This window comes from Olleya sp. NP1-10 (genome assembly GCF_055804415.1).
This window is the reverse complement of record NZ_CM147840.1, coordinates 3609462-3667132: the sequence shown is the minus strand read 5'-3', so window position 1 is coordinate 3667132 and position 57671 is coordinate 3609462. Positions and strand designations below refer to the sequence as shown.

Annotated in this window: 58 protein-coding genes, 1 tRNA gene and 4 pseudogenes (2 of these 63 cut by a window edge); 32 read left to right on the top strand and 31 right to left on the bottom strand. The window is 31.0% G+C overall.

Annotated features, from left to right (window positions below; all coding sequences use genetic code 11):
* Positions 1 to 352, bottom strand: the start of a protein-coding gene (gene rho / locus AC0L4B_RS17415) for a transcription termination factor Rho (RefSeq protein WP_473438025.1). The gene continues 1349 nt to the left of window position 1, outside the view; 352 of the gene's 1701 nt are visible here — the first part of the coding sequence; the start codon lies at positions 350 to 352; the stop codon falls past the left edge of the window.
* A 292-nt stretch (positions 353 to 644) separates the two neighbouring features.
* Here rho and AC0L4B_RS17410 point away from each other — a divergent pair, with 292 nt between their 5' ends.
* Positions 645 to 1058, top strand: a complete 414-nt coding sequence (locus AC0L4B_RS17410; protein ID WP_028607665.1) for a DUF4293 domain-containing protein — start codon at positions 645 to 647, stop codon at positions 1056 to 1058.
* 78 nt (positions 1059 to 1136) lie between these two features.
* Here AC0L4B_RS17410 and AC0L4B_RS17405 read toward each other — a convergent pair whose 3' ends face one another.
* A complete protein-coding gene (locus AC0L4B_RS17405; protein WP_473438024.1) occupies positions 1137 to 1631 on the bottom strand; it encodes a metallophosphoesterase family protein in 495 nt (164 codons plus the stop codon).
* Positions 1632 to 1732: 101 nt separating this feature from the next.
* On the opposite strand from AC0L4B_RS17405, the gene truA reads away from it, so the two are divergent.
* Both truA and AC0L4B_RS17395 read left to right on the top strand, forming a co-directional pair.
* On the top strand, positions 1733 to 2482 hold the full coding sequence (gene truA / locus AC0L4B_RS17400; protein WP_473438023.1) for a tRNA pseudouridine(38-40) synthase TruA: 750 nt from the start codon (positions 1733 to 1735) through the stop codon (positions 2480 to 2482).
* A complete protein-coding gene (locus tag AC0L4B_RS17395) occupies positions 2475 to 4247 on the top strand; it encodes an ABC transporter ATP-binding protein (RefSeq protein ID WP_473438022.1) in 1773 nt (590 codons plus the stop codon). The genes truA and AC0L4B_RS17395 overlap by 8 nt, the downstream gene beginning before the upstream one ends.
* A gap of 37 nt (positions 4248 to 4284) precedes the next feature.
* On the opposite strand, the gene AC0L4B_RS17390 is transcribed toward AC0L4B_RS17395, so the two are convergent.
* From AC0L4B_RS17390 to folP, 4 genes are all read right to left on the bottom strand, one after another.
* Positions 4285 to 4662 carry a hypothetical protein gene (locus tag AC0L4B_RS17390; RefSeq protein WP_473438021.1) on the bottom strand — a complete coding sequence of 126 codons (378 nt, stop codon included), beginning with the start codon at positions 4660 to 4662 and terminating at the stop codon, positions 4285 to 4287.
* A 90-nt stretch (positions 4663 to 4752) separates the two neighbouring features.
* Entirely contained in the window at positions 4753 to 5538 is a 786-nt protein-coding gene (gene cdaA, locus AC0L4B_RS17385; protein WP_473438020.1) for a diadenylate cyclase CdaA, read from the bottom strand.
* 35 nt (positions 5539 to 5573) lie between these two features.
* Positions 5574 to 5996: a hypothetical protein gene (locus AC0L4B_RS17380; protein WP_473438019.1), complete on the bottom strand. Its 423-nt coding sequence runs from the start codon at positions 5994 to 5996 to the stop codon at positions 5574 to 5576.
* A gap of 276 nt (positions 5997 to 6272) precedes the next feature.
* On the bottom strand, positions 6273 to 7097 hold the full coding sequence (folP, locus tag AC0L4B_RS17375; RefSeq protein WP_473438018.1) for a dihydropteroate synthase: 825 nt from the start codon (positions 7095 to 7097) through the stop codon (positions 6273 to 6275).
* 115 nt (positions 7098 to 7212) lie between these two features.
* Here folP and AC0L4B_RS17370 point away from each other — a divergent pair, with 115 nt between their 5' ends.
* The 7 genes and pseudogenes from AC0L4B_RS17370 to AC0L4B_RS17340 all read left to right on the top strand — a co-directional run bounded on the left by AC0L4B_RS17370 (position 7213) and on the right by AC0L4B_RS17340 (position 13455).
* Complete coding sequence (locus AC0L4B_RS17370; RefSeq protein ID WP_473438017.1) at positions 7213 to 7752, top strand: DUF1599 domain-containing protein; 540 nt, start codon at positions 7213 to 7215, stop codon at positions 7750 to 7752.
* Between the two features lie 34 nt (positions 7753 to 7786).
* Positions 7787 to 9091, top strand: coding sequence for a BT_3928 family protein (locus tag AC0L4B_RS17365; RefSeq protein WP_473438016.1), 1305 nt, complete (start codon positions 7787 to 7789; stop codon positions 9089 to 9091).
* 94 nt (positions 9092 to 9185) lie between these two features.
* Positions 9186 to 10260, top strand: a pseudogene (locus AC0L4B_RS17360) (ABC transporter permease).
* 11 nt (positions 10261 to 10271) lie between these two features.
* Positions 10272 to 11021 (top strand): triose-phosphate isomerase, encoded by a 750-nt coding sequence (tpiA, locus tag AC0L4B_RS17355; RefSeq protein WP_473438015.1) that lies wholly within the window; start codon positions 10272 to 10274, stop codon positions 11019 to 11021.
* Between the two features lie 164 nt (positions 11022 to 11185).
* Positions 11186 to 12025, top strand: coding sequence for a 50S ribosomal protein L11 methyltransferase (gene prmA, locus AC0L4B_RS17350; RefSeq protein ID WP_473438014.1), 840 nt, complete (start codon positions 11186 to 11188; stop codon positions 12023 to 12025).
* A 226-nt stretch (positions 12026 to 12251) separates the two neighbouring features.
* Complete coding sequence (locus AC0L4B_RS17345) at positions 12252 to 13082, top strand: M57 family metalloprotease (protein WP_473438013.1); 831 nt, start codon at positions 12252 to 12254, stop codon at positions 13080 to 13082.
* 97 nt (positions 13083 to 13179) lie between these two features.
* Positions 13180 to 13455: an ATP-dependent Clp protease adaptor ClpS gene (locus tag AC0L4B_RS17340; RefSeq protein ID WP_473438012.1), complete on the top strand. Its 276-nt coding sequence runs from the start codon at positions 13180 to 13182 to the stop codon at positions 13453 to 13455.
* A 202-nt stretch (positions 13456 to 13657) separates the two neighbouring features.
* On the opposite strand, the gene AC0L4B_RS17335 is transcribed toward AC0L4B_RS17340, so the two are convergent.
* From AC0L4B_RS17335 to AC0L4B_RS17320, 4 genes are all read right to left on the bottom strand, one after another.
* On the bottom strand, positions 13658 to 14557 hold the full coding sequence (locus tag AC0L4B_RS17335) for a TlpA family protein disulfide reductase (protein ID WP_473438011.1): 900 nt from the start codon (positions 14555 to 14557) through the stop codon (positions 13658 to 13660).
* Positions 14554 to 15795, bottom strand: a complete 1242-nt coding sequence (locus AC0L4B_RS17330; protein ID WP_473438010.1) for a hypothetical protein — start codon at positions 15793 to 15795, stop codon at positions 14554 to 14556. The genes AC0L4B_RS17335 and AC0L4B_RS17330 overlap by 4 nt, the downstream gene beginning before the upstream one ends.
* A gap of 161 nt (positions 15796 to 15956) precedes the next feature.
* Positions 15957 to 16030: transfer RNA gene (locus AC0L4B_RS17325), tRNA-Arg, on the bottom strand.
* A 64-nt stretch (positions 16031 to 16094) separates the two neighbouring features.
* Positions 16095 to 16247, bottom strand: a complete 153-nt coding sequence (locus AC0L4B_RS17320) for a hypothetical protein (protein ID WP_028607649.1) — start codon at positions 16245 to 16247, stop codon at positions 16095 to 16097.
* A gap of 547 nt (positions 16248 to 16794) precedes the next feature.
* On the opposite strand from AC0L4B_RS17320, the gene AC0L4B_RS17315 reads away from it, so the two are divergent.
* Positions 16795 to 18774 (top strand): endonuclease, encoded by a 1980-nt coding sequence (locus AC0L4B_RS17315; RefSeq protein ID WP_473438009.1) that lies wholly within the window; start codon positions 16795 to 16797, stop codon positions 18772 to 18774.
* Between the two features lie 91 nt (positions 18775 to 18865).
* Here AC0L4B_RS17315 and AC0L4B_RS17310 read toward each other — a convergent pair whose 3' ends face one another.
* The 5 genes and pseudogenes from AC0L4B_RS17310 to AC0L4B_RS17290 all read right to left on the bottom strand — a co-directional run bounded on the left by AC0L4B_RS17310 (position 18866) and on the right by AC0L4B_RS17290 (position 21322).
* On the bottom strand, positions 18866 to 19171 hold the full coding sequence (locus AC0L4B_RS17310) for a hypothetical protein (protein WP_473438008.1): 306 nt from the start codon (positions 19169 to 19171) through the stop codon (positions 18866 to 18868).
* A gap of 338 nt (positions 19172 to 19509) precedes the next feature.
* Positions 19510 to 20214: a hypothetical protein gene (locus AC0L4B_RS17305; RefSeq protein WP_473438007.1), complete on the bottom strand. Its 705-nt coding sequence runs from the start codon at positions 20212 to 20214 to the stop codon at positions 19510 to 19512.
* 54 nt (positions 20215 to 20268) lie between these two features.
* Positions 20269 to 20472 (bottom strand): annotated as a pseudogene (locus AC0L4B_RS17300) (M56 family metallopeptidase); the annotation flags it as partial.
* A gap of 23 nt (positions 20473 to 20495) precedes the next feature.
* Positions 20496 to 20960, bottom strand: coding sequence for a hypothetical protein (locus tag AC0L4B_RS17295; protein WP_473438006.1), 465 nt, complete (start codon positions 20958 to 20960; stop codon positions 20496 to 20498).
* Positions 20961 to 20962: 2 nt separating this feature from the next.
* Positions 20963 to 21322, bottom strand: a complete 360-nt coding sequence (locus AC0L4B_RS17290; protein ID WP_473438005.1) for a BlaI/MecI/CopY family transcriptional regulator — start codon at positions 21320 to 21322, stop codon at positions 20963 to 20965.
* A gap of 183 nt (positions 21323 to 21505) precedes the next feature.
* Between AC0L4B_RS17290 and AC0L4B_RS17285 the strand changes: the two genes are divergently transcribed.
* Entirely contained in the window at positions 21506 to 22450 is a 945-nt protein-coding gene (locus AC0L4B_RS17285; protein ID WP_473438004.1) for a calcium/sodium antiporter, read from the top strand.
* Positions 22451 to 22537: 87 nt separating this feature from the next.
* Here AC0L4B_RS17285 and AC0L4B_RS17280 read toward each other — a convergent pair whose 3' ends face one another.
* Positions 22538 to 23557, bottom strand: coding sequence for a glutamine synthetase beta-grasp domain-containing protein (locus AC0L4B_RS17280; protein ID WP_028290086.1), 1020 nt, complete (start codon positions 23555 to 23557; stop codon positions 22538 to 22540).
* A 190-nt stretch (positions 23558 to 23747) separates the two neighbouring features.
* Between AC0L4B_RS17280 and AC0L4B_RS17275 the strand changes: the two genes are divergently transcribed.
* The 4 genes and pseudogenes from AC0L4B_RS17275 (at position 23748) to AC0L4B_RS17260 (ending at position 29006) form a co-directional block, all read left to right on the top strand.
* Positions 23748 to 25934 carry a glutamine synthetase III family protein gene (locus AC0L4B_RS17275; protein ID WP_473438003.1) on the top strand — a complete coding sequence of 729 codons (2187 nt, stop codon included), beginning with the start codon at positions 23748 to 23750 and terminating at the stop codon, positions 25932 to 25934.
* 206 nt (positions 25935 to 26140) lie between these two features.
* Complete coding sequence (locus AC0L4B_RS17270) at positions 26141 to 27319, top strand: AIR synthase related protein (RefSeq protein WP_473438002.1); 1179 nt, start codon at positions 26141 to 26143, stop codon at positions 27317 to 27319.
* Between the two features lie 22 nt (positions 27320 to 27341).
* A pseudogene (locus tag AC0L4B_RS17265) lies at positions 27342 to 28285 on the top strand (DUF3078 domain-containing protein).
* A 163-nt stretch (positions 28286 to 28448) separates the two neighbouring features.
* A complete protein-coding gene (locus AC0L4B_RS17260) occupies positions 28449 to 29006 on the top strand; it encodes a hypothetical protein (protein ID WP_473438001.1) in 558 nt (185 codons plus the stop codon).
* 265 nt (positions 29007 to 29271) lie between these two features.
* On the opposite strand, the gene AC0L4B_RS17255 is transcribed toward AC0L4B_RS17260, so the two are convergent.
* Positions 29272 to 29667: an ATP-binding cassette domain-containing protein gene (locus tag AC0L4B_RS17255; protein ID WP_473438000.1), complete on the bottom strand. Its 396-nt coding sequence runs from the start codon at positions 29665 to 29667 to the stop codon at positions 29272 to 29274.
* 547 nt (positions 29668 to 30214) lie between these two features.
* On the opposite strand from AC0L4B_RS17255, the gene AC0L4B_RS17250 reads away from it, so the two are divergent.
* The 4 genes and pseudogenes from AC0L4B_RS17250 to AC0L4B_RS17235 all read left to right on the top strand — a co-directional run bounded on the left by AC0L4B_RS17250 (position 30215) and on the right by AC0L4B_RS17235 (position 33703).
* Positions 30215 to 30733: a hypothetical protein gene (locus tag AC0L4B_RS17250; protein ID WP_473437999.1), complete on the top strand. Its 519-nt coding sequence runs from the start codon at positions 30215 to 30217 to the stop codon at positions 30731 to 30733.
* Between the two features lie 107 nt (positions 30734 to 30840).
* Complete coding sequence (gene prfA, locus AC0L4B_RS17245; RefSeq protein ID WP_473437998.1) at positions 30841 to 31917, top strand: peptide chain release factor 1; 1077 nt, start codon at positions 30841 to 30843, stop codon at positions 31915 to 31917.
* A 107-nt stretch (positions 31918 to 32024) separates the two neighbouring features.
* Positions 32025 to 32842: pseudogene (gene pyrF / locus AC0L4B_RS17240) on the top strand (orotidine-5'-phosphate decarboxylase).
* An 81-nt stretch (positions 32843 to 32923) separates the two neighbouring features.
* Positions 32924 to 33703 carry an ABC transporter substrate-binding protein gene (locus tag AC0L4B_RS17235; protein WP_473437997.1) on the top strand — a complete coding sequence of 260 codons (780 nt, stop codon included), beginning with the start codon at positions 32924 to 32926 and terminating at the stop codon, positions 33701 to 33703.
* Here AC0L4B_RS17235 and AC0L4B_RS17230 read toward each other — a convergent pair.
* The 3 genes from AC0L4B_RS17230 to purU all read right to left on the bottom strand — a co-directional run bounded on the left by AC0L4B_RS17230 (position 33686) and on the right by purU (position 35810).
* A complete protein-coding gene (locus tag AC0L4B_RS17230; RefSeq protein WP_473437996.1) occupies positions 33686 to 33883 on the bottom strand; it encodes a Lacal_2735 family protein in 198 nt (65 codons plus the stop codon). The genes AC0L4B_RS17235 and AC0L4B_RS17230 overlap by 18 nt on opposite strands.
* 244 nt (positions 33884 to 34127) lie before the next feature.
* The gene (locus AC0L4B_RS17225) at positions 34128 to 34829 is read right to left on the bottom strand and encodes a DUF4197 domain-containing protein (RefSeq protein WP_473437995.1); all 702 of its coding nucleotides are present in this window, start codon (positions 34827 to 34829) and stop codon (positions 34128 to 34130) included.
* A gap of 126 nt (positions 34830 to 34955) precedes the next feature.
* A complete protein-coding gene (purU, locus tag AC0L4B_RS17220; protein ID WP_473437994.1) occupies positions 34956 to 35810 on the bottom strand; it encodes a formyltetrahydrofolate deformylase in 855 nt (284 codons plus the stop codon).
* 143 nt (positions 35811 to 35953) lie between these two features.
* On the opposite strand from purU, the gene AC0L4B_RS17215 reads away from it, so the two are divergent.
* The 4 genes from AC0L4B_RS17215 (at position 35954) to AC0L4B_RS17200 (ending at position 41580) form a co-directional block, all read left to right on the top strand.
* A complete protein-coding gene (locus tag AC0L4B_RS17215; protein ID WP_473437993.1) occupies positions 35954 to 39391 on the top strand; it encodes a methylmalonyl-CoA mutase family protein in 3438 nt (1145 codons plus the stop codon).
* A 238-nt stretch (positions 39392 to 39629) separates the two neighbouring features.
* Entirely contained in the window at positions 39630 to 40103 is a 474-nt protein-coding gene (locus tag AC0L4B_RS17210; RefSeq protein ID WP_473437992.1) for an OsmC family protein, read from the top strand.
* 264 nt (positions 40104 to 40367) lie between these two features.
* Complete coding sequence (locus AC0L4B_RS17205) at positions 40368 to 40907, top strand: sigma-70 family RNA polymerase sigma factor (RefSeq protein ID WP_473437991.1); 540 nt, start codon at positions 40368 to 40370, stop codon at positions 40905 to 40907.
* Between the two features lie 25 nt (positions 40908 to 40932).
* Positions 40933 to 41580, top strand: a complete 648-nt coding sequence (locus AC0L4B_RS17200) for a DEAD/DEAH box helicase (protein ID WP_473437990.1) — start codon at positions 40933 to 40935, stop codon at positions 41578 to 41580.
* 9 nt (positions 41581 to 41589) lie between these two features.
* Here AC0L4B_RS17200 and AC0L4B_RS17195 read toward each other — a convergent pair whose 3' ends face one another.
* Positions 41590 to 41985, bottom strand: a complete 396-nt coding sequence (locus tag AC0L4B_RS17195; RefSeq protein WP_473437989.1) for a hypothetical protein — start codon at positions 41983 to 41985, stop codon at positions 41590 to 41592.
* Between the two features lie 116 nt (positions 41986 to 42101).
* Between AC0L4B_RS17195 and AC0L4B_RS17190 the strand changes: the two genes are divergently transcribed.
* Positions 42102 to 42542, top strand: a complete 441-nt coding sequence (locus AC0L4B_RS17190) for an Lrp/AsnC family transcriptional regulator (protein ID WP_473437988.1) — start codon at positions 42102 to 42104, stop codon at positions 42540 to 42542.
* Here the strand turns inward: AC0L4B_RS17190 and AC0L4B_RS17185 are convergent, their stop codons facing one another.
* Genes AC0L4B_RS17185 through AC0L4B_RS17175 form a run of 3 tightly spaced genes read right to left on the bottom strand, consistent with a single transcriptional unit; the run spans position 42543 to position 44887 of the window.
* A complete protein-coding gene (locus AC0L4B_RS17185) occupies positions 42543 to 43298 on the bottom strand; it encodes a DJ-1/PfpI family protein (RefSeq protein ID WP_473437987.1) in 756 nt (251 codons plus the stop codon).
* 3 nt (positions 43299 to 43301) lie between these two features.
* Complete coding sequence (locus AC0L4B_RS17180) at positions 43302 to 43679, bottom strand: VOC family protein (RefSeq protein ID WP_473437986.1); 378 nt, start codon at positions 43677 to 43679, stop codon at positions 43302 to 43304.
* The gene (locus tag AC0L4B_RS17175; RefSeq protein ID WP_473437985.1) at positions 43676 to 44887 is read right to left on the bottom strand and encodes an MFS transporter; all 1212 of its coding nucleotides are present in this window, start codon (positions 44885 to 44887) and stop codon (positions 43676 to 43678) included. The genes AC0L4B_RS17180 and AC0L4B_RS17175 overlap by 4 nt, the downstream gene beginning before the upstream one ends.
* Positions 44888 to 45136: 249 nt before the next feature.
* On the opposite strand from AC0L4B_RS17175, the gene AC0L4B_RS17170 reads away from it, so the two are divergent.
* Positions 45137 to 45748 carry a DUF1684 domain-containing protein gene (locus tag AC0L4B_RS17170; protein ID WP_473437984.1) on the top strand — a complete coding sequence of 204 codons (612 nt, stop codon included), beginning with the start codon at positions 45137 to 45139 and terminating at the stop codon, positions 45746 to 45748.
* Here the strand turns inward: AC0L4B_RS17170 and crcB are convergent.
* Positions 45745 to 46116, bottom strand: a complete 372-nt coding sequence (crcB, locus tag AC0L4B_RS17165; RefSeq protein WP_473437983.1) for a fluoride efflux transporter CrcB — start codon at positions 46114 to 46116, stop codon at positions 45745 to 45747. The genes AC0L4B_RS17170 and crcB overlap by 4 nt on opposite strands.
* A 2-nt stretch (positions 46117 to 46118) precedes the next feature.
* The gene (locus AC0L4B_RS17160) at positions 46119 to 47165 is read right to left on the bottom strand and encodes an SRPBCC family protein (RefSeq protein WP_473437982.1); all 1047 of its coding nucleotides are present in this window, start codon (positions 47163 to 47165) and stop codon (positions 46119 to 46121) included.
* A 98-nt stretch (positions 47166 to 47263) separates the two neighbouring features.
* Here AC0L4B_RS17160 and AC0L4B_RS17155 point away from each other — a divergent pair, with 98 nt between their 5' ends.
* Positions 47264 to 49312 carry a dipeptidyl-peptidase 3 family protein gene (locus tag AC0L4B_RS17155; RefSeq protein ID WP_473437981.1) on the top strand — a complete coding sequence of 683 codons (2049 nt, stop codon included), beginning with the start codon at positions 47264 to 47266 and terminating at the stop codon, positions 49310 to 49312.
* A 69-nt stretch (positions 49313 to 49381) separates the two neighbouring features.
* Here AC0L4B_RS17155 and AC0L4B_RS17150 read toward each other — a convergent pair whose 3' ends face one another.
* Together AC0L4B_RS17150 and AC0L4B_RS17145 are read right to left on the bottom strand one after the other, a co-directional pair.
* Positions 49382 to 50578 carry a DUF5723 family protein gene (locus AC0L4B_RS17150; RefSeq protein ID WP_473439465.1) on the bottom strand — a complete coding sequence of 399 codons (1197 nt, stop codon included), beginning with the start codon at positions 50576 to 50578 and terminating at the stop codon, positions 49382 to 49384.
* Positions 50579 to 50771: 193 nt separating this feature from the next.
* On the bottom strand, positions 50772 to 50957 hold the full coding sequence (locus AC0L4B_RS17145; RefSeq protein WP_473437980.1) for a hypothetical protein: 186 nt from the start codon (positions 50955 to 50957) through the stop codon (positions 50772 to 50774).
* A gap of 63 nt (positions 50958 to 51020) precedes the next feature.
* Between AC0L4B_RS17145 and AC0L4B_RS17140 the strand changes: the two genes are divergently transcribed.
* Positions 51021 to 51407, top strand: a complete 387-nt coding sequence (locus tag AC0L4B_RS17140) for a pyrophosphohydrolase domain-containing protein (protein WP_473437979.1) — start codon at positions 51021 to 51023, stop codon at positions 51405 to 51407.
* Between the two features lie 75 nt (positions 51408 to 51482).
* Here AC0L4B_RS17140 and AC0L4B_RS17135 read toward each other — a convergent pair whose 3' ends face one another.
* Positions 51483 to 52550: a branched-chain amino acid aminotransferase gene (locus tag AC0L4B_RS17135; protein ID WP_473437978.1), complete on the bottom strand. Its 1068-nt coding sequence runs from the start codon at positions 52548 to 52550 to the stop codon at positions 51483 to 51485.
* Positions 52551 to 52657: 107 nt separating this feature from the next.
* Here AC0L4B_RS17135 and AC0L4B_RS17130 point away from each other — a divergent pair, with 107 nt between their 5' ends.
* From AC0L4B_RS17130 to AC0L4B_RS17115, 4 genes are all read left to right on the top strand, one after another.
* A complete protein-coding gene (locus AC0L4B_RS17130) occupies positions 52658 to 53185 on the top strand; it encodes a DUF4920 domain-containing protein (RefSeq protein ID WP_473437977.1) in 528 nt (175 codons plus the stop codon).
* Between the two features lies 1 nt (position 53186).
* On the top strand, positions 53187 to 53615 hold the full coding sequence (locus AC0L4B_RS17125) for a hypothetical protein (protein ID WP_473437976.1): 429 nt from the start codon (positions 53187 to 53189) through the stop codon (positions 53613 to 53615).
* Positions 53616 to 53620: 5 nt separating this feature from the next.
* Positions 53621 to 54310: a tRNA (5-methylaminomethyl-2-thiouridine)(34)-methyltransferase MnmC2 gene (mnmC2, locus tag AC0L4B_RS17120; RefSeq protein WP_473437975.1), complete on the top strand. Its 690-nt coding sequence runs from the start codon at positions 53621 to 53623 to the stop codon at positions 54308 to 54310.
* Positions 54311 to 54404: 94 nt separating this feature from the next.
* Positions 54405 to 55307 (top strand): TIGR01777 family oxidoreductase, encoded by a 903-nt coding sequence (locus AC0L4B_RS17115; protein WP_473437974.1) that lies wholly within the window; start codon positions 54405 to 54407, stop codon positions 55305 to 55307.
* Positions 55308 to 55310: 3 nt separating this feature from the next.
* Here AC0L4B_RS17115 and AC0L4B_RS17110 read toward each other — a convergent pair whose 3' ends face one another.
* Together AC0L4B_RS17110 and AC0L4B_RS17105 are read right to left on the bottom strand one after the other, a co-directional pair.
* A complete protein-coding gene (locus tag AC0L4B_RS17110) occupies positions 55311 to 56438 on the bottom strand; it encodes a PepSY-associated TM helix domain-containing protein (RefSeq protein WP_473437973.1) in 1128 nt (375 codons plus the stop codon).
* A gap of 63 nt (positions 56439 to 56501) precedes the next feature.
* On the bottom strand, positions 56502 to 57671 hold the 3' portion of the coding sequence (locus AC0L4B_RS17105; RefSeq protein ID WP_473437972.1) for a TonB-dependent siderophore receptor. The gene runs 1200 nt beyond the window's last position; only the last 1170 of its 2370 coding nucleotides appear in the window; its start codon lies beyond the right edge, outside the window — the gene reads right to left on this strand; it ends in the stop codon at positions 56502 to 56504.

Sequence of the window (57671 nt, the reverse complement as noted above, 5' to 3'; positions counted from 1 at the left end):
CGGGTTCATTTTTTGTTTCTGTTTCAGGTTTTAAGTCTAACTGTGGTTGGTTAGAGTCTTCCTTTTTTGCAACAGGTTTTGTTACCCTAGCTCTTTTAGGTTTAGGCTTTTGAGCTGCTGGTTTTGTCGCACTAGCTTTAGCTGGAGTCGCTTTTTTAGCAGGTGCTTTTTTTGCAGGAGTATCTTCTTTTTTTACTTCTAAAACAGCTTTTGGATCTGCTGCTTGCTTATCTAGTATTTGGTATACTAAATCTAATTTTTTTAATGAACGAAATTTTGGGACGCTCAGTTTTTTAGCTATATCCTGCAACTCAGGAAGCTTCATTTCTTTTAATTGTGAGATTTCAAACATTGATGTTGAATTAACTTATGTGTTGTTGTGATTTGAATTGATTATTTCTTGAAGAAAATAAGATATACTTCTGAAGAATTAACGCTCTGCGAGAGTGAGTGTTGCATTGCGTTACTGCAATTATACAACTTTTATTTTAATTTTTTATTCTTGAAAGAATCTTTATTGTTTTTTAATTGAAATACAACGTGTTGTGACTGTGTTTTGTTATTTGTATCAATTTTTAGTGTGTGATGTTTCGTTTATAAAAAAAGAAACTATATTTTTGTTTTTCAAAATTTGAAATTTTAATATGTTACAACGTATACAAACGGTATATTTATTAATAGTTGCTATAGTTTCTGGTGGATTAATATTCGCTTTTAATTTATGGACCACTACTAATAAAGTTATGGTTTTTGCAAAAGACGAACTAGTTGTTTTAGGTTTGTTTTTAGCATCTGCGTTATTGGCTGTTATTTCAATATTTAATTTTAAAAATAGAAAGTCTCAATTTATGTTGGGACGACTAAATCAGATATTAAATTTAATTTTACTAGGATTTTTCGTGTATCGAATACTAAATGCATCTGGAGAAGCAAATGATGTTTCAGAGAAAGGTGTTGCGATTTTCTTCCCAATTATTTCTATCGTCTTTTTGATTTTATCAAATAGAGCCATTAAGAAGGATGAAGATCTTGTAAAATCTGTAGATCGTTTACGTTAAACCTAACATCTTAGTAGTATTAGTGCGAAAAAAACCGAAGTGAAAGCTTCGGTTTTTTTATGTTTTACTGTCAATAGTTTATTTTCTTGGATATTCTATAACTTCTAGGTTATCTATTTTACCCTTATCTATAGTAAATCGTAACATAGTCCTTACATTATGAAAACCATGTATACCAATGGCTCCAGGATTCATGTGTAATAATCCTAATTTTTTATCAGGCATTACTTTAAGTATGTGAGAGTGTCCGCAAATAAAAAGCTTTGGTGGATTGGCTATTATGTCCTCTCTAACTCTAATATTATACCTGTTAGGATAACCACCTATGTGAGTAATCCATACATCCACACCTTCAATCGTAAAACGGTTATGTTCCGGAAATTCAGCTCTAGCTTTATCATTGTCAATGTTTCCCCAAACAGCACGAAGTGGTTTTAAAGCTTTGATTGCATCTGTAACTTTTAAGTCACCAATGTCTCCAGCATGCCAAACCTCGTCAGCTGCTTTGACATGTTTTAGTACAGCTTCATCAATATGACTATGTGTGTCAGAGAGTAATAATATTTTTTTCATTTTAGAAGAACTTAGCCAAGTCTATTTTAATTATTTTTTAGCATTTCTTTAGTAACAAAAACAATTATCTTTGTCTTTTAATATGTAAAAATACAGCTTTCTTGCGCTATTTTATAGAACTATCTTATAACGGAAAAAATTATCATGGTTGGCAAAAACAACCCAATGCAATATCTGTACAAGAAGTTTTAGAAAACGCATTGTCTACTATTTTAGGACAAAACATAGTTGTAATGGGAGCAGGAAGGACAGATGCTGGTGTGCATGCAAAGCAGTTATTTGCACATATGGATACAGATGTGGTTTTTGAGTCAGAAAAACTGATGTATAAACTCAATTCTTTTTTACCAGAGGATGTAGCAATTTATTCTATATTTAAGGTTAAACCAGATATTCATGCACGTTTTCATGCGACTAGTAGAGCGTATTTATATCGTATTGCACTACAAAAAAGTCCCTTTAATGTTGAGCAAGCTTATTATTTAAAACATAATTTAAATGTTGAAAAGCTTAATAAAGCAACCAAAATATTATTTGAATACAAAAATTTTCAATGTTTTTCAAAGACACATACAGATGTAAAAACCTATAATTGTGATATAATGAAAGCTGAATGGAAATTGGTGGATAATGAACTTCATTTTACAATTAAAGCAGATCGATTTTTAAGAAACATGGTTAGAGCTATTGTAGGAACTTTAATTAACGTTGGACTTGGTAAGATTGAAGTTGAAGATTTACATACTATCATAGCCTCTAAAAACCGAAGTAATGCTGGATTTTCAGTTCCTGCAAAAGGATTATATTTAACAGAAGTTGCTTATCCTGATACAATAAAATTAAATGACTAAGACTAAAGAAAATATTTTTGATTTACAGTTATTTAAACGTTTGTTTAAATACACAAAACCATACAGAACGGTATTTTATGCACTAATAATTTCGGTTTTAATATTAGGGGCTCTAAGTATAGCAACTCCAGTGTTATTAAGAGAAATTATTGACGAGCATCTTGTTAAAAAAGATTACAGTGGTTTTGTTTACTTAATAATTTTAATGATTGTTTTACTTGTTGCGCAAGTTGTGTTGCAATTGTTTTTTATCTTTTACTCTTCTTGGTTAGGTTTAAAAATGGTTAAAGACATTCGTGTTAAACTATTTGACCATATCTTAAGTTTTAAAATGAAATATTTTAACACTTCCTCTGTAGGTGTTTTAATTACAAGAGCAGTGACAGATATGGAGCGTATTGCTTCTGTTTTTGGAGATGGCTTATTTACAATTATTAGAGATCTTTTGGTTATGGTTGTTATTTCTGGAGCCATGTTGTATTACAATTGGAAGTTAAGTTTAATTGTATTTGTGACGTTGCCAATAGTTTTATTTGCAACCAAAATTTTTCAGCGCTACATGAAACGTGCATTTGAAGATGTGCGTAATGAGGTGTCTAACCTAAATTCGTTTGTGCAAGAACGCGTTACAGGAATGAAAATTTTACAACTGTTTACCAGAGAAGATACCGAATATAAAAACTTTAAAGCAATTAATGATCGTCATAAAAAAGCATGGTTAAAAACTGTTTGGTATAACTCTATATTTTTTCCAATTGCTGAGTTTTTAGGATCGCTAACTACAGGATTAATTGTATGGTTTGGAGGATTAAATATATTGGTTGAAGGTAGTCACGTTACACCTGGAGATTTATTTATGTTTATTACCATGATTCCAATGTTATTTAGACCATTACGCCAAATAGCAGATAAATTTAATACACTTCAAATGGGAATGATTGCCTCAAACCGAGTGTTTAAAATTTTAGATACAACATCGCATATTGATAATTCTGGTAACTTATTAGCTGATAGTTTTAAAGGAAACATAAACTTTAATAATGTTCATTTTAGTTATGTCGAGCAAGAAGAAGTTTTAAAAGGAATTAGTTTTAATGTTAAAGAAGGCGAAACTGTTGCAATTGTTGGTGCTACAGGAGCAGGAAAAAGTACTGTAATAAATTTATTGAATCGTTTTTATGAAATTAATTCTGGTGAAATAAATATAGATAACAACAACATTAAAGATTATACTTTAACGTCATTACGACAGCAAATAGCTGTGGTTTTACAAGATGTATTTTTGTTTGCAGACACCATTTTAAATAATATTACACTTAATAATCCAAATATAACTGAAGCTCAAGTCGTAAAAGCAGCCAAAGATATTGGGATTCACGATTTTATTATGAGCTTACCTAACGGTTACCAATATAACGTTAAAGAACGTGGTGTAATGTTGTCTTCTGGTCAACGTCAATTAATTTCGTTTTTACGAGCATACGTTACAAATCCTAGTATTTTAATATTAGATGAAGCCACGTCTTCGGTAGATTCTTATTCAGAGCAATTAATACAAACAGCTACAGAGAAAATTACTAAAGGACGTACATCTATAGTTATTGCGCACAGGTTAGCAACAATCCAAAAAGCCGATAATATAATTGTTATGGATTCTGGTTTAATAGTTGAACAAGGAACACATAATGAGTTGCTTAAAAAAGAAAATGGATATTACAAAAACTTATACGAAGTACAGTTTTTACAAGCTGAGAAAGTTGCTTAATTTCTAATATTACTTTAAGATTTTACTCCAATTTTGGTTAGCATTTTTTTAAAGTGTTAACATCTTTAATGGTCTTTAACTCATTTAAATCACGCGTTTTACCGTTAGTTAATTTAAAAGTATAACGTTTGGAACCTAGACTTGTTTTTTGCTCTAGAGCTTCAATGTTTTTTACAGGAATGTTTTCTAAACTAGATTTTTTAGTAAAAAATATATACAGTACAAAAATTGATAATAACGCTAAAAATATCCAGATTGTAGACATAAAACTCAATTTGGTAATATTAACATCGTAAACGTTTAAAATAGCATTTACCAAATTAAGAATCATAATGGATTTAATTAACATGTGATGCGTTTTTAAACCATCCTTAATTTCTATAGTTTGATTACTTTCGTTGTATTTAATATTCATTTTGGATTGTTTTTAATCTTTAAAGAAATAATTTTAGAAGCTTTAGTTTGATTTTGTTAAAACTATCAGAGGAAGAAGTTATGATATAAATTAATCTAAATCTGCTTTTAAAATTTCAGCTAATTGTATAGTGTCTTCAAACGGAAGGAACTCGCCATTTCTAAAACAAGAAATCTGTCCAGTTTCTTCACTTACAGCAATAGCAATAGCATCTGTACGTTCCGTTACACCAACAGCAGCACGATGACGCAAACCAAAGCGTTGCGGAAGATTTTTCTCGTTGTTTACAGGTAAGATTACACGTGTAGCTTTTACAATATTATCTTGTATGATTATGGCTCCATCATGTAATGGACTATTTTTAAAAAAGATACTTTCAATAATAGGTTGAGTGACTTTAATATTCATTTCGTCACCTGTATTGGCTAAAAAATCAAGATTATTATTGCGTTCTAAAACAATTAAAGCACCAGTTTTTGTGCTACTCATTTTATTACAAGCAGATATAATTGCATCTATATCTGTGGATGTACCTTGTTCTATCTTTAAAAATTTTAATTGACTTAAAAACTTACGTCTACTAGCAAAATTGGTGGATCCAATCATTAATAAAAATTTCCTAACTTCTTGTTGAAAAACTATAATTAAAGCTATAAAACCAACACTAATAAAACCACCTAAAATCTTGGTTAATAATACCATTTGCAAGGCTTCAACCGTTAGGTAGATAAAGTAAATAACTACAATACCAATAAAAATATTAATGGCAACAGTACCTTTTACTAGCTTGTAAACGTAATAGAGTAGTAGTGCAACAAGCAAAACATCTATCATGTCTATCCATCCAAATTTTAGTATGTCTTTAAATATATCCAAGGGAAAGTGGTTTTTGTAAATTTAGTAAAATTGGGTTAAAAGATATACTCGATTTTATTAATAACAGTTCTTTCATTTTTAAAATGCATTAATTTTGATTTTATAGATATGTAGTCTTGAAAACTTAAACTTTTATTGAAACCTATTTGTAGATTATAAAAGTCGCCTCCATGTTCCTTATCGTCAAGATTAAAAACAGTAAGTGTTTCTTTTAGGTAATCATTTAATTTTTCAAATTTCGTTTTTCCTGAAATAATAAAAGAATCTATAGTAATATCTTCAAGACTATTAATAATAAGATTTATGCCAAATGAATTATTATCTATTTCAATATCTTCGTAATTGATTTCACTGTAAATTAAACGATATTCAACCTCAGTAAAATCAATAAACCCTAAATTTTTGATGTTAGTATCATTGCAAGTGTAATAATTTTTGGCTTTTTCATTTTTATGCATAGTTGCATTACGCTTTTTCTCTTGTAGCTTTATTATAGATGGTAACGCTTGTTCTAGAGTTAAGCGCTTATCTACGTTTACTAACCAATTGGTCGAGATAATTAAGTTTTTTCGGTTTAACTCAACACTATCTTGTTTGGTTTCATCATAAAAAATATAAGCAGGAGAAACGTCTAGAATCTGAGTTATTTCTGCATTTTGTATTTCTGGTAGTTGTAATACTTTTTCGTTTCCGCAAGAAAAAATAAAAATAATACAGTGATAAATAAAAATCTGTTAAGCATCTAATTTATTATATAGAGTGATACATTCTTTGGCTTCTTTAACGTCATGTACACGTAATATTTTTGCGCCTTTTTGTAAAGCAATCATGTATAAAGCAGTTGTTCCGTTTAAAGCCTCTTTAGCAGTTAAATCTAAGGTTTTGTAAATCATAGATTTTCTGGATATACCAGCTAATACTGGTAAATCTGCAATATTTAATAATTCAAACTTATTTAAAAGTTCAAAATTTTGTTCTAATGTTTTTGCAAAACCAAAACCAGGATCTAAAATTAAATCTATAATACCCAAGTCGCGTGCTTTAACAATACGCTCTGAAAAATAATAATTAATAGCCTTTACTAAGTTGTCGTATTGGGTTAATGTTTGCATGGTTTGTGGTGTACCACGCATATGCATCATTATGTATGGGACTTTTAAATCGGCAATGGTTGATAACATATTATTATCTAAAAAACCAGCCGAAATATCATTAATCAAAGCAGCACCTTCATTAATAGTTACCTTTGCTACTTGACTTCTAAAGGTATCTACAGATATGATAATATCAGGAAAATGACTAACCAAAAGTTTTATTATTGGTACTATACGTTGCAGTTCTTCATCTTCACTTACAAAAGGCGCATTTGGTCTTGAGCTGTAAGCACCAACGTCAATAAACGTAGCACCTTCACTTAGCATGCTTTCTACTTGTTTTATTATTGAAGTTTCGTCTTTATAACGTCCACCATCAAAAAAAGAATCTGGTGTTACATTTAAAATACCCATTACTTTTGGGGTACTTAAATCTATAAGTTTGCCTTTACAATTTATTGTCATTGATACGCTTAAATATGGTATTGGGATAACGTTAGCAAAACTTTAAACCCTAAACCTTGAACTTTAAATAATTTTATGCGAAATTTACGCAAAATTCAATTAGAGTTTATCAAATATGCAAGATACTTCAAAACAATACGATGCTGTAATTAAAACCTGTCGTGACCTTTTTATTAATAAAATGACAGATTATGGTAGTGCATGGCGAATTTTACGTTTGCCATCATTAACCGATCAAATTTTTATTAAGGCACAGCGTATTAGAAGTTTGCAACAAAATGATGTTCGTAAAGTTGACGAAGGCGAGCAAAGCGAGTTTATTGGCATCATCAATTATTGTATTATGGCACTAATACAGTTAGAAAAAGGAGTAGTAGAGCAACCAGATATTGAAGTTGAAGAAGCTACTATTTTATATGATGAGCAAGTAAAAATAACAAAACAGTTGATGCAAGATAAAAACCATGACTATGGTGAAGCTTGGAGAGACATGCGTGTTAGTAGTTTAACCGATTTAATTTTGCAAAAATTATTACGAGTTAAGCAAATTGAAGACAACTCAGGAAAAACAATTGTTAGCGAAGGGATTGATGCGAATTATCAAGACATGATAAATTACGCCATCTTTGCAATGATACATTTAACAGAACAATAAAATTGCTTTTGCAATTTGATATTTATATACAATTATGAAATACATAGTAGGTTTTTTAAGAATATTTGTTGGTATATTTTTTATAATTTCAGGATTTATAAAGCTTAACGATCCTATTGGATTTGCCTTTAAATTAGAAGAATATTTTGGGCCAACCGTTTTAGATTTGCCATTTTTTATTCCTTATGCACTAGGGATTTCAATAATTGTAGTCGTTTTTGAGGTGCTTTTAGGTATCTTCTTAATTATTGGTTATAAACCTAAATTTACAATATGGAGTTTATTATTAATGATAGTTTTCTTCACGTTTTTAACCTTTTACTCAGCTTATTTTGATAAAGTAAAAGACTGTGGATGCTTTGGAGATGCCATGAAAATGGATCCTTGGGAAAGCTTTGGTAAAGATGTTGTGCTATTAATCATGATAGTAATACTATTTATTGGTATAAAATACATTAAACCATTTTTTACAAAGTTACCAACTACAATATTGTCATTATTAAGTTTTATAGCTTGTTTAGGATTTGCTTACCATGTATTAATGCATTTACCAAGTATAGATTTTAGACCATTTAAAATAGGAAACAATATTACTGATAATATGATTGTGCCAGAGGATGCACCACAACCAATCATTGAATACACTTGGACGTTTAATGAAAACGGAACCGAAAAGCAATACGTAACAGATGGATCTTATCCTAGCTCATCAGGAGATTATGTTGGTGTAACAACAGAAACCATATCAGAAGGTTATGAACCACCAATACATGATTTTTCAATCGAAAAAGATGGCGAAGATTTTACAGAGGACATATTGTCAAGAGACAATGTTGTATTAATAGTTAGCTATAATTTATCATCTTCAGAAACTGAAGGTTTAAAAGCTATAAAAGTAACAGCAGATAAAGCAAAAGCTAATGGTTATGATGTTATTGGGCTGACAGCATCTGGACCAGATGTAGCAAATAAGGTTAAAGCAGATTATAAATTAAATTTTGATTATTATTTCTGTGATGAGACTGCTTTAAAAACCATCATCCGTTCTAATCCAGGAGTTTTAAAATTAGCAAAAGGAACAATCATTCAAAAAGTACATTGGAATGATGTTGATGATTTAAATTTTCCAAAAGTAAAAAGACCTGAGCCTGTAAAAATAGAAGAAGTTATAGCGTATTATATTAATGATACAGTGGTTACTAAAGAAGAAGTAGAAGATTTAGATCCGGAAGCAATCTTAAAAACAGAAGTATTTAAAGGTAAAACGCAATTAGACTCATTAAATATGGATGTTAATAATATTACTGGTGTAGTAAAAATAACACTTAAAACAGAATAACGTCACTTCTAGTGTTTTGTAAGGCACGAGAAAATGTATCGAGAAGCACACTATGTTGTGAAACAGCATAAAAATGTATCTAAAATAAAACAATCTGGTAACCTATCTATTAAATAAAACACTTTACGCATTACTCACTTTATTTGGTGTGGTAACCGTTATATTTTTATTGTTTAGTGTATTACCAGGAGATCCAGCACAAATGATGTTGGGTCAAAACGAGGATAGTCAGCAATTAGCAATCATCAAAAAAATACGGATTTGATAAGCCTGTAGCAACGCAATATTTGTATTATTTAAACGATTTATCACTTTTATCGTTTCATTCTAATTCAGAAGAAGATTATACTTATTTAAGTTCAAACAAATATTCAGCCACCAAGTTATTTACAATAGGTAATACGACAATCGTTTTAAAGTTTCCGTATTTGCGTGAGTCTTTTACAAAACAAGGTAAAAAAGTAAGTCAAGTATTATCAGAGACCTTACCAAATACATTCGTACTTGCAGTTTCTGCAATAATAATAGCTATGTTATTAGGAGTGACATTAGGTGTGATTTCAGCATTAAAAAAAGATTCTTTTTTAGATAAAACCATTCAAATTTTAAGCACTTTAGGTATGAGTGTGCCATCCTTTTTTAGTGCAATCTTGTTTGCTTGGTTATTTGGATTTGTATTACATAAATATACTAATCTAGAAATGACAGGAAGCCTATATGAGTTGGATGATTTTGGCGAAAACATGCACATCAAACTCAAAAACCTCATACTGCCAGCAATAGTATTAGGTATAAGACCATTAGCAGTAGTTATACAATTAATGCGTAACTCGTTATTAGAAGTCTTTAATCAAGATTATATCAGGACAGCCAGAGCAAAAGGCTTATCAGAATTTCAGATTATAAAAAATCACGCCATTAAAAATGCATTAAATCCGGTAGTAACAGCTATCTCAGGATGGTTTGCAAGTATGTTAGCAGGAGCAGTGTTTGTAGAGTATATATTTGGATGGAATGGACTAGGTAAAGAAATAGTAAATGCGCTAAACACATTAGATTTACCCGTAATAATGGGATCTGTGTTAATTATCGCCTTACTATTCATTATAATTAATATTTTTGTAGACATTATATACACTTGGTTAGACCCAAAAGTTAAATTAGAATAAAACCCAACGTCATGAGAAAAAACATAGTAGCAGGAAACTGGAAAATGAATAATGATTTATCGCAAACCGAAGCATTAATTTCAGATTTAAAAAAGCAAACCAAAACCTCTAATGCAGAGGTCATGATAGCACCAACATTTACTAACTTATGGCACGCATTTGAAGCAACCAGAGAAGAAGATATAGAAGTCGTTGCACAAAACATGCACTTTGCAGAAAATGGAGCTTACACAGGAGAAGTTAGTGCAGATATGTTAAAAAGCGTTGGTGTTCAAACAGTCATATTAGGACACTCAGAGCGTCGTGCGTATTTTAATGAAGACGATGCAATACTAGCCAAAAAAGTTGACCAAGCCTTATCAAAAGACATGCGTGTAATTTTCTGTTTCGGAGAAGAGTTAGCAGACCGTAAAGCAAATAATCAAGAAGCAATCGTAGAAGCACAAATTAAAAATGCACTATTCCATTTAGACGCTTCCGCATTTGCAAACATAGTTTTAGCCTACGAGCCAGTTTGGGCAATAGGTACAGGTGAAACAGCTAGCCCAGAACAAGCACAAGACATGCACAAATTTATCCGTAAAACATTACACGATACACACGGTAACGACGTAGCAGACAACATGACTATCCTTTATGGTGGAAGTGTAAAACCAGCAAACGCCAAAGAGATTTTCTCAAAACCAGACGTAGATGGAGGATTAATTGGTGGAGCAGCACTAAAAGCAGCCGATTTTTACGCAATCGTAAACGCCTTTTAAGCACTAATAAAAAAATAAAAATTTGGGCGTTACCACAAGGGTCGCGTCTTCCGTTATATCTTTTTTGTAAAATAGTCCCAAACTCAGTTTGGGACTATTCTACAAAAAAGGATGCCACTTCAACCGCTAACGCAGCATACCTGCAATAAACAGTACCAATAAAAATGTCAGACAATATCTATTTAGGCTATTACTTTAAAGTACAACCTTTACAACCAGCAACCGAAATTTTAATAGCAGAATTAGGTTTTGCAGGCTTTGAAAGCTTTGTCGAAACCGAAGAAGGTGTAACCGCTTACATTCAAAAAGACGAGTGGAAAGACACTATCTTAAACGACATCCAAATACTACAATCAGACGAGTTTAAAATCGAATATACCTTTGAGCAAATAAAACAAACCAATTGGAATGCCGAGTGGGAAAAAAACTTCAATCCAATAGTAGTCGATGATCAATGTGCAGTACGAGCACCATTTCATGAAAAATTTGACACACCATTCGAAATAGTAATCGAACCAAAAATGAGTTTTGGAACAGGACATCATGAAACCACACACATGATGATTCAGCATATACTTAAAAACGACTTTAAAGATAAATCTGTTTTAGATATGGGTTGTGGTACTGCAGTATTAGCTATTCTTGCCGAAATGAAAGGTGCAAAACCAATAGATGCTATAGATATAGACAATTGGTGTTATTTAAATAGTCTAGAAAATGCAGAGCGTAACAATTGTAAACACATATCTGTATATGAAGGCGAAGCTTCACTATTAAAAGATAAAAAGTACGATACTATAATAGCTAATATTAATCGTAATATTTTATTAAACGACATTCCGACTTATTCATCATGTTTAGATACAAACGGAAGTTTGTTTTTAAGTGGTTTCTACACTGAAGATATCCCTATGATAGAACAAAAATGTAACGACAATAAATTAATCTTAAAAGATGAGCTAAATAAAAACAACTGGGTTGCACTTAAGTTTGAAAAAGAATAAAATCTATTAAAAACCTCTTTTTTTAGCTAATTATGTATAAAATTAACTCATTTTTTGATTAAAATTTTTCTTTTTACGGTAAAAACCGCAACAAATTTATTTGTGTAAGAATTATCTTTGAATTGATAATTATCTAACATACTATTAATATTAAAATAACATATTAATAGCGATGTAAAACCTTTACGTAAAGCAAACCATTTATTAATTTAAAATTCAACCAAAAATGAAGAAAATTAAATTTATGGCTTTAGCTAGCCTATGTTTTATTTTAGGATTACAATCATGTCAAAATGATGAAGCTACAATTATTGAAGAAGAAGCAGTAGCAAAAAAAGAAGTTTCAGCAAAAGTTTTACAAAAATTAGCTGATGCACAAATTAATACCAAAGACGTTAAATACGTTGACTTTATGTTGCCTGACGGTACATTTAAAGAAATGATAGAATTAGAAGGTGATGTTCACATGAGCGAAGAAGATGTTTTAAATCTTGAGCCTGTATCAGCAAGTGACCGTAATTACCGTACAAACAATCTAGTATCTCAAGGTAAAACTATAACAATTATTGGTTATACTGGAGGTAGTAATGCATTATCAACAAAAGAACAAACAGCATTACAATGGGCTGTTGATAATTACAATGCGTTAAGCGGAGTTTCAATTTCATTTCAATTAACATTTGGTACTGATTATCAATCAAAGGATATGGTAGTGTATCATAACCCAAGTCAATCAGGTGCTGGTGGATCAGCAGGTTTCCCTAGTAATGGTAACCCATACAAGTTTGTACAAATTTATGGTTTAAATAACTATGATACAAACGTTGTAGAGCATGTTATTACGCATGAAATTGGTCACTCAGTTGGATTTAGACATACAGATTGGTTTAACAGAGCTAGTTGTGGTCAAAACCAAAATGAAGGAGCTGGATCAATTGGTGCAATTGATTTAGGAGGAAATAATCCAGAAGACTCAATTATGTTAGCTTGTTTTAGTTCAGGTGAAGATGGTGAGTTTGGAGCAGATGATATTAGCGCATTACAGGTAATGTACTAATATTAAGTTAAATACAAGTTTTAAAGGCTTCTGTAATCACAGAAGCCTTTTTTTATATCCAATATTTTTTTACTTTTATACCCAAAAGAAAGTACGTATGAGTACAAAAGAAAAAATACAAGAACAACACGAGGTACAAACCTTAGAAAAACCCAATAATGAGATTGTAGTCTATAATGATGATGTCAATACTTTTGATCACGTTATAGATAGTTTAATATATGCTTGTGACCACACACCAGAACAAGCAGAGCAATGTACTATTTTGGTGCATTATAAAGGACAATGTACAGTTAAAACCGGTTCTTATAAAGATCTAGAACCACGTTGCACTATGCTGCTAGAAGCAGGCTTAAGTGCTGAAATTATTTAATAAAAAAACGTCTTTAAACAAAGACGCTTTTTTTTATGATGTAATTTTTTGTAAGTCTTGATTACTCAAATAGTTTAGAAAAGGTTGAATTTGATAATTGCTTGATTAAAAAAAATAATAGCTTGTTCCAATTTACATATAACCTACTATTTTGTAAATTATACTTATATAATAAAGTAAAGCTTAAGTCTAAAGCGTTTTATTATTTTGCTAACTCCTCGTTTAAAATCGTTTTTAATTCTTCAATCGAAGGGTGTCTTATATTGTCTTTAATAACTTCACCTTTTTTATTGATTAACATATAGCGAGGAAGTGCATTAAAGTTGAATTTGTTTAATAAATAATCCCATTGCTTTTCTGTAAGCCAATAGTGTTCTCCATTTATGTCTGCAATGGATTGTCTCCATAGATTTTCTGGGGCTCTTTTACTTTCACCTGATATATACAAAAAGACAACATCTTTACCTTTTATTTCTTCTTTAAGCGATTTAGTTTCTTTAATGGCTGGTATACAAACTCCACACCAAGTTGCCCAAAAATCTACATAAATTACTTTGCCTTTATATTTTTTAATCATAGCTTCAAATAATTCCTCGTCTTCAGCTTTTTCCACGGTATTGATGTTACTAGCGCTTTTTGCTTGAGTTGCTTTAATTTTTTCAGCGATAATTGTTAAGTAATCTGATAGAAAAGGGTCTTTAATTACCTGCTTTGCATTTTCTACATCTGCATCTGTAAAGCTGTTTCCTTCATTAAAAAAATCACCATATAATCGTCTAAACCTTATAAAGTCCATCATAAAAGTATTTTCTAAATTTAAACGGTCTTGTATATTGTTTTCTATGTCAATAGCAGAATCATTCTCGTTTTTAAAAATACTATTAGAAGTTATGTTTTTAGCTACAAAGCCAAAATTAGGTGTTGCTAATAAGCCTAAGTGATCATTAAATAGCTCTCTTGGATAAAAGTCGTAATAAGATGATTCAATTTTGTAGTCTGTAATTTGCGCATCATCCTGTTCTAACCCTAGTTCTTTAATTTTGTAATTTCTTGTACGTTCATAGCTATTAATAGCTTGCATCGTAGTAAATTTAATATTCATTTTTTTATTTGAAGGGCTTTACGACTAAAAAACTGTTTTTTATTAAGTTCTTTAAGAGCAGCAAAGTTATTGTCTCTAAGGTTAAGGTGTTTTCTTTTATAATCTTCAGGAGATAATGAAAGTATACTATGGTATATTTCCTTGTTTTTTTGTCTTCTTAAAGAATTTATAGATCTCATTTCTAATAATCCATCATTTAATATGTTGCAATCTCCCATAAAAAGTGGTGTATTGTCGTTTATATAATGAAAGGTTTCTTTTCCTGGTTCTACGTAAACTTCTTGTTGATTTGTATAAGTAGAAATCAACAAAATGTGTTGAGGGTAATTTGCTGGAAATTTAATTGAAAAACTACCATCTGTTTTAATTTTAACTTTTAAAGGCTCTACTTTTAATGTAAATGCATCATAAATATAAATATCAATAAAAGCTTTTTCTTTTACACGTTCTGTATATCCTTTTATTACACCAGAATAGGTTGTAGAGTCTAATTTAAATAAAGATTCAGAATTGTAAGGTATATCGTTTTCTAATTTAAAATTGGGATTATGTAACTTGGTTAAGCTATATGTACGGTATTGTTTTGGGGTGACTCCAAAATTGATAGTACCATTTTTATTAAGTTTTGCATAAACAGTTTTTAGGTTTCCCTCTCTTTCTAGTGTGATAGTATATTTTTTTCCTTTGTTAGTTACTTTTTTATAGTTCCAAACAGCTTTATCTATTATTGCGTTTTTAGTGTAAAAACCATAATCCCAAATATTACTACCATCCATTCGCATCCAATTACCACGAAGTGCTAAAGGTAGTATAGATGCATTTTCTTGATCTATAACAATATCATAAGCATAGGCATTATTCTCTTCATTATCGTGGACTTCAACAAAATCTATAGTATTTACATTAGTCTCTAGCTTAGGAAAATGTAGGCTATAAATAAGCTCGCCTGTATCAGAAGCTTTTTTTACCTCGTTAAGTTTTATACCTTCGGATTTAGTAACCAATAATTTTTTGTTACTACCAATAACTTCAATATAGCTTTTGTCAGAAATAATAATTTCTCTTTTAGAGTAGGACTTTATATGAAAATGTAAAACGGTAGTGGTATCTAATATTTCTATTTTTGTAATTGAACCAGGTACAGTGATTAAACCATATTCTGGGTTTTCTATAGTTTTTTGAGCAAAAGTATTGGTAAATAATACCAATAATAAAATGGTGACAATATTACTTTTCATTATTAATAGCTTGATTTGGAATTTACTTCTGAAAGATATAAAAAATGAACTATGGATACTTATGGTTTTAAATAAGATTTTATTTAAATAATAAATAGGGACACATATAAAAAGTAAAAATCCGCAACAATCTGATGAACAGTTGTATGCGGATTTTTTCGTGACCTCGATAGGATTCAAACCTATAACCTCTTGAGCCGTAATCAAGTGCGCTATTCAGTTGCGCCACGAGGCCTATTTTTTGTGGGTGCAAATATATGTCTTTTTATATAAGTATCAAAGGTTTTTTGATGAAAATTTTAATTTAATGCGTTTTTTGTAACAAATACCTTCCAGCCAAAAATAGCCATCTGTATTTTAGTGGCTTTACTTAAATCTAATTTTTGCTTGGTATAGCTTGGTAGTACAAGCTTATTTAGTTTTGCTAAAAACTTAAAAAGTGATTGTTTCATAACACTTAATTTTTTTCAAAATTATTGCTTTATTATGTATTAGCCAAAAGTCCTTTGTAATTTAAAAATAGTAAAACTTATTCTAGACTAAGTTTTACATTTTGGATTTAAAGGTTAATCGATGTTAAGATGTCGATTATTAATTTGGCAAGTGTTAGCATAATTTTACAGTTTTAAGGGTTAATAATAACAACCGTTTTAAGGATTGTTTTTTGAAGATATATTTTTTGGATATTATCTTCCAAATAAAACAGTATAAATTTATAAACTTGACTTTACTTTTATAAGTAAAAAAATAGTTTTGGTTTTACTTTTTGAAACATTCTCTTCATAGATGTGTTAAATTGTAACTTAAAAAAGGTTTTAATGTTTTATATATTAACAATTGTAGGGAGTTTTGTTATTGGTTTTTTTAATCCAAGGCGATTTTTATGTGTTTTCTGGTGTTAAAAGAAGTTTTCATCTTTTTGTAACTTAAAATTTAATTAACGTTACAACAAAAGTTAGGCTAAGATTATGCTTTATATTTGCAGTAAAATATATTAATATGAAAAAAATTACTTTAATACTCTTTTTATTATTTGTTAGCTTATGTTTTTCGCAAACCCTTGTGATTAACGAATTAGATTGTGATACCACTTTTGAAGGAAATAATATCGATAATCATGAATTTGTCGAGTTGTTATCCGAAACTCCTAATTTTAGCTTAGATGGATATGTATTAGTCTTTTTTAATGGTTCAAACTCAGGAAACGACTCTAGTTATTATACCATTGACTTGGATGGTTACACAACAGATGTTAACGGATTATTTTTAATAGGTAACAATAGTGTATCTCCAATTCCAAATTTAATTATTCCAAGTAATCTTATCCAAAATGGTGCAGATGCTGTAGCAATCTATTTAGGTGATGATACAGATTTTCCTGAAGGTACTATGGCTACTCAAACTAATTTGGTAGACGCTTTAGTGTACGATACTAGTGATGCTGATGATGTTGCATTAATGGCTTTATTAGGTGTTAGTACGCAATACAACGAAGGTTCTGGTAATAATACTAATTCTATTCAGCGTTTTGATGACGGTTTAGGTAACCCTAATAGTGTAACTTATACGTCAACTATACCAACGCCAAGAGCTTTAAATGATGGTTCAGGAGTGGTTTTAAATGGTGTTTTAATTTCAGTGGTTGATGCTCATTTCAATGAAGGAGATTCATTTGATGTTACTTTAACTACAGAGCAAGCTGTGGATTCGGATTTAATCCTTGATTTTACATTAAACAATGGAGGGTTTAATACTTCGGATTTTACAGGAAATACACAGGTTACCATTCCGACAGGACAAAATACAATAACATCTACAATTACTTTGGTAGATGACACGATGGATGAAGGTGACGAGGTGTTAAAAGTTGTTTTGCCAACAGTGCCAAATAATTATGTAAGATTAAATAATAATATAGAACGACGAGTAGTTGATAACGATTTTGTAGTTGCTGCATATGGTACGCCTTTAAATCCTACTTTTGGTATGGTGTCTAGTACACATCCAGATGGTTATTATAATTCTATTGATGGTTTGTCTGGTGCAGCTTTAGAGCAAGCACTACAAGGTATTATTGCTGAAGAAGGTGTTGTTAGAGCGCAAACTTATTCTGATATTATAGACATACTTGAAGAAGCAGATCAAAATCCTGAAAATTCAAACCAAGTTTGGTTAGTGTATACAGAGCAAGGTCGTGCTAAATTAGACTACCAAACAACATCTACTAATACAGGGACTTGGAACAGAGAACATACTTTTCCTAGATCTTTAGCTGGTTACAATAGTATTGATTTAGACGATTTTAGAGATGGTAAAAATACGTTTTGGAATACAACAGCAGACTCCTTAAGACATGGTAATAGTGATGGTCATGCTTTACGAGCTGCAGATGGACCAGAAAACAGTACAAGAAACAATCAGCATTATGGTGAGTACAATGGACCAACAGCTACTGCTGGAAGCTTTAAAGGAGATGTTGCTAGAAGTGTGTTGTACATGCAAATCCGTTATAATGGATTAAGTATTGAAAACGGGTTTCCTGATGTGTCAGGTCAAATGGGAGATTTAGCAACACTTTTAGATTGGCACAGAAATGATCCTCCTGACGATTTTGAAATGAACAGAAACAATGTTGTTTATGAATGGCAAATTAACAGAAATCCATTTATAGATAACCCTGATTTAGTAGAATATATTTGGGGAAATCAAATGGGTAACGTATGGAATAATCCTTTAAGTATTGATCAGTTTACAGCCGAAACGATCAAGGTGTACCCAAACCCTGTTAAAGATAAATTATATATTTCAGGAAAAAAACAACAGTATAATGTGTCTGTTTTTTCAGCTGAAGGTAGAGTAGTTTTAACGCAAAAAGTTGATAACAATAGTTATCTTGATTTAGAATTAGCTAGTGGTTTGTACATGGTTACTATTGAAGCTAATAATGAAAGCATTACTAAAAAGATTGTTATTGAGTAAATGTAACATCTGATTATTGAACAAAAAAAAGACCTTCAATTGAAGGTCTTTTTTTATTGTTTATTAAATAAATATTTTAGGATGTTGGGTTTTAGTCAATACTAATGACTCCTTCTGCATCAATGTTTATTGTTATGTTGGGAATACCTTTTGAGGATTGGTATAATACTTTGTTGTTTTGACCGCTAGTATTAGTAATAAGCATTTTAAGTTTTGTGATTTCTTTTTTGCTATTTCTTCTTAGCGTTATGTATTCTAAAGTTTGTCCTAAAGACGAAATGTATGTTTTATGTTGATCTAAAACGGTGTCAGGTGTGTTTTTAGTTATCTCTAATTTTGTGAAGTTTTTTGAAGAATCTTCATCATCTGAGTAAGTTGTACTTGAAAGATTATACATGACATGCCAAGGACCATCTTTCTTTATTGAATCTTTGTTTTTTGTACTGTTAGCCTCATAGGTCGCTCTCCAATTACTTTGTTTTTTAGTTGTAACTATTATAACTCCATTTTTCCCTTCTTCACCATATGCTTCAATCGCATTTGTGTCTTTTAATACGCTTATGTTAATGATGCTATTTGGGGCTATTAAGTTGATATCCTTTGCATTTGTCTTTTTGCCATCAACAATTAATAGTGCTTGTTTAGGATTTGTTTTATTTGAATAAATAGTGTTTAATTGATCACTTATAAAAGCATCATCTTCCTTTGAGTTGGTATTAATTGTTTTAATTTCAGTTACTTCATAGTTAATAGACCATGGGTTGTTTTTTTCGATATTACTTCGTTAACACCATTTTTACCTTTGTCTCCATATTTTGCACTAGCGGTTTCTTCTTTTAATGTATTAACAGAGTCTATGTTTTTGGTGTTTAAGTTTGTTTCTTTTTTATTATCTGTTTTTAATTTAATATTATCTCCAGTATTGTGGCTATAAACTTTTACAGAACTAGAAGTTTTTTCTTTTAAAGGAAATTTGTCGGCAACTACACCACGTTCTGTTACTCTCATGACTAGGTTTTGCTTTTGGTCTCCAAAAACTAATTCTCCATTTTCAATTTTTAAATGAATATTAGAAATAGGAATTTCTAAGTCGTTTCCATAAGTTGCATTGTGATTATAATTGCTTTTTCCTTTTAATTTTGTTTCGATAGAAAGGTTTATAATTTCACCATCAGCATTTCGTTTTAAATTAGAAAACTTAATCTTTAAATCTTCCGAATTAGCTTCAAGTTTATTTTTTATATGTTCTATATCTAGATCTGAAGATTTTGATGTAAGGATCAGAATTTCGTCTGGAGTTTTTTGTTGTGTTTTACTTGTTTCCGCATTAGCGATATAAACCTCTTTTGTATTAAAACTCATTAAAAACAAGACTAAAAAGGGTAGAATGATTGTGAACTTTAAAAGATTGCTTCTTCTAGATTTTGATTTTTGTAACATAACAATTCGTTTTTTGATTAATGATTGATAAAAATTATTGGTTATTGCTAGTTGATTAGTATTTAAACTAGCTTTTAATAATACGGTTTGATAGCTTTTAGCACATCCTGTTTTGTTCTGAGCCTCATGATCTGCTATAAATTCTAAGTTTTGTTGTAGTGCTTTTTTATACCACCAAATACAAGGATTAAACCAGAATAGTATTGTTGCTATTTGGGCTATTATGTTGTCTACTGTATGGTTTTGTGTTGCGTGGATTTTTTCATGAGTAATAATATGTTTTAATTCTTGTTTAGAAAACTGATGCGGATTGTAGACAATTGTTTTAAAAAAGAAAAAGGTGTAATTTGCTTATTTATTTGTACATGTTTAAATTCACCTTGCTTTACTGTTTTTTGATGCTTTAATAGTTTGTGTAATGACCAAAATTGAAGCATTATTTTAATAGTCACAAACAGTGTTCCTAATAGGTAAACAATAGGTAGTAGTGTCCAATAGTCAAATGTAGATTCTTGAATTACAGGTTGTGTAATAGTTGCGTTGCTTGTTGTCTCGTAATACTGGATAGGTGTTGGAGTGTATTCAATATAAATTGGAATTACCATTAATGGTAGTGCGATAGCAGTGAATAATCCAACTAATAAAAACCAGCGATTGGCTTGAAAAAAGGTTTCTTTTTGAAGAAACAACTTATAACAAGTATAAAATAATATTATAATTGCCGAAGCTTTTAAAAGGTATTCCATGGTTATTCTTGATTTTCTATTAAACGAATAATCTCTTTTAGCTCGTCAACACTAATTTTTTCTTCTTTAGCAAAAAACGAAACAACATTTTTATAAGAGCTGTTAAAAAAGTTGTCAATTGCAGTATTCATAAACTTATTACGATACGCTTCTTTAGAGATAATAGGGAAGTAGCGATGTGTTTTTCCAAATGCTTCATAACTAACATAACCCTTTTCTTCTAGATTTCTTATCATAGTAGATAGCGTGTTATAATGCGGTTTATCCGTCTTTATTTCTGCCATAACGTCTTTTACAAAAGCGTGTTCTAGCTTCCATAGTATATGCATTATTTCTTCTTCCTTATTTGTTAGCTTTTGCATGTTGAGTATCAAGTTTATATTACATAACAAACATAACTAAAAAAATAGTTATATAACTAAATATATAGTTTTTTAACTATTTTTTTAGTTTTTGATTGGCTTTATTTCCGCGAAAGCGTAAAAAAAGACAACCAAATTCTTAATTAAAAATTCAAAATGTATCTTCGCTAAAAATTAATATTTATGAGTATAGTCTTTCTTATTTTAGGGTTTATATTATTGGTAGTAGGAGGAGAGTTTTTGGTGCGATCATCTGTAGCTATGTCTTTTAAACTTAATATTTCTAAAATAGTAATAGGTATGACAGTAGTGTCTTTTGCTACTTCTGCACCTGAATTATTAGTAAGTCTTCAGGCAGCTTTAAAAGGTAGTCCTGCAATTGCAATTAATAATGTAGTAGGATCTAATATTGCTAATATTGGTTTGGTTTTAGGTATTACAGCAATTGTTGGTGCAATTGCTATAGATAAGTCTTTTTACAGAATGACTTGGCCAATTATGATGTTGTTTTCTGGTGCTTTATATTATTTTTTATGGAATGATAATCAGTTAATCGCTATTGAAGGTATGGTGTTATTTACAGCATTATTGATTTTTGTGGTGTATTTAATAAAAGGACAAAAACCAAGTACTGATGATTTAGAAGAAGTGGATGATACTTTAGCGGTTGTGTCAAATTTTAAAATAATTATTTGGTTACTTATTGGTGCTGCTGCTTTGTATTTTGGTAGTGAGTGGTTAGTAAAAGGAGCAACTCAGATTGCAACAAGTTTAGGTGTTAGCGAGGCTGTTATTGGTGTTACTATGATTGCTATTGGTACAAGTGTGCCAGAACTAGCAGCTTCTGTAATTGCTGCAGCTAAAAAGGAAAAAGCAATTTCTTTAGGTAATTTAATTGGGTCTAATATTTTTAATATTGGATCTGTTTTAGGTTTAACGTCTATGATAAAAACTATTCCTGTTACAGAGCCACTAATTTTGTCTAGAGATATATTTTGGATGTTATTATTTGCTGCTGCTATTTTACCTTTAGGTTTGTTGCCTAAGCGTAATGAAATTAATAAGTTTAAAGGTTTTGCGTTGGTTGTACTGTATGGGCTGTTTATTGTTTTGGTCTTTAAAGGCTAAGCAGTATTTATAACAATAAGGTATAAAAAAAGGCTTTCTAATTATGTAGAAAGCCTTTTTAGTTGGATTTAACTAGGTAATCAAATACTAGCTAATATTTGCAGATTTAACCGTTTTAATAATACGACCTGCAATTTTATATGGATCACCATTAGATGCTGGACGACGGTCTTCTAACCATCCTTTCCAACCTTTTTCAACGGTAATAATTGGTATACGTATTGATGCGCCTCTGTCAGATACACCATAAGAGAAATCGTTAATAGAAGCAGTTTCATGGTCTCCAGTTAAACGTTGGTCGTTAAACTCTCCATAAACAGCAATGTGCTCTTTAACTACTGGTCTAAATGCTTCACAAATTTTCTCGTAAGTTTCTTGGCTACCACATGTTCTTAAAACAGTGTTAGAAAAGTTAGCGTGCATACCAGAACCATTCCAATCCATATCTTTACCTAATGGCTTTGGGTGGTAATCTATGTAATAACCATAGTCCTCTGTTAATCTATCAAGAAGGTATCTCGCTATCCAGATTTCGTCACCAGCTTTTTTTGCACCTTTAGCAAATAGTTGGAATTCCCATTGTCCAGAAGCAACCTCTTGGTTAATTCCTTCAAAGTTTAAACCTGCGTCTATACATAAATCAGCATGTTTTTCTACTAGTTTTCTACCATGAGTGTTTTTTCCTCCTACTGAGCAGTAGTACATACCTTGTGGTGCAGGATAACCACCAATAGGGAAACCTAGAGGTAATTGAGTTTTTGTATCCATGATAAAGTATTCTTGCTCAAAACCAAACCAAAAGTCATTATCTTCATCTTCAATAGTCGCTCTTCCATTAGATACGTGTGGTGTTCCATCTGCATTTAAAACTTCAGTCATTACTAAATAACCGTCTCTTCTTGCTGGATCAGGATAAATGGCAACTGGTTTTAAAAGACAATCAGAAGATCCTCCTGATGCTTGTTTTGTAGAAGATCCATCAAAAGACCAGATTGGGCAGTCTTCTAATTTTCCGCTAAAGTCATTTTCAACTTTAGTTTTACTTCTCATGTTTTGTGTTGGAAAATAGCCATCCAACCAGATGTATTCTAATTTAGATTTACTCATGATAAAAACTCTTTTTTTAGTTATTTGTTTACACAAATATAGAATAAAAATAAATTGACCCGTAAAAAAACATGGTTCTAAATGTAATATTTATTAAAAGACTGTTAATAACCCTGTATTTTTTAGGGTATCTTATTTTAAGAGTCTTTATTTTTGTAAATTCGTAAAATTAATAACTTAAAATATTTATATGTCAACATTAAGATTTCATGCTATAAAAGAATCATTAAAACATAAACCGATTGTTATCCAAGAAAACCATCGTCGTTCTGAAATCTTTGGAAGCAATGTGTTTAATGAGTCGACGATGCGTCAGTATTTAACTAAAGAAGCTTTTGAGAGCGTTAGAGATGCTATACAATTAGGGAAGAAAATTGATCGAGTTGTAGCTGATCATATCTCTACAGGAATGAAAGAATGGGCAATCTCTAAAGGAGCGACTCATTATACACATTGGTTTCAACCTTTAACAGGAGCAACAGCAGAAAAGCATGATGCTTTTTTTGAAACAATTGGAGGTGGATTAGCTATCGAAAAATTTGGAGGAGGACAATTAGTACAACAAGAACCTGATGCGTCAAGTTTTCCAAATGGAGGAATAAGAAACACTTTTGAAGCTAGAGGGTATACCGCTTGGGATCCAACATCTCCAGCATTTATTTATGGTACAACATTATGTATACCAACCGTTTTTGTGTCTTACACAGGTGAAGCTTTAGATTATAAAACCCCTTTATTAAGAGCTCTACAAGCTGTAGATAGTGCAGCTGTAGCAGTCTGCAAATACTTTGATAAAAATGTAAAAAAAGTGAATGCATCTTTAGGTTGGGAGCAAGAATACTTTTTAATAGATCGTGATTTAGCAATGTCTAGACCAGATATTGTACAAACAGGACGTACATTATTAGGTCATGCGCCTGCAAAAGGACAACAGCTTGATGACCATTATTTTGGAACCATTCCTAATCGTGCTATGGCTTATATGCGTGATCTTGAAACCGAATGTATGTTGTTGGGTATTCCTGTTAAAACTAGACATAACGAGGTCGCTCCAAACCAATTTGAGTTAGCACCAATTTTTGACGAAGCTAATTTAGCGGTAGATCATAATTCATTACTAATGGATGTGATGGATAAAATTGCGGATAGACATAATTTTAAAGTCCTATTTCATGAAAAACCATTTGCAGGTGTTAATGGTTCTGGAAAACATAATAACTGGAGTTTAAGTACAGATACAGGTGTTAATTTATTAGGACCAGGAAAAACACCAATGAGTAATCTTCAGTTTTTAACCTTTTTTATAAATACAATAAAAGCAGTTAATGATAATGAAGAGTTGCTTCGTGCAGCTATAGCTTCAGCAAGTAATGATCATAGGTTAGGAGCTAACGAGGCACCTCCAGCCATTATTTCGGTATTTATAGGTCAGCAATTAACTAAGACTTTAAATGAGTTAGAAAATGTAACCAATGGTAAATTGTCTCCTGAAGAAAAAACAGATTTAAAACTAAACGTTGTTGGTAAAATTCCTGATGTATTGTTGGATAATACAGATAGAAACAGGACGTCTCCTTTTGCTTTTACAGGAAATAAATTTGAATTTAGAGCAGTAGGCTCTACAGCTAATTGTGCTAATCCAATGACAGTTTTAAATAGTATTGTCGCTAAACAATTAATAGACTTTAAAGTTGAGGTTGATGCCTTGATTGATAAAAAGGATATGAAAAAAGATGATGCTATATTTAATGTCTTAAGAGAGTATATCAAGAAGTCCAAAACTATTTTATTTGAAGGAAATGGCTATGGTGAAGCTTGGGAAAAAGAAGCAAAAAAACGCGGACTTAGTAATAACAAAACAACACCAGAGGCTTTAAAAGCAAAAATATCAAAACAAACATTACAGCTTTTTGAATCGCTTGGTGTGATGAATACAATTGAATCTGAAGCTAGATATGAGATTGAAATTGAGGAATATGTACTACGTATTCAAATTGAAAGTCGTGTATTAGGTGATATAGCACGTAATCATATAGTACCAACAGCTGTAAGATATCAAAATATTTTAATCAAAAATGTAAAAGGATTAAAAGAGATTTATGGTAAAGACTTTAAAAAGTTTGCACAGGAGCAATTAAATTTAATTGAAGAAATCTCAGAACACATTGCTTCAATAAATTCAAATGTCACAAAAATGACAGCAGCAAGAAAAGCCTCTAATAACAGTAAAGATTTAGATAAAAAAGCAATGGCTTATTGTAACGATGTTAAGTCTTTATTTGAAGATATTAGATACCATTGTGACAAATTAGAGTTACTTGTGGATGACGAGCTTTGGCCTTTAACAAAATACAGAGAGTTATTGTTTACTAAATAGAAAATCATAACAACACACAAAAAAAGCCTCGTTTCTGAGGCTTTTTTGTGTGTTATATTTAAATTTAGTTAAACAATATATTTGTTAGCAGTGTTAAAATGCCCGATTGGAAATAAATACAATTAAACATCAAATTAATTATAAAAGCGCACATATTATTTGTGTGCTTTTTATTTATAAATATCTTTGTTGCTTAACACAACACAATGAGTTCAGAAATTTCAAAACGTTACAGTCAAAGAGGTGTGTCTGCTTCTAAAGAAGATGTACATAATGCAATTAAAAATATTGACAAAGGCTTATTTCCAAAAGCTTTTTGCAAAATTGTACCAGATTATTTAACCAATGATGATCAATATTGCTTAATTATGCATGCAGATGGTGCAGGAACAAAATCTTCTTTAGCCTACATGTATTGGAAAGAAACAGGAGATGTCTCTGTTTGGAAAGGTATTGCTCAGGATGCATTAATAATGAATATTGACGACTTACTTTGTGTTGGTGCTACAGATAATATCATGTTGTCTTCAACCATTGGTCGTAATAAAAATCTAATTCCAGGAGAAGTTATTTCGGCTATAATTAACGGTACCGAAGAATTAATTGAAGACCTGAAAAGTTTTGGAGTTACCATACATAGTACAGGAGGTGAAACTGCAGATGTTGGTGATTTGGTTAGAACAATAATTGTAGACTCTACAGTAACAGCAAGAATAAAACGAAGCGAGGTTATTGATAATGCTAATATCAAAGCAGGAGACGTTATTGTTGGACTAGAAAGTTTTGGACAAGCCAGTTATGAAAAAAGCTATAATGGAGGAATGGGTAGTAACGGTTTAACGTCTGCACGTCACGATGTATTTGATAATTACTTAGCTAAAAAATATCCCGAAAGTTTTGATGCTTCAGTACCTGAAGATTTAGTTTACTCTGGTAAAATTAAATTAACAGATAAAGTAGAAGATGCTCCAATTGATGCTGGACAATTAGTATTATCTCCAACTAGGACTTATGCGCCAATTATAAAAGAGATTTTGTCAAAGTACAATAGCCAAGATATACATGGTATGGTGCATTGTAGTGGTGGAGCACAAACCAAAATTTTACACTTTGTAGATAATTTACATGTTGTAAAAGATAATTTATTTCCAATTCCGCCTTTATTTAAATTAATACAAGAACAATCAAAAACAGATTGGAAAGAAATGTACCAAGTGTTTAATTGTGGACACAGAATGGAATTGTATGTCTCTCCTGAAGTTGCAGAACAAATCATCGAAATTTCTAAGTCATATGGAGTTAATGCCCAAGTGATTGGTAAAGTGGAAGCTTCTGAAACAAAAAAACTGACAATAGAAAGCCAGTATGGTACGTTTGTATATTAAATGCTAAACTAAATTTTATACTATGAGATACATTTTTATTATGTGCTTTATGTGTTTTGTCAATGAGATGATGGCACAAACGGAAACAGAAGTAAAAGTAGCTGATACCACGTTATGGGAACAAAAAAATAGATTAGGTGTTGATGTAAACGAAGTAACTTTTGTTAACTGGAATGCAGGAGGAGCAAATTCAATTTCTGCTTTATTAGCAATTCAATCTAGTTTACGTTATAAAAAAACAATCTAATTTGGTATAATGAAGTGAGAACACGCTATGGTGTAAATAAACAAGAAAATCAAAAATTAAGAAAAACTGAAGACGAATTAGAATTAATTTCCACTTTAGGGTTTAGAACAGATACCATTACAAATTGGTATTTTTCAGGGCGTTTTAATTTTAAGACACAGTATACTAATGGTTTTAATTATCCAAATAGAGATAATTCTATATCAAGTTTTATGGCTCCTGGTTATTTGTTTTTAGGTGGAGGAGCAGAATATGGTAAAAATATCGAAAAATTGTCGTTTTACATGTCGCCTTTAACCTTTAAAGCAACTTTTGTTTTAAATCAAGATTTAGCAGACGATGGTTCTTTTGGAGTAGAACCAGCTGTGTATGATGCTTTAGGGAATAAAATTAAGGATGGTGAAAATACACGTACCGAAATGGGAATACTTGTAACCAATTCATATGAAACTGAAGTCCTTGAAAATATTTACATAAAAAACAGATTAAGCTTTTATACAGATTATTTAAATAGTTTCGGAAACATTGATGTCGATTGGGAGGTTGTTTTTGATTTTAAAGTTAATGATTTTGTAAAGGCAACGTTAGGTTCGCATCTTAAATATGATAATGATATAAAGATAATTGAAGAAACAGAAGTTGAAGACGAATTTGTAGAAAGAGGAGCCTCCTTACAATGGAAACAGCTTTTGGGTATAGGTGTAATAGTAGATTTTTAATCATTATATTTATAAGAAGCCTTGATCAGTAATCTTGTATAAACAACAAAACATAATAATCTTTACGGTTACTCTTGCTATTATAAACATAGCAGCACTACTTTGTCTTGATTTTTTTAATAGTCAGATAGTTAGGTTGGCTTCAAGCGGTTTGTTTTTAATTATGTTTTCTTTTCTTAATGTTAAAGACAAGTTGTTTATTTTATTTACCAGTCTATTATTTATAGCAGATGTTTTAGATTTGTACTATAACTCACCATATATAATAGAAGCATATTCTGTAGTTAAAACATTAGCATTTGGTTTACTTTGCTTTAGTCTTTATAAAAAAATGAAGACTAAAAGACTAGGTAATACATTATCATTATTGTTTATAATTGTAATGGTTATAAATTTACTTATTGGTTATATAACTGTCTCTGGTGTTTCTGGAGCTATGACTGCTAGTCAACTACTTTCAATTCAAGTATATTGGTTTTTTTGTGTTGTAGCTGCTGCTCTAGCTGCTAAATACTACTTTTGTACAGAGTCCTCCAAAGCTGTTTATATTATAATTTTTACTTTTATGTTTGTGTTTGCAGACTTATGTGGGTTTATAGCTAATTTTATAGAGGTACCTAGTTTTTATTATGGAGAAAGACTATTGTATTTATTAGGTTTTTTCTTTTTAAGCCAATACCTGTTTTTTGATAAAATAAAAGTTAAGATTAAAATTTCTTAGACTATAAATTACCTTGACGTAAATAATTATAATCTTCCAATTCTGTAAGATTATTAATTAGTTTAGAACAACCATTTTTGATTAAATATATAGTGTCTGAAATTGAAATAACATCTTGATACCTATGGTCTGTTAAAATGATGGCTTTCTTATTTTTTTCAATTTCAATTAAAGCTTTGATTTTATCAATATATAAAGGTGAAATACCATTAAACGGTTCGTCTAAAAGTATGATTTTGGCATTCTTTTTTAATATTAAGTAAATCTAAATAAGACGTCTTTCTCCTCCTGATAACGTATTTATTTTAAACTGTTTATATTTTTTAAGTTCAGGAAAATCTACTATAAAATCATTCCATTTAACTTTAAATAATTTAAATAAAACATTAACTTTTACTTGATTTGGTGTAAAATGGTATTGTGGTAAAAAACTAGCTAATTGGGTTTGGTATAAAGGTTTTTTTAGTGGTTTGTTGTTTAATCTTATGTGGCTGTATTTCGCGATAAGCGTGCCAAAAGCAATATTTAAAAGACAGCTTTTTCCAGAGCCATTTCGTCCTAAAAGGCTAGTGATTTTACCAGTTTCAACTTTTAAATAAATCCCGTTAAGGATTGTTTTTTCTTTAAAATAAAGTTCTATACTATCAATTTCAAAAATCAAAATAGTTTAAATAAATTGGTTAATCAAACTTAAAAATACTATTGTAATAATAGTATCAATACAATATACAATGCTAAATAATTTAAAGTCAGACACACCTAAGTTTTTGTAAAATGTCAGTTTTTGCTTAGCTTGAGTTTGGTTAACAATATACCAGAGTAAAACAATCAAAAAGAATTTAGTTATTAAAGCGACTAATATATTTAGACTTCCAAAAGCTAATAATAAAATATTAATAGCAATAGACCACGTGGCAAACGTGCGATAATAATGTAATATAGCGAATAATTGACTTATCATATACTTATCAATAACGAATAATGCTATATTTATAGTATAATTGCTTATAAAGATATAATTTAACAGTTGTCATTTGGGTAAAAAACAATTCTATTTATTAGCTGCTATACTATTAGTAAATTATTATATTATTTTCATGTTTCCACTGTTTTACAGCAGGATTATTAGAATAATTATCACTATAATTTGTTTTGGATTTTATTTAAATATTAGAAACAAAGCTAATAGGTTTATCTTGTTTATATTCTTGTTTTTTATTTTGGCAGATGTGTTTTTGTTTTTCTACGAAATCCCTTTATATGGACTATTAACCAGCCTGTCAAGAGTTGTTGGTTATTTACTAGTATTAAACCATTTCAGGAAGTTATATGATCATAAAGCGTCAGATAAAGTTGCAATAGTAGTTTTTGTAATCTTAGGATTAATTAACTTATTTGGACTGTATTTGGTGACTAATTATGTTTATGATACATCTAGTTTTACAGTCATAAAAGAGTACAACGTTTATGGTCATGGTCTAGTGCTTATTACAGCATGCTTTTATGCAGGAAATAATAATTTTAACCAAACCACTAGTAAATCTTTATTTGGTGCCTTTTTTATTTTTGCTTTAGCATTTGCAGATTTATGCGCTTTAATAGGGTATTATTTTGACTTTTCTCCGTTTCAATATATAGACAGATGTTTTTATATTTTTGGTTTAGTTTTTCTTATTAAATATGCCGAAAAATGCTCAGCTACAGTTCCTGAAATTTTAAAAAAATAACAGCTTTTATTCTCAGTAATTTTTATTAAGATGCTTATAGTTTGTATATAAAAGTATTGCTAGTTCATTAATTATCGTATTTTTGTTTCACAATTTTTAAGAAGAAGATGTTAGAAAAATTACAAATAGTAAAACAACGTTTTGATGAGGTTAGTGATTTAATTATCCAGCCAGATATTATCATGGATCAAAAACGTTATGTAGAGCTAAATAAAGAATACAAAGACTTACGACTTTTAATGGATAAGCGTGAGCAATATATCGAGTTTACAGATAACCTTAAAGAAGCAGAAGAAATTATTGCAGATGGTAGTGATGCCGAAATGGTAGATATGGCTAAAATGCAATATGAAGAAGCTAAAGAAGGTATTCCTAAATTAGAAGAAGAAATCAGAGTATTATTAATACCTAAAGATCCACAAGATTCTAAAAATGCGGTAGTCGAGCTTCGTGCAGGAACAGGTGGTGATGAAGCTAGTATTTTTGCAGGAGATTTGTTTAGAATGTATACCAAATACTGTGAAGGTAGAGGTTGGAAAGTAGATACTGTAGATTATAGTGAAGGTACAAATGGTGGTTTTAAAGAAATCCAATTTGAAGTTTCAGGAGAAGATGTCTATGGTACTTTAAAATTTGAAGCAGGTGTGCATCGTGTACAACGTGTACCTCAAACCGAAACTCAAGGTCGTGTACATACAAGTGCAGCAACCGTTATGGTATTTCCAGAAGCTGAAGAGTTTGATGTAGAAATCAATCCAAAAGATGTACGTATAGATTTTTTCTGTTCATCAGGACCAGGAGGACAGTCGGTAAATACAACTTATTCAGCAGTACGTTTAACACACGTTCCGACAGGTTTGGTAGCGCAATGTCAAGACCAAAAATCTCAGCATAAAAACAAAGAAAAAGCCTTTAAAGTATTACGTTCTAGATTATACGATCTAGAGTTGGCTAAAAAAATGGAAGAAGATGCAGCTTTACGTGGTACAATGGTTACCTCTGGAGATAGAAGTGCAAAAATTAGAACATACAATTATCCACAAGGTCGTGTAACCGATCACAGAATTGGATTAACACTATATGATTTATCCAATATTGTAAATGGAGATATCCAAAAAATTATAGACGAATTACAATTAGCTGATAATACCGAAAAATTAAAAGCTAGCGACGAACATATTTAATAACAAGCCTCTTAATTGAGGCTTTTTTTAAAGGCTAGTTTATCATAAAATTTTTGAAATGAAAAAGTAAGTTTTGTGATACTTCACAAAATGATTAAATAGTACTAATGACAACACAACAACTAACAGCACAAATTATTAAAAAGAAGTCTTTTTTATGTATTGGATTAGACGTCGACTTAAATAAAATTCCGGAACATTTATTACAAACCGAAGATCCTATTTTCGAGTTTAATAAAGCAATAATAGAGGCCACTCACCATTTATGTGTTGCCTATAAACCTAATACAGCTTTTTATGAAGCCTATGGTTTAAAAGGTTGGAAAGCGTTAGAAAAAACAATTAATTATTTAAACACAAACCATCCAGATATTTTTACAATTGCAGATGCTAAACGTGGTGATATTGGTAATACAAGTACAATGTACGCCAAAGCTTTTTTGAAGATTTAGCGTTTGATAGTGTGACTGTAGCACCATATATGGGTAAAGATTCGGTAGAGCCATTTTTAGCCTTTAAAGACAAACATACTATCATGTTAGCACTAACCTCTAATCAAGGTGCTTTTGATTTTCAGACTAAAACGGTTGAAGGAAAAGAGTTGTACAAACACGTTTTAGAAACGTCTAAATCTTGGGAAAATAGCGAAAACCTAATGTACGTAGTTGGAGCGACAAAAGCCGAATATTTTACTGACATTAGAAAAATTAGTCCTAATAGTTTTTTACTGGTTCCTGGTGTTGGAGCTCAAGGCGGAAACCTTCAAGACGTTTGTAAATATGGAATGAGTGATAATGTTGGTTTATTGATAAACTCGTCTAGAGGAATTATATATGCTTCAACAAATGAAGATTTTGCTCAGGCAGCAGCCAAAAAAGCAAAAGAGTTACAACAGCAAATGGAAGTTATTTTAAATAATAAATAAACAATTGCACGTTCTATGATGCTGAGTTTATTTTAATATTTCATTATTAAAAACATCACGATCATTTTAAGCCAAAACTAAATGCTTCTTACAGACCAAATAGGCAATGTACTTGAGATAAATGCGACGCCAATACGCATCATCTCGTTGGTGCCTTCTCAAACCGAATTATTATATGATTTAGGTTTGGAAGATAGTATCGTAGGTTTAACTAAGTTTTGTGTGCATCCTATTCATCTAAAAAAAGAAAAACAAATTGTAGGCGGAACAAAGCAGATTAATTTAGATAAAATTAAAGCTTTAAAACCGGATTTGATTTTATGTAATAAAGAAGAAAACACGCAAGCTATTGTTAAAGACTGTCAATCTATTTGTCAAGTTCATGTTTCAGATATTTTTACAATTAAAGATTGTATAAAAGTAGTCAATCAATATGGTCAAATATTTAATAAAATAGAAGAAGCAAAAGGTATTGAAACTAAAATTGAAACTAATATTTTAGATTTTAAAAACTTTATAAAAAATAAGCCTACACTAAAAGTGGCTTACTTTATTTGGAAAGATCCATGGATGGTTGCAGCAAATAACACTTTTATCAATTATTTATTAGAATTAAATAAATTTGAAAACGTCTATGCTAACCTTAGTCGTTATCCAGAAGTTAGTATAGAGGAATTAAATACCAGTTTGTCAACCGATTTGGTATTATTATCAAGTGAACCTTACCCATTTAGTGATAAGCATAAAGCCGAATTTAAAAATGCAAAAACAATTTTAGTTGATGGCGAATATTTTTCGTGGTATGGATCAAGATTGATTTTAGCTTTTAATTATTTTAAACAATTAAGAAGCAGTTTGTGAGACATCTCTAGCTAAATAACTAAGTCTATTTAGTTTGTCTAGAATTTTAATAGCTTTATAAGCAGATACATCGCTGGCTTCATGATCTGTTTGACGCAAGTTGTAAGCTTGCTCAACTAGCTGTTTATAGCGTCTGTTTAGCTTGTTTTGATGTTGTTGTAGTAATTCTCTACGAGTCATTGGTTTAGTTGTTTGATTTTCAGATAATTAAATTACTTTTTTTATTTAAATAAAAAAATAATTCAGTAGAAAATATCGTAAAAAATAAAAGAGTCTATTCCTTTCTCAAAAAAACAGACTCTAATAACTAACTAAACTAACTCAGTAAAAGAAAGTTGTGAGGCGTTTTCTTTTACTATGCAAATATCTTACTTAAGTTTAGTTTAAATGTTAAGTAAATATTATTCTAAGATTAACTTAAAGATTAATCTTGTAAAGCAAATACTTTTTGTAATAAAGCTGTGCTTCTAGACCCAACTTTAGTTCTAATTTCTTGCTCTTCTACAGCTATCATTGTGTAAACACCTTTTAAAGCTTCACTTGTAACATAATCTGTTAAGTCAGGATTTACATTGCTTGTAAAAGGTATAGCATTGTATTTGTTGATTAAATTAGACCAGATTTGATCTGCTCCAACCTTGTCAAAAGAAGATTTAATAACAGGATTAAATTTGTCATATAAAGCAGTTTGTGTTTTGCTAGTTAGGTATTGTGTTGCAGCATCATTACTACCTAATAAAATATTCTTAGCATCAGTAAACGTAATCTCTTTAACAGCATTTACAAATATTGGTGTCGCTTCACCTACAGCATCCTCAGCAGCTCTGTTTAATACTTTTAAACCTTCATCAGCTAAATTACTCAAGCCAATATCACGTAAAGCTTTATCAACTTTTTGTAATTCTTCAGGAAGTAAAATTTTAACTAATTCGTTTTTAAAAAAACCATCAGTTTGGGTTAGTTTAGTCACTTGCTTGTCAATACCTAAGTCCAAAGCTTGTCTTAGTCCACCAGCAATATCTAAATCACTAACACTTCCAGATTGTGGTAATTGGTTAACAACTTGTTGTAATTCTGCACAAGCAGTAAAATTTAAAATAATAATAAAGGTCAATAATTTTTTCATGTTCTATAATTTATGGTGTAAATATACTTAATCTTTAGATGCTTTTTTAAAACAAAAACTGCGTTTATGTAAACTATAATTTAATTTAAAAGGAAATAATTGCCTGTAAAGTATCATTGTGTGTTTTTAAGAAAAAATTACAGTCTTATTATTAAATACCATTACTTTTCGTTTAAGATGAAGCTTTATGGCATTTGCTAACACAATTTTTTCTAGATCACGTCCTTTAGCAATTAAATCTTCAATAGCGTGTGTATGTGATACACGTGTTACATCTTGTTCAATAATTGGGCCAGCATCTAATTCTTCAGTAACATAATGACTTGTTGCTCCAATAATTTTCACACCTCTTTTGTAAGCAGAATGATAGGGTTTTGCACCAACAAAAGCAGGTAAAAACGAGTGATGTATGTTTATTACCTTATTTGGATATTGGTTTATAATTTTGCTAGATACAATTTGCATGTAACGTGCAAGTACTATAAAATCTATATCAAAAGTTTTGCATAATTTTAATTGCGCATCTTCAGCTTCAGCTTTAGTATCTTTTGTAACAGGAATATGGTAAAACGGAATGTTGAAGCTGTCCGCAATAGGTCTTAAAGTATTATGATTGCTAATAATAAACGGAATTTCTAAATCTAACTCACCAGAATTATAACGACCTAATATATCATACAAACAATGGTCGTACTTAGATACAAATAATGCCATTTTAGGTTTGTTATTAGCCTCATAAATACGCCATTTCATTTTAAAATGTTCAGCTAGATTTGTTTTAAAGTTGTTTTTAAACGTGTCAATATCAAAATTATTAGTTTTAAATTCACCTTCCAAACGCATAAAAAATATGTTTTGTTCTCTATCTACATGTTGGTCTATATATACAATGTTTCCGTTGTTATTAGCAATAAAATTGGTCACTGTTGCTATAATTCCTGATTGATCATTACAATTTATTAGTATAGTAAGTTTTTTCATTTTGATAACATATTGACTACTAATTTAGTCTAAAATTGCAAGGCTATTATTTCTGCTTTTAACTTTTAGATAATTACAGATTATATAGCAATATTTTTGAATATTCCGTAAATTGCAAGTCTAAAACAGATTATATTTTAAGAATGACACAAGCAACACCATATAAGCCAAAACATAAAGTTAGAATTGTAACTGCAGCAGCCTTATTTGATGGTCACGATGCCTCCATAAATATTATGCGTCGTATTATCCAATCTACAGGAGTTGAGGTAATCCACTTAGGACATGATAGAAGTGTAGATGAAGTTGTAAATACAGCCATTCAAGAAGATGCTAATGCTATTTGTTTAACCTCTTATCAAGGTGGTCATAACGAGTATTTTAAATACATGTATGATCTATTAAAAGAAAGAGGAGCAGAGCATATCAAGATTTTTGGTGGTGGAGGTGGTGTAATCCTTCCTTCTGAAATTAAGGAGCTTATGGATTATGGGATCGCTAGAATTTATTCTCCAGATGATGGTCGTGCAATGGGTTTACAAGGTATGATTAACGATTTGGTAGAGCAGTCTGATTTTGCTATTGGAGATACATTGAATGGTGAATTGGATATATTACCAACTAAAAATTCTAAGGCAATAGCTAGAGTAATTTCTTCTGCCGAAAACTTTCCGGAAGTAGCAAAAGACACTTTAGATAAAATTCATATTAAAAATAAAGCCTCTAAAACACCAGTTTTAGGAATTACAGGAACAGGAGGAGCAGGAAAGTCTAGTTTAGTAGATGAATTAGTTCGTCGTTTTTTAATTGATTTTCCAGAAAAAACCATTGGTTTAGTCTCTGTAGATCCTTCTAAGCGTAAAACAGGTGGCGCACTTTTAGGAGATAGAATTCGTATGAATGCTATTAATTCTCCAAGAGTGTATATGCGTAGTTTGGCAACTCGTCAATCTAACTTAGCATTATCTAAATATGTAAATGAAGCGGTTGAGGTTTTAAAAGCAGCAGAATACGATTTAATTATCCTAGAAACTTCAGGAATTGGGCAGTCTGATACTGAAATTATTGAGCATTCAGATGTGTCTTTATATGTTATGACACCAGAATTTGGTGCTGCAACACAATTAGAAAAAATTGACATGCTAGATTTTGCAGATCTAGTAGCCATTAATAAATTTGATAAACGTGGTTCTTTAGATGCTTTACGTGATGTGAAAAAGCAATACATGCGTAACAATAATCTTTGGGATACACCTCAAGAAGAATTACCTGTTTACGGTACCATTGCGTCGCAATTTAACGATCCAGGAATGAATACGCTTTATAAAGCCATCATGGATAAGTTGGTTGAAAAAGCAGATTCAGACTTAAAATCTACGTTCCATATTTCTGATGAAATGAGCGAAAAGATTTTTGTGATTCCTCCAAGTAGAACACGTTATTTATCTGAAATTGCTGAAAATAATCGTGCTTACGATAAAACAGCAAACACACAAGTTGAGGTTGCTCAAAAATTATACGGAATTTATAAAACTATTTGTTCAGTAATGGATGTCACATCGAGCGCAGTCGAGATGTCTCTTATTGGTAAGCAAGGACTTGATCAAGATGAGATCCTGAAGCAAGTTCAGGATGACAATAAAGATTTTATAAAATTACTTATTGCAGAATTCGACCGTGTAAAATTAAACTTAGATCCTTACAACTGGGAAGTCATTACAGGCTGGGATGAGAAAGTAAATAAATACAAAAATCCAATTTATACATTTAAAGTAAGAGATAAAGAGATTAAAATTGAAACACATTCCGAGTCGTTGTCTCACTTACAAATTCCACGAGTAGCTTTACCAAAGTACCAAGCTTGGGGAGATTTATTACGTTGGACGTTGCAAGAAAATGTACCAGGAGAATTCCCGTATACTTCAGGATTATACCCTTTTAAACGTACAGGAGAAGATCCTGCTCGTATGTTTGCAGGTGAAGGTGGACCAGAACGTACCAACAGACGTTTTCACTATGTAAGTGCAGGTTTACCAGCAAAACGTTTATCTACCGCTTTTGATAGTGTAACGTTATACGGAAACGATCCTGATTTACGTCCAGATATCTACGGTAAAATTGGTAATGCTGGTGTTTCTATTTGCTGTTTAGACGATGCTAAAAAACTATATTCTGGTTTCGATTTAGCTAATGTCATGACATCGGTTAGTATGACTATTAATGGACCAGCACCAATGTTGTTAGGTTTCTTTATGAATGCTGCCATAGATCAACAATGTGAATTTTACATTAAAGAAAATGGTCTTGAAGAAGAAGTAGAAGCAAAAATAGCGAAGCTTTATAAAGATAAAGAACGTCCTACTTATAATGGTGATTTACCAGAAGGAAACAACGGTTTAGGATTGATGCTTTTAGGTGTTACAGGTGATCAAGTATTACCAGCAGATGTGTATGCAGAGATTAAAAAGAATACCATTGCACAAGTTAGAGGAACCGTTCAAGCAGATATTTTAAAAGAAGACCAAGCACAAAACACCTGTATTTTTTCTACCGAATTCGCGTTGCGATTAATGGGAGACGTTCAAGAATATTTTATCGAGAATAATGTTCGTAATTTCTACTCGGTTTCAATTTCTGGATATCATATTGCAGAAGCAGGAGCAAATCCGATTACACAGTTAGCATTGACGTTATCTAATGGTTTCACTTACGTGGAATACTATTTAAGTCGTGGTATGGACATCAATAAATTTGGACCAAACTTATCATTCTTTTTCTCAAACGGTATCGATCCAGAATATGCAGTAATTGGTCGTGTAGCTCGTAAAATTTGGGCAAAAGCCATGAAGAATAAGTATGGTGCAAATGCAAGAGCACAAATGCTGAAGTACCATATTCAAACCTCTGGACGTAGTTTACACGCTCAAGAAATTGACTTTAACGATATACGTACAACGCTTCAAGCTTTGTATGCTATTTACGATAATTGTAACTCATTACACACCAATGCGTACGACGAAGCCATTACCACACCAACCGAAGAATCGGTTAGACGTGCAATGGCTATTCAATTAATTATCAATAAAGAATTAGGGTTAAATAAAAATGAAAACCCAATACAAGGTTCTTTTATTATTGAAGAATTAACCGATTTAGTTGAGGAAGCAGTATTACAAGAATTTGATAGAATTACAGAACGTGGTGGTGTTTTAGGAGCTATGGAAACCATGTACCAACGTAGTAAAATTCAAGAAGAGAGTTTGTATTACGAAACGTTGAAGCACAATGGAAAATTCCCAATTGTAGGCGTAAATACATTTTTAAGTTCTAAAGGTTCGCCAACAGTAATTCCTGCGGAAGTGATTAGAGCAACGGAAGAAGAAAAGCAATTTCAGATAAAAACTTTAGAGAATTTGCATAAAGCAAATGATACTAAAGCGATGCTTAAAGACTTACAACACAAAGCTATTAATAACGAGAATATTTTCGAAGCTTTAATGGATGTTTGTAAAGTATGTAGTTTAGGTGAAATTACGTCAGCTTTGTTTGAAGTAGGTGGTCAGTATCGTAGAAATATGTAAGCAGAGAACCACTTTTTGCTTTTGCAAAAAGTGTGTGAATCGCTTATCCCGAAATGGTTTCGGAATCTCAGAGAACCACTTTTTTCTTTCTTGAAAAAAGAGCGTGAATCACTTATCTCAAATTTATTTCGGGATCTCATTATAACTTTTGCTATTTGAAGCACAGTAAAGAATATTAATACATAAAATAAAAAAGCGTTTCAATATGAAACGCTTTTTTTATATTTAATAAAAAAATATGTCAATAAAACACACCTTCAAAGCACAAGTAAAATGGACAATTAATGAAGGAGAAAGTACAAGTAGCCCAAGGACTTTTAGTAGAAATCATAAAGTAACCATTGCTAATAAAGTTTCGGATTTATCCGTGTCTGCAGCAAAAACATTTAGAGGAGATGACACATTATACAATCCTGAAGATTTACTATTGTCAGCTTTAGCCTCATGCCACATGATGTCTTATTTATATGTCTGTGCACAACATAATATTGAAGTTTTAAGCTATATAGATCATGCTGAAGGTGATCTGGAAGTACTAGCTTCAGGAAGCGGAAGTTTTAAAATAGTACGATTAAAACCTATAGTCACCATAAAAAATGAAACTCAAAAGGAGTTAGCGGAAAACCTTCATGGTAAAGCAAATCAACTGTGTTTTATTGCTAATTCATGTAATTTTCCAATCATACATGAAGCTATAATACAAGTGGGATAATTTCATTTTTAAAAAAAGTTCTAAATTTTTGCATCTTTTTAGTGTTGCTTTCGTCTATTATATGAACATTAAAAACAGATATTATGAAAAATATAGCATGCACATGCAACTGTGATGGTTGCGCAAAAGGAAATTGTCAAAACTGTACTTGCGATAATTGCACGTGTACGACTTGTAATTGTTAAGCAAGACTTAAAACAGATATTAATAACGCTAGTTTTAGTAACTTTACACTAAGATTAGCGTTGTTTTTAATATAAGTTTATGGACACTAAAAACATTTGGAAATTATATGCAGAGGACATTAAATACTTTATTTTAAGTAAGGTAAAGGACGCTGTTATTGCAGAAGACTTATTACAAGAAACCTTTATAAAAGTACACACCAAATTAAATACATTAAAAGATGAAGATAAGCTTAAATCTTGGGTGTTTTCGATTGCTAGATATACGGTTTTAGATTACTTTAGAAGTAAAAAAATAGTGTATGAAATTACAGAAGAAGACTTTGTTTTTGAAGAACAAAAGTTAGAACATACTGAAGCCGATTGCTTACCAGGTATTATTAAAAGCTTACCCAAAAAATACAGAGATCCTTTGTTTTTAAGCGACATAAAAGGATTAAAACAACAGCAAATAGCAAACCAATTAAATTTAGCTTTACCAACGGTTAAGTCTCAAATACAACGTGGTCGAAAACTAATTGCTCAAGGTTTTGTAGACTGTTGTGATTTTGTAATTAATGACCAAGGATTTTTGGTTGGAGAAGTTAAAGACAAAGCAGACTGCAAAATGTGTCATTAATTAGTATCTTTGTAAACTATGGTTTTTGCCATATTTTACTTATAATATTATACAAGACATGTCTTTTAAAAAATACCATCCTTCACTTAAAGAAAATATTGAAAAAGCAGGTTTAGAAACTACAAATGCATTTCAAAAACAAGTTATGCCTTTAATTAAAGGTGGTAATGATGTGTATGCAATAGGACCTAAAGGTTGTGGTAAAACAACAGCTATGGTTATTAGTGCTATTCAAAAATTAGGAGCCGAAGCATTTGAAGACTCTCCAAGAGCTTTGGTTGTGGTTAAAGACAAACAGGCAGCTTTAGATTTAAAAGAGCGTTTTGATGTTTTTACTAAAAGAACAGACTTACGTGTGTATTGTGCTTACGAGGAATATGATTTAGAAAAACAACGTGAGGAAGTGTATTATGGCGTTGATGTTTTAATTTCTACACCAAAACGACTAAGTAAATTATACCATTTAAATAGTTTGCATTTAGGAGAACTACAGTTGTTTATGATTCATGATGCAGATTTTATTGCACGAAATAATTTACACAACTATGTTTTAAGATTAAGTGAAAGTGTACCGAAAGCTAAATTTGCAATATTTTCTGAAACCTTTAATCCAAAACTTAAAGCGTTTCAAGATTCATTTATGTACAACGCAAGAGTTGTTGACTTTAGTTAATTTTAATAATTAAAGAGTTAGCATCCAAGTCGTCTGAAGTTTTCTAAACTTTCTTATTTCTCGTTTTAATATTGGGACATAATCTTTACCGTTACTATTACAAGATTCTAAACGATTACAGTTTTTGTAAAGTCTGTTAGTTAATCTAACTACAGAAGCTATATGTCTATGTTTCTTGTCTCGACAACGCTCTAATTCTGCATTAATAATTTCTGGAGCTAAAGACTCTGAGTGTTGTACAAGATCACCAGTAAAGTAAATGTTTGCATCTTCAGATCCATCTTCATATAAATAGGATAAATCCTGATTTAGATATGCCGAAATACTTCTAGATAATGCAAAAATCTGCTTAGCTTGCTTATATATAGGCAAGTCCGATAAGTGTGAGGGTGGGTGTACAGACATTTTAATTTTTCTTTTTTATCAAAAATAACGACTAGTTTATGTTTTTTGCTTTCGATTTTAAATCAAAAAGCTATATTTGCTTTAGTTATTAAATTATTTATTAGTTTTACTTTAATATGAGTGTTGATAGCCTTAATTGGAAAATTTTGAAGTGTTTGCAGCAAAATGCAAGACAGTCTAATGCCGAAATTGGCAGACAGGTAGGAATAACCTCACCAGCTGTTTCAGAGCGTATAAAGAAAATGGAAGACTTAGGAATTATCCAAAACCATATTACATTAATTTCACCTTATGAAGTCGGTTACCAATTAAAAGCATTAATAACATTACAAGCTTTTATGGGTAAGCTAAAACCCTTTTTAGAAAAGGTAAAAACGTTTGACGAGGTAGTAAACTGCTATCGTATTACAGGTAATGAAAATATTGTAATGGAAGTCATTTTAAAAAACCACAAACATTTAGAGGCTTTTATTGATCAGTTAATTGTTTATGGCGAATGTAAAACACAAATTATTTTGTCGCATGTGGTAAAAAATAATGCAATTACAAAGTATTAACTAATCTACAATTAAATGCGGAACTGTTTTTAAATCCCAATCAATGACTAAACCTCCAGCTAAAGATTGTGCGATTTCTTTACCGTAAAGATATTCGCATAAATACAGAGCAGCCTCAAAACTTTTTGCGCCTCCTGCAGACGTAATATATTTTCCATCATGAACAAATAGAACGTCTTTTTTGATGTCTAAATCTGGATAGCGTTGGCGCATTTTATCTATATCACTCGGAAACGTTGTAGACACTTTATTATTTAAAACTCCTGCTTCGGCTAAGACAAAAGCACCATCACAATGTGAGGTTACAAATTGGGCTTCCTTGTCAATTTGTTTTACAAAGTCAATCATAGCTTTGTCTTCAAGGTCTGTGTCTAAATGGTGCTCTGCACTTGGCACCACTAAAATATCAATTTTAGGTAAGCTATCTGTTACATAATTATAGTCTGGTAACAAACGCATACCTTCAAAAGTGGTAATAGCTTGGTCTGTATTAGCTACAGTAAAGACATTCATAGCTTTAATATTTTCTCTAAAAATAGTGTGCTGAAAAATATCAAAAGGAGCAGTTAATTCAGTATTAAAAGTGCCATCCATAATTAAAAACGCTACATTATATCTGTTGGGTTTTAAGTCTGGAAATTGTTTTGTTTTAACAACGGTTTTTTTGTTGGTATTGTTAAGATCTACTTTTTTGTTTTCAATATTATTACAGCTTACTAACAATATTAGGGTCAAAATATATAATGTGTTTTTCATAATTTAATCAATGCGCCAAGGTGGATGTATTCTGTTATTACCAGCTTTAAATAATATAATTTGATTTCCGTCAGGATCTAATAATTTTGCTTCTTTCCAAAGCCAAGATTTATCTTCAGGTTGAGATGTAAAAGTAATTCCTTTTTGTTGTAGTTGAATAACTAATGATTCTAAATTATCATCTTCAAAGTAAATTGTAGTATTGTCGTTATTTTGCATACTTTCATTTAAATGAATAGAAAACGTAGCATCACCATCAGGACATAAAAATCTTGCGTAACGTGGTAAAGCGTCAACAATAAGTTTAAGGCCTAATTGCTTGTAAAAGGTAACAGCTGTTTTTAGGTTTTTTGACGAAATAGTCACTTGGTTTAAATTCATGATACATTGGGTTTTGATTTCATGTATTGTTTTAACATAAATAATAAAAGCATACATAATGCACCAAGTCCAGACATGATGTACCATGTATTATCATATCCATAACCTTCCACTAGTTCCATGCCTGATTTATGTCCAAAGATATGAGCAAATGAAAAGGCTATAGAATACAAAGCCATGTATTCGCCTTGATTTCCTTTCTTGGCTTGTTGTAATGCAAATGCATTGGCAAAAGGGAAGGCAATCATCTCTCCAACGGTCATTAAAAACATCCCGAAAATTAATATTCCAGTCCAATTAGTAAAGTTTAGTATTAAAAAGCTAGTGGCTGTTAAGTAGGCACCAAACAATATTAAAGTGGTTTTTGTAAAACGAGTACTTTCTAAATATTTAATTAATGGCATTTCTAATAGAAATATAAAAAAACCATTGGCACCAAGTAATAATCCAATTTGAAGCTCGCTTAAAACATGAATTTCTCTGTAATATAGAGGCATAGTTGAAAAATATTGTAAGAATATAAAACCAAATAAAAACAGTGCCAATAAAAATATAATAAACGGTTTGTCCTTGTAAGCAGAGTATGGATTGTCTACAACTATATTATCTTGGACGCGCGTTTTTTTAGGGTTTAATACTTTAACTAGTAATAATGTTGCTGCAATACATGTAATGCCATCCACCCAAAACAAACCTCCATAACCTAAGCCAACAATTATTAATCCACCAACAGCTGGGCCAGCTGAAAATCCAAGGTTAATAGCTAGTCTAATTAGGGTAACGCTTCGTATTTTGTTTTCGGGTTTACTATAAGCACTTAAGGCTACAAACATGGCTGGTCTAAACATATCTGCAACAATCATTAGTATAAAAATACCCAGTGATAAACTAAATATATCTTTTAAAAACTGTAAGGCAATAAACATGAATCCAGAAACAAATAAGCTAAAAACCATAATTTTGTAATAGCCAATTTTATCTGTTAGTTTTCCGCCTAACCAAGATCCTAACACAGATCCTAATCCAAAAGCGGTCATAATAGTCCCAACGTTAGATAATGTAAAACCTAAGTCTTCGGTTAAGTACAACGATAAAAAAGGAATAACCATAGTACCAGCTCTATTAATTAATGTAATTAAAGATAGCCACCATACTTCTTTTGACAGTCCGTCAAAAGTACTAATGTAATTTTTTAATAGTTTTTTCATAGGTTTGGTTGTTGTTATAAATGTAAAAAGTCCAACCGTTAGGTTGGACTTTTTTGTATTGTATTAATTGATATTTATATCATAATAACATATAGCAAGTCCAACTACTTGTATCTCTACAAGAGTTTTGTTTACTTAAATATGTAATGACTAAATTCATTTTTCTTCAATTTGTTAAGTCAAAGCTAATCAAAATTTTGAATAAGTTGTATTTTTGAAACAAATTTTTAAAATAGTTTTTCCAAAGTAATGGTACGATATATAACTTTCTTTTTAATACTTTTTGTTACTATTGGTTGTGGTCAGGATAAAAAACCTTTGTTAGGCGACACTCCTTTCCAGCGTAAAATGAATGCAGATTTTAAAGATGCAGCAAAATCTCCATTAACAGATAGAGATCGTAAAGTGTTTTCTACGCTTGATTTTTTTAAATTTGATAGCCTATATGTTGTTACTGCTAATTTTAAAAGCACTCCAAACCAACCGTCTTTTAAAATGAAAACGACTACAGATAGAGTAGTGGATTATAAAAAGTATGGCGAAGTAACTTTTAATTTAAATAATAAAACACTTAAATTAAATGTATATCAAGATATTGAAATGGCTTCAGAATTAGGAGAGGAGGAAGCTTTGTTTTTGCCATTTATGGATAATACCAATGGAGTCGAAACTTATAAAGGAGGTCGTTATATAGATGTGAAGCTACCTAAGAACAATCAAATGTTAATCGATTTTAATACAGCTTACAATCCATATTGCGCATACAATAGTATGTATTCTTGTCCTATTGTACCCAATGACAATATTTTATATGTTCGTATTGAAGCAGGTGTGAAAAAGTATACTAAAGTTATTCCTTAAAACTGTTTAGCTAACCATATACCTAAAAAAACAGCTAAAAAACCTAGTATAAAACTAGCAATAGTATATATAGCAAAGCTGGTAAAATCTCCAGATTTTAAAAACATATGATTTTCATAGGCAAAGGTTGAAAACGTTGTAAAACCACCACAAAATCCTGTCGCTAATAATAAGGTTTGATTATTGCTAAGGGTATTGTTTTTAAGTGCCAAACCTAAAATTAAACCAATTAATAAGCTTCCTATAATATTAGCTAAAAAGATACCATATGGTATTCCGTTTTCCGAGTTGTTTAAAGTTTTTCCAATACCGTAACGTAGTACACTTCCAAATCCACCACCAATAAAAACTAGTACAAGTTGTTTCATATTTAATGACTTTGTAATGTATCGTTATCAGGCGCTAATGGTAAATAAATTTCTGTAATCCATTCTGCTGGATTTGCAGTGTTTGTTGGATCTGTCAAGTAGACTTCTAAAGCAACACCAGTTTGATCTGCAATTAAATTATTATCTTTTTGGTAAGCCATAGCAGTGTTCCACGCTTCTTCAAGATTTGTGTAATTTCCTTTTAAAGTGGTTTTTAAAGCTTTAAAAGGTAGCAGTTGACCAGTTAAAATATCATCCTCAGTCGTTATTACTTTGTCAGCAGTTGGCATAGCACAAGAAAACATGACTGAGTTGTTTTCTAAATCCCATTTATGATAAATTACAAAAGGTGCACCAGAAGGGATGATGTTATTTTTTGCAAAATACTGTCCAACTTTAGGTAGCATGTCTTTGATTTTATCTTTAAAATTATCCATTTTAGCAGAAGTGGTATTGTATAAATAAAAGCCTCCTCCATGTTCAGTAACACCATTTACTTTTACACTATATTGTTTCATGCTTTCAACCACTTTTTTATCTAATAATTCCAAACTACGCTCATAATAAGGTCCGATTTGCTTATACATTCCACCAGAAAAAGCACTATAAGCTTTAAATCCAAAAGGAAGATTGTTACCAGAAATTGTCCAAGTCACATCAGTGCTACCATCTTTATTATCTTCAAATAACCAAGTCACTTCAGAGCTTGGATATTCTCCAAACTGCATAGTTTGTGTTATGGTTTTATTAGGATTGGTATCTGTAGTAGTCATTGTCCCAGTTTCCGTATTATCAATCCAAGAGTATGAGCCATTAATCCCTTCCGTTTTTTCTGGATATGTAATAGTCATGTCTGGTTTTTCTTCAACCCAAGTATTCCAATCTTCCCAATTTTTAAAATCAATAACTTCATTATAAATTAAACTAGTAGGAGCTTGTATAGTCTTGGTTCTTGAAACACTGTAATCATTTGGTTGTACAGCAATATAAATAGCAATTGCTATGATAGTAATTAGTAGTAAAAATAATATGTATTTAAAGTATTTCATTGGTTTTGGGAGTATTGAAAGGTTTATTATTTCAAAGATAATCAAATTATAATATGTCAAATAATCTTATCTTTAGACACTATTAAAAACAAACTAACATGAAATTAAAATCAATATTAAGTGCAGCTTTTATAGCAACACTTTTAGTGTCTTGCGGAAACGAGAAGACCAAACAGGAGGAAACTCCTGAAACAGAAACAAAGCAGAGTGTTGAGACTGCTTTTGACTTTAATGTCGAAGAATTTGCAGATATTAAAATATTACGTTATCAAATTCCAGGATGGGATAAACTAACCCTTAAGGAACAAAAACTAGTATATTACTTAACACAAGCAGGATTAGCTGGTCGCGACATAATGTGGGACCAAAATTACAGACATAATTTAAAAATTAGAACAGCTCTAGAAAATATTTACACAAATTTTAAAGGAGATAAAAGCACAGATAATTGGTCTGCTTTTACAACTTATTTAAAGCGTGTTTGGTTTAGTAATGGGATACATCACCATTATTCAAATGATAAATTAACTCCAGAATTTTCTCAAGATTATTTAAAAAGTATTTTAGCTGAGACTAATACAACTTTAGAAGGTGAAGCTTTTGATGTTATTTTTAATACACAAGACAGTAAAAAAGTAAACCAAGCAAAAGGTGTAGATAATGTGTTAGAAAGTGCTGTTAACTTTTATGGTCCTGATGTGACTAATGCAGATGTTGAGTCTTTTTATGGTAAAATGAAATCTCCGGATCCTAAAAAACCATTGTCTTACGGGTTAAACTCTCAGTTGGTTAAAGAAAACGGAACTTTAAAAGAACGTGTTTATAAATCAGGAGGTTTATATGGTAGTGCAATTGATGAAATTGTAAAATGGTTAGAACTAGCTCAAGGTGTGGCAGAAAACGAAGCACAAGGTAATGCCCTAAGTTTATTAATTAAATACTATAAAACCGGAGACTTACAAACATGGGATGATTATAATGTAGCATGGACTGCTGCAACAGCAGGAAATGTAGATTATATTAATAGTTTTATTGAAGTTTATAATGACCCATTAGGTTATAGAGGGTCTTATGAAACGGTTGTACAAATCAACGATTTTGATATGTCAGCAAAAATGGCTGTTTTATCAGAAAATGCACAATGGTTTGAAGATAACTCACCATTAATGGATGCACATAAAAAGAAAAACGTCGTCGGTGTAACTTACAAAGTCGTTAACGTAGCAGGAGAAGCCGGAGATGCCTCGCCAAGTACACCAATAGGTGTGAATTTACCAAATGCAAACTGGATTCGTGCAGCAGTTGGAAGTAAGTCTGTGTCTTTAGGAAACATTATTCATGCCTATAATAATGCAGGAAGTACAGGTCGTTTAAAAGAATTTGTACATGATGATGAAGAGTATGAGCTTGAAGAAAATTATGGGCAATTAGCAGATAAATTACATACCGCTTTACACGAAGTTATTGGTCATGCTTCAGGACAATTAAATCCAGGTGTTGGAGAAACAAAAGAAACGTTAAAAAACTATGCATCAACACTTGAAGAAGGTCGTGCAGATTTAGTTGGATTATATTATTTATACAACCCTAAATTACAAGAATTAGGTTTAGTTGAAGATTGGAAAAAAGTAGGTATGGCTGCTTATGATGGATACATCCGTAACGGATTAATGTCTCAATTAATTAGACTTAAACTTGGTGATGACGTAGAAGAAGCTCACATGCGAAACAGACAATGGGTTAGTGCTTGGGTTTTTGAAAAAGGGAAAGCAGACAATGTTATTGAAAAAGTAACTCGTGATGGTAAAACATATTTTAACATTAACGATTACGAAAAATTACATGACTTATTTGGAGAATTATTGCGAGAAACACAACGTATAAAGTCAGAAGGCGATTATAAAGCTGTAGAAGATTTAGTAGAAGGTTATGGTGTAAAAGTGGATCAAGCAATTCATGCTGAGGTTTTAGAGCGTAATAAGCAATTTAAATCTCCTCCTTACAGTGGTTTTGTTAATCCTGTTTTAGTACCAGAAACTGATGCTGATGGAAACATCAAAGCTATTAAAGTAACACAACCAGAAAGTTTTGAAGGTCAAATGTTATTTTACAGTAAAAACTATAACTTCTTACCAGAAGAAAATTAAAAAAGTTATAACGCTGTAGCGGAAATAAAAAAGCCTTAATCTAATTGGATTAAGGCTTTTTTTGTGGTACTAATTATACTTTTTGCTTTGATAAATTGGGATTTTTAATCCAACAAAAAGGTCAGTTGATTTAGAATGATCAGAGATAACATTTGATAAAATAGAACTTGAGCCAAGTGTTAAAGGACCTAATCTAAAACCAGCTCCCCATGCAGTATCATCATACTGTCTGAAACTTACAGGTGTATAAAAACTAAACCATTTAGTCTCTATACGTGGTGCTATAGTAACAGCGTTATTAATCTTGTTAGTAAATTGAGTATTGTTTTGTATTAACGAAAAAGCACCTTGTAAACTCAAATAAATGGAACGGTCAATATGGTAATCGGCACTAACACGTAAAGCGGTTGGTAAGTTAACTTTTATCTTTTTTGTGATTTCAGTAAACGTATAGTTTTCATTTAAAAACTCTTCAGTATCGTTATAGTTAATAGTACTTTCAGTTTGGTTATTTAAATCATAGTTATATTGTGTTATATCATCATATGTAATAGATCCTATGTCTGTAACAGATAATCCTACTTTTAATAGGTATTTATTATGACCCTTACCATCTGTAGTATTGTTTCTTCTCCATTCATAAGTAAATCCTATATCGGCACCAAAACCAGTTTTTAAGTCATCAAAATCTATAGGGTCATCTTCATAAATACCGTTTCTACTTCCATAATTTATACTTCCAGCTGTAGTTATAGTTTGTGCTGAAGCATCATAATTTCCTGAAAATCCTGGACTATTAAAAAACGATATACCACCACCTTGTAATAGTTTTAAAGTAATTCCTCCTTTTAAAAAGTGATCATAATCATCATACAAAATACGACCATAACTAATACCTAGTTCTGCCCAAGCATGAGTTGTAGAAACTAAGTTACTAGAGTCAAAATCAAAATCGTTAGTTTCATCAAACGATTCGTTTAAACTTTCAAATAGTAAACCATTTACATTGTTGATATTAGCAAAGCCTCTTAATCTAGTAATTACACCAATACTATTATTTGCATTAAGGTTAAACATAAAAGAAGGTCCTACAATATCTGCATTAGAAAAGAAGTTGTTTTTTTCAGAAGGAGATATTTGTGCAGTGTTGTCAATATCTACATCCTCACCAAATAACTCTCCAAAATCTATTGCGTAGTAATCGCTACCAATAAAGGTGCTTGCAGACATGATATTTATGTCAGTTTTAAATCTAGAATCAACAATATTAGAAGGATTATCTATAACGCCTATTATTCCAGAATAGTTGTCAATAGAGTGCCCTACGTAACTTTGTGATAGACTTAAGTAAGAAATTAAAAAAATGTAATCGTGGTTAGTGACTTAAAATAATTCATGATTAATATATTAGTTTTTATTGCAAATAAAACTAATATTAAGTAATCTGACTAACTATTTTTTACTTGAAAATCACTTTTATAGCGACAATCATGCCTATAAAACCAATAAAGGCTAGTAATATCCATAATACACCTTTGTAATGGACTTTATGTAAGTTTAAATCTTTTCTGTACATTCTTACTAAAACTAAAATAAAAGCAATAGCGAATAAAATTCCAAAAACGATTTGTCCTTTACTAAACATAATTTATTTTTAAGCAAAATTACTAAAACTAAGGACTAACATCAAGGAATAAATAATAATAATATGCAAGATAAAATAGAAGCAGTAAAAGCCTTTCATACAGCATTTAAAATTGGACATTTAGAAGCTCCAAAAGCTAATTTAGGTACAGAAAAAAACAAGCTTCGTCATGAGTTAATGCGCGAAGAAAATGCGGAGTACCTTCAAGCAGCAGAAAATAATGATTTGGTAGAAGTAGCAGATGCTTTAGGAGATATGCTTTACATTTTATGTGGTACTATTATTGAACATGGTATGCAGCATAAAATAGAAGAAGTCTTTAACGAAATACAAAAAAGTAACATGAGTAAGCTGGGTCAAGACGGAGAGCCTATTTACCGTGAAGATGGAAAAGTACTAAAAGGGCCTAATTATTTTAAGCCAAATATCAAAGCCATTTTAGAACAGTAGTTCAATACTGTTTTAGGTTACAGACAAAAAAAGCAACCAATTGGTTGCTTTTTTTATATAAATTTTAGTTTAAACTTAAAGCTTAATTCTCCATCCAAAAGGATCTTCAACTTTATTAGTTTGTATAGCTACAATACGATTTTTTAATTGTGAAGCAAAAGAATGGTCTTGTTCAGGGATTTCAAAATCATCTCCTCTAAAACCAAAACCAGAAATTGGAGAAATTACTGCAGCTGTACCAGCTCCAAACATTTCTTTCAAGCTTCCATTTTTAGAGGCTTCCACCAATTCGCTTACTTTAACCTTTCTAACTTCAGTTTTTATACCTTCAGCTTCCGCTAATTGTAAGATGCTTTTTCTTGTAATTCCATCTAAAATACGATCACTCACAGGAGATGTTAAAAGGGTATCGTTAATACGTACAAATACATTCATAGCTCCAGCTTCTTCAATGTATTCATGTGTGGTGTCATCTGTCCAAATAACTTGTTGGTAACCTTTATCTTTAGCTAATTGTGTTGGATAAAATTGTCCAGCATAATTACCACCAGCTTTAGCAAAACCAACACCACCATTAGCACTACGCGAGTATTGTTCTTCTATTAAAACATTAACTTTTCCAGAAAAATAAGCTCCAGAAGGTGCAGTAGCAATAATAAATTTATAAGCATCAGCAGGTGAAGCATGAAATCCGTTACCTGTTGCAAAAATGTATGGTCTGATGTATAACGAGCTACCTTCGTTTGTAGGTATCCAATCTTGGTCTACATCTAATAAGGCTTTTAAACCTTCCATAAAATAATCTTCAGGTAATTCTGGAATAGCAAGACGCTTTGCAGACAAGTTTAATCGCTTAACATTGTCCATTGGTCTAAATAAAAAACGGTCACCATTGTTGTCTTTGTAGGCTTTCATACCTTCAAAAATAGATTGTCCATAATGAAAAATCTTAGACGATGGGTCTAATGTAATTGGACCATAAGGCACAACTTCTGGCTTATGCCATTTGCCATCTTTATAATCGCAGGTTAACATATGATCAGAAAACACTTGTCCAAACGCTAAATTGTTAAAATCAATCGAGCTTATTTTAGACGCTTCTGTTCTGGTAATTTTTATATCGTTTTTGGTTAAAGTAGCCATATATTGTGGTTGAATTTCTTTCACAAAAATACAGAATTATTACTTAGAAAGTAAGCAATTAACCTTAAAATACTATCTTTGAAAATAAGAATCTAATAAATTATAACATGAAAAATTATCTAATCCTTATAGCATTATTAATCACAATAGTTGCTTGTAAAACAGAAACTAAAAACGAAACAGAAACAGTTACTAAAGAAGATATTACTGCTAAAACAGAAGCCGTAACTTATAAAACTTTTGGAAAAGAAATTATATCTGATGACGCTATAGCATCCGCATCAATGGTTGATCATTACATGAGTTTAAAAGCAGGAGATAGTATTCCAGCTAAAGTTACTTTAAAAGTAAAAGAAGTATGTCAAGCTAAAGGATGTTGGATGACAGCAGATTTAGGAGATGGTAAAGAAGTTATGGTTAAGTTTAAAGACTATGGTTTTTTTATGCCTAAAAATATTGCAGGAGAAGAGGTGATTGTTAATGGATTAGCATTTATTGAAGAAGTATCTGTAGATGATCAACGTCATTATCTTGAAGATAAAGGAGCTGCTAAAGAAGCTATTGAAAAAATCACTGAGCCTAAACGTACATTTTCATTTCAAGCAGATGGTGTTTTATTAGTTGAAAAACAATAAAATGAAAAAACGTGTTTGGATAATTTTATTTGTGGTTTTAACGTCATGCAATTTTAAAACAGAAACTCCAGTTAAAGCTAAAAAGGTGTATGACATGTATGTGCCTTCAGAAATGTCAAAATTAATGTTGGAAATGTATGCGCATAATTTAGAGCTTAAACAGCAAATTATTAAAGGCCAAATCCCAACACAATTTCCAAACAATTTTTTAAATATTCATTCAGCTCAGTTATCAGATTTTCAAATTAGAGATCAACAATTTAAAAGTTTTTCAAATCTATTTATAACAGCTCAAAAAGAGATTTACAATACAACATCTACTTTAAATTTAAAAGATAGATTTAATAATACCATTAATACATGTATTGCCTGTCACAGTAAAATATGTACAGGTCCAATACCAAAAATCAAAAAACTTTTAATTAAATAACAACGTTGAAACCAAAAATAGAAATTACAAAAGACGGTTCTTCAACCCTAGTGCATCACAAATATAATGCACATTATCATTCCACTTTTGGAGCAATAGAAGAGTCTGATTTTGTTTATATAAACACAGGATTGTTATATTTTTTGTCAACCGAAAGTGGACAGAATTTAAAACAGTCCTGTTCTGTTTTAGAATTAGGTTTTGGTACAGGACTTAATGCTTTTAATACACTTTTAAAAACGGAAGCATTACCGTTAAACATCCATTATTTAGGTATAGAAACAGACCCTGTGCCAATGGATATTATAACGCAATTAAATTATCCAGAGCAACTCTTAGCAAGTCATAAAACTGAAGTTTTTAAAGCGATGCACCAAACTAATTGGGAGCAACCATATCAGATTACTAAACAATTTGTGTTAGAAAAGCGCAAGCAAGACATCATGGATTTAAAAGTTAAAAATGAATATAATGTCATTTATTTTGATGCTTTTGGACCTGCTGAACAGCCTGAACTTTGGACAGAATCTGTGTTCAAAATAATGTTTGAGGCATTACAACCCAATGGTGTTTTAATGACCTATTGTGCACAAGGTGCAGCCAGACGTGCTATGCAAAGTGCTGGTTTTACAGTAACCAGATTACCAGGTCCACCAAGTAAACGTCATATTTTAAGAGCTATTAAAATTTGTTAATTACCATTTCTTTTCGTGACTTTAAATAAACGTTAAACCTTACTTAAACATCGCTTTAATGCGTGTTTAAAATTGTATTTTTAATAAAAAAAGAATGCGTATACTTATAACAGGTGCAACAGGATTAATTGGAACTGAAATAGTCAAGCAATGTCATAATCAAAACATTGATGTAAACTATCTTACAACAAGTAAATCTAAGGTGTCTAATGCAGATCATTATAAAGGGTTTTTATGGAATCCCTCTAAAAATGAAATAGATGTAGCGTGTTTAAAAGATGTTGATGCTATTATACATTTAGTAGGAGCAAGTATCTCTAAGCGTTGGACAGAAGCCTATAAAAAAACTATTATTTTAAGTCGTATTCAAACCTCTCAGTTATTATTTAATACCTTAAAAAATACAACACATCAAGTTAAGCATATTGTCTCTGCAAGTGCAATAGGTATTTATCCTCACTCTTTGACCAATTATTATACAGAAGATTTTAATAAAGTTAGTACTTCATTTTTAGGACAAGTGGTTAAACAATGGGAACAAGCTGTAAATGCCTTTTCTGTTTTAGATATTGCAGTTTCAAAAATAAGAATCGGATTAGTATTGTCTTCCAAAGGAGGCGCTTTACCTGAAATGGCTAAACCTATTAAATTTGGAGTAGGAGCAGCTTTTGGCTCTGGTAAACAATGGCAGTCATGGATTCATGTACAGGATCTAGCAAGTCTATTTTTACACGTATTGACTAATAAATTAGAAGGTGTTTATAATGGAGTAGCACCAAATCCAGAAACTAATAAAGAGTTAACAAAAGCTATTGCAAAACAGTTAAAACGACCTTTAATTTTACCAAACATACCTAGATTTGCTATGCGATTGGTTTTAGGCGAAATGCACATTTTACTATTCGAAAGTCAACGTGTAAGTTCTAAAAAAATAGAAGATACAGGGTTTCATTTTAAACATTATAATGTGCAAAGCGCTTTAGAGGAAGAGTATTAAAGTTTATACTTTAGGTTTCTTTTTCTTATAAGTTCTTCCATACCATAATAATATACCTGTTACAGGTAAAGTTGCTGTTAGTAAACTAATTAAGAACGCAAGAATTTTTCCAGCTATACCACCAATTGCACCAATGTGTATATCATAATTCATACGCAGTATTTTATCTGCAAATTTAGCGTCTTTGTATTTACCGTATATGGCTGGAGTTTCTATTTCTTCTAATGTATTTTGATCAAAAAATCTGTAATCAGAATCATAATACAAGCCTTTACTATTCGAGACTTCTACATAAATACTTTCTTCATCGTTGGTAGGATAATGTAATTCATAACTTTCAGCATCAGGAGATTCTTTCAATAGTTTTACAATTAAGTAATCCATTGGTTTAATGCTATCGTTTTTAGTGGTTTCACTATTGTTTTTAGGAATAATAAAAGCAGGTACTTTGTCTCCACCAGTCGATACATACACTACATATTTTAACCAATTATAAGATATTACAGATCCTGTAAATGCTAATATTAATGCAAAAGAGCATATGTAAAATCCAATAACCGTATGCAAATCAAAGTTTTTACGTTTCCATCTGGTTGTTTTTTTCCAGTCAAATTTTAATCGTTGCTTTATGTTTTTACGCTTTTTAGGAATCCATAAAATAAATCCTGAAATAATAATTAAGATAAAAATTAAAATTGAAGCAGCAACAACTTGTTCGCCTATAGCTTTTGGTAACCATAAGCGCATGTGTCCTTTAAGTGTAAAAGCAAAAAAACCAGACATATGGTCGTCTACTTGTATAACTTCACCAGAATAAGGATTTAAAAAAACACTCTGATAAAATTCTGGTTCTGCATCATAAAATATAACTTCAATAGCATCATCAGCTTTTTTAAACAAGGTACCATGTATGTGGTGATCTGGTAATACAGCTTTTGCAAAATCTTTAGCTTGTGTAGGTGTTAAGATTGGTTTGTCTTGCGGTTCTACCTTTTTATAGTCGTTGTATAGGCTTTCAATTTCTTCTTTGAAAGCCCAACAACAACCTGTTATAGCAACTATAAACACAACTAAACCAGTTGCTAAACCTAAAATTTTATGTAATTGAAAAATGAATTTTTTAAAGGTCATATTTTATTAAATACCAAAAGGACAACTTAGTAAAGTTGTCCTTTTAAATTAGACTAATTGAACTTAAAATTTAAATGTAACACTTCCAAGAATTGTTCTTGGTCTCTGTGGAGTTACCGTACTCCAACCAGAGAAATAAGTTTTATCTGTAATATTGTTAGCTTTTACACTAGCTCTAAACGTGTTAGTTTCGTAATATAAAGAGGCATTAAATATTGTATATGCAGGTATATCAAAACTACCTGTTACTGATTTGTAATCTACCATTGTATCATATTCTGACTGACCATTAAAACCTGCTCCAGCACCAAAGTTTTCAAAAAACTTATAGTCTGCCCAGAAGTTATAGGTTATATCTGCTCCAGATTCTCCATAACGATTGCCTTCTAAAAACCTTGCAGAAGGAGAGTCTGTAATTTCAGAATCATTATAGCTAAAACCAGTATGAATGTTTAATCCATCAATTGGATTAGCATTTACTTCTAATTCTATACCCTGACTATTAATAGCTAGATCTTGTGTTTGAGTTGCCCAATAATATTTATTGTCTACGTTTATGTTGTAATAACTTAAAGTCGTTTCTAATTTATTATTAAACAGGTTTGTTTTTACTCCAACTTCATATTGGTTTGCTTGCTCTACGTCATAGCTTTGTAATGTTACAATACCAGTATCAAAATCTGTTATATATTGAGGGTTGACATACGAGAAACCATTTTGGTAGTTAGCAAATATTGATAATTGATCAATTATAGGTTGGTAAACAATACCAAACTTTGGCGAAAAAGTAGACTCAGTATATTCTGTATCATCATCAGCATCTGTTTGTCTATCTCCTTGGTAATCAAATCTGTCATAACGTAAGCTCGCCATTACTGATAAGCTAGGTAAAACCTTAACGACATCAGATACATAAAAGCCTAATATATTTTGGCGTATGTCACTATCTAAATATCCAATACCTGTTAATGCTGCGCTTAGGTTGTCTTCGTTAATTGCTGGCTCACCATAAACTAAATCACCATCAATATTTATAGTGTGTAAATATCCCCAATTTGAGCTATTATCAATGGTATTAGAATCTAGATAATCTGCTCCAACTAACAATTTGTTTTCAATATCACCAATCTTAAAAGTACCAGTAAAGTTTTGTTGTAAATTTCTAGTTTTAGTTCTTGCATCAGTATCTTGAGCATATAAGTTAAATAATGCATCAGATCCATTCCATAAATA

Bases quoted from the DNA above. Each gene is read 5' to 3' on its own strand.
- AC0L4B_RS17235 (WP_473437997.1), top strand. From the start codon at position 32,924: ATGCTTCTTACAGACCAAATAGGCAATGTACTTGAGATAAATGCGACG.
- AC0L4B_RS17295 (WP_473438006.1), bottom strand. From the start codon at position 20,960: ATGGAATACCTTTTAAAAGCTTCGGCAATTATAATATTATTTTATACT.
- prfA (WP_473437998.1), top strand. From the start codon at position 30,841: ATGTTAGAAAAATTACAAATAGTAAAACAACGTTTTGATGAGGTTAGT.
- purU (WP_473437994.1), bottom strand. From the start codon at position 35,810: ATGAAAAAACTTACTATACTAATAAATTGTAATGATCAATCAGGAATT.
- AC0L4B_RS17270 (WP_473438002.1), top strand. From the start codon at position 26,141: ATGAGTTCAGAAATTTCAAAACGTTACAGTCAAAGAGGTGTGTCTGCT.
- AC0L4B_RS17345 (WP_473438013.1), top strand. From the start codon at position 12,252: ATGAAGAAAATTAAATTTATGGCTTTAGCTAGCCTATGTTTTATTTTA.
- AC0L4B_RS17205 (WP_473437991.1), top strand. From the start codon at position 40,368: ATGGACACTAAAAACATTTGGAAATTATATGCAGAGGACATTAAATAC.
- tpiA (WP_473438015.1), top strand. From the start codon at position 10,272: ATGAGAAAAAACATAGTAGCAGGAAACTGGAAAATGAATAATGATTTA.
- folP (WP_473438018.1), bottom strand. From the start codon at position 7,097: ATGACAATAAATTGTAAAGGCAAACTTATAGATTTAAGTACCCCAAAA.
- AC0L4B_RS17135 (WP_473437978.1), bottom strand. From the start codon at position 52,550: ATGGCTACTTTAACCAAAAACGATATAAAAATTACCAGAACAGAAGCG.
- AC0L4B_RS17130 (WP_473437977.1), top strand. From the start codon at position 52,658: ATGAAAAATTATCTAATCCTTATAGCATTATTAATCACAATAGTTGCT.
- AC0L4B_RS17370 (WP_473438017.1), top strand. From the start codon at position 7,213: ATGCAAGATACTTCAAAACAATACGATGCTGTAATTAAAACCTGTCGT.
- AC0L4B_RS17290 (WP_473438005.1), bottom strand. From the start codon at position 21,322: ATGCAAAAGCTAACAAATAAGGAAGAAGAAATAATGCATATACTATGG.
- AC0L4B_RS17320 (WP_028607649.1), bottom strand. From the start codon at position 16,247: ATGAAACAATCACTTTTTAAGTTTTTAGCAAAACTAAATAAGCTTGTA.
- AC0L4B_RS17305 (WP_473438007.1), bottom strand. From the start codon at position 20,214: ATGTTACAAAAATCAAAATCTAGAAGAAGCAATCTTTTAAAGTTCACA.
- AC0L4B_RS17145 (WP_473437980.1), bottom strand. From the start codon at position 50,957: ATGTTTAGTAAAGGACAAATCGTTTTTGGAATTTTATTCGCTATTGCT.
- AC0L4B_RS17315 (WP_473438009.1), top strand. From the start codon at position 16,795: ATGAAAAAAATTACTTTAATACTCTTTTTATTATTTGTTAGCTTATGT.
- AC0L4B_RS17230 (WP_473437996.1), bottom strand. From the start codon at position 33,883: ATGACTCGTAGAGAATTACTACAACAACATCAAAACAAGCTAAACAGA.
- AC0L4B_RS17260 (WP_473438001.1), top strand. From the start codon at position 28,449: ATGTTTTCTTTTCTTAATGTTAAAGACAAGTTGTTTATTTTATTTACC.
- AC0L4B_RS17225 (WP_473437995.1), bottom strand. From the start codon at position 34,829: ATGAAAAAATTATTGACCTTTATTATTATTTTAAATTTTACTGCTTGT.
- AC0L4B_RS17405 (WP_473438024.1), bottom strand. From the start codon at position 1,631: ATGAAAAAAATATTATTACTCTCTGACACACATAGTCATATTGATGAA.
- AC0L4B_RS17140 (WP_473437979.1), top strand. From the start codon at position 51,021: ATGCAAGATAAAATAGAAGCAGTAAAAGCCTTTCATACAGCATTTAAA.
- AC0L4B_RS17395 (WP_473438022.1), top strand. From the start codon at position 2,475: ATGACTAAGACTAAAGAAAATATTTTTGATTTACAGTTATTTAAACGT.
- AC0L4B_RS17115 (WP_473437974.1), top strand. From the start codon at position 54,405: ATGCGTATACTTATAACAGGTGCAACAGGATTAATTGGAACTGAAATA.
- AC0L4B_RS17275 (WP_473438003.1), top strand. From the start codon at position 23,748: ATGTCAACATTAAGATTTCATGCTATAAAAGAATCATTAAAACATAAA.
- AC0L4B_RS17285 (WP_473438004.1), top strand. From the start codon at position 21,506: ATGAGTATAGTCTTTCTTATTTTAGGGTTTATATTATTGGTAGTAGGA.
- AC0L4B_RS17410 (WP_028607665.1), top strand. From the start codon at position 645: ATGTTACAACGTATACAAACGGTATATTTATTAATAGTTGCTATAGTT.
- AC0L4B_RS17190 (WP_473437988.1), top strand. From the start codon at position 42,102: ATGAGTGTTGATAGCCTTAATTGGAAAATTTTGAAGTGTTTGCAGCAA.
- AC0L4B_RS17180 (WP_473437986.1), bottom strand. From the start codon at position 43,679: ATGAATTTAAACCAAGTGACTATTTCGTCAAAAAACCTAAAAACAGCT.
- AC0L4B_RS17110 (WP_473437973.1), bottom strand. From the start codon at position 56,438: ATGACCTTTAAAAAATTCATTTTTCAATTACATAAAATTTTAGGTTTA.
- AC0L4B_RS17195 (WP_473437989.1), bottom strand. From the start codon at position 41,985: ATGTCTGTACACCCACCCTCACACTTATCGGACTTGCCTATATATAAG.
- AC0L4B_RS17155 (WP_473437981.1), top strand. From the start codon at position 47,264: ATGAAATTAAAATCAATATTAAGTGCAGCTTTTATAGCAACACTTTTA.
- prmA (WP_473438014.1), top strand. From the start codon at position 11,186: ATGTCAGACAATATCTATTTAGGCTATTACTTTAAAGTACAACCTTTA.
- crcB (WP_473437983.1), bottom strand. From the start codon at position 46,116: ATGAAACAACTTGTACTAGTTTTTATTGGTGGTGGATTTGGAAGTGTA.
- AC0L4B_RS17310 (WP_473438008.1), bottom strand. From the start codon at position 19,171: ATGTATAATCTTTCAAGTACAACTTACTCAGATGATGAAGATTCTTCA.
- AC0L4B_RS17365 (WP_473438016.1), top strand. From the start codon at position 7,787: ATGAAATACATAGTAGGTTTTTTAAGAATATTTGTTGGTATATTTTTT.
- AC0L4B_RS17160 (WP_473437982.1), bottom strand. From the start codon at position 47,165: ATGAAATACTTTAAATACATATTATTTTTACTACTAATTACTATCATA.
- AC0L4B_RS17210 (WP_473437992.1), top strand. From the start codon at position 39,630: ATGTCAATAAAACACACCTTCAAAGCACAAGTAAAATGGACAATTAAT.
- AC0L4B_RS17335 (WP_473438011.1), bottom strand. From the start codon at position 14,557: ATGAATATTAAATTTACTACGATGCAAGCTATTAATAGCTATGAACGT.
- AC0L4B_RS17185 (WP_473437987.1), bottom strand. From the start codon at position 43,298: ATGAAAAACACATTATATATTTTGACCCTAATATTGTTAGTAAGCTGT.
- AC0L4B_RS17280 (WP_028290086.1), bottom strand. From the start codon at position 23,557: ATGAGTAAATCTAAATTAGAATACATCTGGTTGGATGGCTATTTTCCA.
- AC0L4B_RS17175 (WP_473437985.1), bottom strand. From the start codon at position 44,887: ATGAAAAAACTATTAAAAAATTACATTAGTACTTTTGACGGACTGTCA.
- AC0L4B_RS17125 (WP_473437976.1), top strand. From the start codon at position 53,187: ATGAAAAAACGTGTTTGGATAATTTTATTTGTGGTTTTAACGTCATGC.
- AC0L4B_RS17215 (WP_473437993.1), top strand. From the start codon at position 35,954: ATGACACAAGCAACACCATATAAGCCAAAACATAAAGTTAGAATTGTA.
- AC0L4B_RS17390 (WP_473438021.1), bottom strand. From the start codon at position 4,662: ATGAATATTAAATACAACGAAAGTAATCAAACTATAGAAATTAAGGAT.
- AC0L4B_RS17170 (WP_473437984.1), top strand. From the start codon at position 45,137: ATGGTACGATATATAACTTTCTTTTTAATACTTTTTGTTACTATTGGT.
- AC0L4B_RS17340 (WP_473438012.1), top strand. From the start codon at position 13,180: ATGAGTACAAAAGAAAAAATACAAGAACAACACGAGGTACAAACCTTA.
- AC0L4B_RS17380 (WP_473438019.1), bottom strand. From the start codon at position 5,996: ATGCATAAAAATGAAAAAGCCAAAAATTATTACACTTGCAATGATACT.
- AC0L4B_RS17330 (WP_473438010.1), bottom strand. From the start codon at position 15,795: ATGAAAAGTAATATTGTCACCATTTTATTATTGGTATTATTTACCAAT.